This is a genomic window from Xanthomonas sp. LMG 12462, from assembly GCF_009192885.1.
Taxonomy (GTDB): Bacteria; Pseudomonadota; Gammaproteobacteria; order Xanthomonadales; family Xanthomonadaceae; genus Xanthomonas_A; species Xanthomonas_A sontii.
On the sequence record NZ_NMPP01000075.1, the window covers coordinates 1 to 44,502 of the forward strand.

The 44,502-nt window shown below is 71.3% G+C and carries 30 protein-coding genes and 2 pseudogenes; 4 read left to right on the forward strand and 28 right to left on the reverse strand.

Annotation, left to right across the window (positions count from 1 at the left end; all coding sequences use genetic code 11):
• The 13 genes and pseudogenes from CEK69_RS16490 to CEK69_RS16550 form a co-directional block, all read right to left on the reverse strand.
• Positions 1–3,480: pseudogene (locus tag CEK69_RS16490) on the reverse strand (tetratricopeptide repeat protein); the annotation flags it as partial.
• On the reverse strand, positions 3,468–4,634 hold the full coding sequence (gene bcsZ, locus CEK69_RS16495; protein ID WP_152246789.1) for a cellulose synthase complex periplasmic endoglucanase BcsZ: 1,167 nt from the start codon (positions 4,632–4,634) through the stop codon (positions 3,468–3,470). The gene bcsZ and the pseudogene CEK69_RS16490, both read right to left, overlap by 13 nt.
• Complete coding sequence (gene bcsB, locus CEK69_RS16500; protein WP_017910603.1) at positions 4,631–6,919, reverse strand: cellulose biosynthesis cyclic di-GMP-binding regulatory protein BcsB; 2,289 nt, start codon at positions 6,917–6,919, stop codon at positions 4,631–4,633. The genes bcsZ and bcsB overlap by 4 nt, the downstream gene beginning before the upstream one ends.
• Positions 6,920–6,978: 59 nt before the next feature.
• A complete protein-coding gene (gene bcsA / locus CEK69_RS16505) occupies positions 6,979–9,129 on the reverse strand; it encodes a UDP-forming cellulose synthase catalytic subunit (protein WP_148829900.1) in 2,151 nt (716 codons plus the stop codon).
• Positions 9,130–9,224: 95 nt separating this feature from the next.
• A complete protein-coding gene (locus tag CEK69_RS16510) occupies positions 9,225–9,611 on the reverse strand; it encodes a hypothetical protein (RefSeq protein WP_152181962.1) in 387 nt (128 codons plus the stop codon).
• A 47-nt stretch (positions 9,612–9,658) separates the two neighbouring features.
• Entirely contained in the window at positions 9,659–10,117 is a 459-nt protein-coding gene (locus CEK69_RS16515) for a cellulose biosynthesis protein BcsD (RefSeq protein WP_026143666.1), read from the reverse strand.
• A 219-nt stretch (positions 10,118–10,336) separates the two neighbouring features.
• Complete coding sequence (pncB, locus tag CEK69_RS16520) at positions 10,337–11,521, reverse strand: nicotinate phosphoribosyltransferase (protein WP_152246791.1); 1,185 nt, start codon at positions 11,519–11,521, stop codon at positions 10,337–10,339.
• A gap of 7 nt (positions 11,522–11,528) precedes the next feature.
• Positions 11,529–11,807 (reverse strand): hypothetical protein, encoded by a 279-nt coding sequence (locus tag CEK69_RS16525; RefSeq protein ID WP_152246793.1) that lies wholly within the window; start codon positions 11,805–11,807, stop codon positions 11,529–11,531.
• Between the two features lie 422 nt (positions 11,808–12,229).
• A complete protein-coding gene (locus CEK69_RS16530; RefSeq protein WP_193314021.1) occupies positions 12,230–13,192 on the reverse strand; it encodes a glycosidase-like protein in 963 nt (320 codons plus the stop codon).
• Positions 13,183–14,697, reverse strand: coding sequence for a hypothetical protein (locus tag CEK69_RS16535; protein ID WP_152246797.1), 1,515 nt, complete (start codon positions 14,695–14,697; stop codon positions 13,183–13,185). The genes CEK69_RS16530 and CEK69_RS16535 overlap by 10 nt, the downstream gene beginning before the upstream one ends.
• The gene (locus tag CEK69_RS16540) at positions 14,645–16,537 is read right to left on the reverse strand and encodes a glycosyltransferase family 2 protein (protein WP_226975195.1); all 1,893 of its coding nucleotides are present in this window, start codon (positions 16,535–16,537) and stop codon (positions 14,645–14,647) included. The genes CEK69_RS16535 and CEK69_RS16540 overlap by 53 nt, the downstream gene beginning before the upstream one ends.
• Positions 16,538–16,578: 41 nt before the next feature.
• The gene (locus CEK69_RS16545; protein ID WP_152246806.1) at positions 16,579–17,529 is read right to left on the reverse strand and encodes a hypothetical protein; all 951 of its coding nucleotides are present in this window, start codon (positions 17,527–17,529) and stop codon (positions 16,579–16,581) included.
• Between the two features lie 151 nt (positions 17,530–17,680).
• Complete coding sequence (locus CEK69_RS16550; RefSeq protein WP_152246808.1) at positions 17,681–18,526, reverse strand: glycosyltransferase family 2 protein; 846 nt, start codon at positions 18,524–18,526, stop codon at positions 17,681–17,683.
• 421 nt (positions 18,527–18,947) lie between these two features.
• Between CEK69_RS16550 and CEK69_RS16555 the strand changes: the two genes are divergently transcribed.
• The 4 genes from CEK69_RS16555 to CEK69_RS16570 all read left to right on the forward strand — a co-directional run bounded on the left by CEK69_RS16555 (position 18,948) and on the right by CEK69_RS16570 (position 24,351).
• Positions 18,948–20,099 carry an aminoglycoside phosphotransferase family protein gene (locus CEK69_RS16555; RefSeq protein ID WP_152246810.1) on the forward strand — a complete coding sequence of 384 codons (1,152 nt, stop codon included), beginning with the start codon at positions 18,948–18,950 and terminating at the stop codon, positions 20,097–20,099.
• Positions 20,100–20,203: 104 nt separating this feature from the next.
• Entirely contained in the window at positions 20,204–22,384 is a 2,181-nt protein-coding gene (locus CEK69_RS16560; protein ID WP_152246812.1) for a TonB-dependent siderophore receptor, read from the forward strand.
• Between the two features lie 489 nt (positions 22,385–22,873).
• Positions 22,874–23,446 (forward strand): nicotinamide riboside transporter PnuC, encoded by a 573-nt coding sequence (gene pnuC, locus CEK69_RS16565; protein WP_152246814.1) that lies wholly within the window; start codon positions 22,874–22,876, stop codon positions 23,444–23,446.
• Between the two features lie 173 nt (positions 23,447–23,619).
• The gene (locus CEK69_RS16570; protein WP_152239431.1) at positions 23,620–24,351 is read left to right on the forward strand and encodes a UTRA domain-containing protein; all 732 of its coding nucleotides are present in this window, start codon (positions 23,620–23,622) and stop codon (positions 24,349–24,351) included.
• A 191-nt stretch (positions 24,352–24,542) separates the two neighbouring features.
• On the opposite strand, the gene CEK69_RS16575 is transcribed toward CEK69_RS16570, so the two are convergent.
• The 15 genes and pseudogenes from CEK69_RS16575 to CEK69_RS16645 form a co-directional block, all read right to left on the reverse strand.
• A complete protein-coding gene (locus CEK69_RS16575; RefSeq protein ID WP_152246816.1) occupies positions 24,543–25,001 on the reverse strand; it encodes a hypothetical protein in 459 nt (152 codons plus the stop codon).
• Complete coding sequence (locus CEK69_RS16580; RefSeq protein ID WP_017915569.1) at positions 24,994–25,827, reverse strand: hypothetical protein; 834 nt, start codon at positions 25,825–25,827, stop codon at positions 24,994–24,996. Before CEK69_RS16580 ends, CEK69_RS16575 begins: the two co-directional genes overlap by 8 nt.
• Positions 25,828–25,831: 4 nt before the next feature.
• Complete coding sequence (gspD, locus tag CEK69_RS16585) at positions 25,832–28,120, reverse strand: type II secretion system secretin GspD (protein ID WP_152239429.1); 2,289 nt, start codon at positions 28,118–28,120, stop codon at positions 25,832–25,834.
• An 11-nt stretch (positions 28,121–28,131) separates the two neighbouring features.
• The gene (gene xpsN, locus CEK69_RS16590; RefSeq protein WP_193314020.1) at positions 28,132–28,908 is read right to left on the reverse strand and encodes a type II secretion system protein XpsN; all 777 of its coding nucleotides are present in this window, start codon (positions 28,906–28,908) and stop codon (positions 28,132–28,134) included.
• A gap of 172 nt (positions 28,909–29,080) precedes the next feature.
• Positions 29,081–29,725, reverse strand: a pseudogene (gene gspM, locus CEK69_RS16595) (type II secretion system protein GspM); the annotation flags it as partial.
• Positions 29,706–30,830 (reverse strand): PilN domain-containing protein, encoded by a 1,125-nt coding sequence (locus CEK69_RS16600; RefSeq protein WP_152246820.1) that lies wholly within the window; start codon positions 30,828–30,830, stop codon positions 29,706–29,708. The gene CEK69_RS16600 and the pseudogene gspM, both read right to left, overlap by 20 nt.
• Positions 30,827–31,684, reverse strand: coding sequence for a type II secretion system protein GspK (locus CEK69_RS16605; protein WP_017908494.1), 858 nt, complete (start codon positions 31,682–31,684; stop codon positions 30,827–30,829). Before CEK69_RS16605 ends, CEK69_RS16600 begins: the two co-directional genes overlap by 4 nt.
• The gene (locus CEK69_RS16610; protein ID WP_043093247.1) at positions 31,681–32,334 is read right to left on the reverse strand and encodes a type II secretion system protein J; all 654 of its coding nucleotides are present in this window, start codon (positions 32,332–32,334) and stop codon (positions 31,681–31,683) included. The genes CEK69_RS16605 and CEK69_RS16610 overlap by 4 nt, the downstream gene beginning before the upstream one ends.
• Positions 32,331–32,747, reverse strand: coding sequence for a prepilin-type N-terminal cleavage/methylation domain-containing protein (locus CEK69_RS16615; RefSeq protein WP_017908496.1), 417 nt, complete (start codon positions 32,745–32,747; stop codon positions 32,331–32,333). The genes CEK69_RS16610 and CEK69_RS16615 overlap by 4 nt, the downstream gene beginning before the upstream one ends.
• A complete protein-coding gene (locus CEK69_RS16620; RefSeq protein ID WP_043082891.1) occupies positions 32,744–33,193 on the reverse strand; it encodes a GspH/FimT family pseudopilin in 450 nt (149 codons plus the stop codon). The genes CEK69_RS16615 and CEK69_RS16620 overlap by 4 nt, the downstream gene beginning before the upstream one ends.
• A 78-nt stretch (positions 33,194–33,271) precedes the next feature.
• On the reverse strand, positions 33,272–33,709 hold the full coding sequence (gene gspG / locus CEK69_RS16625; protein WP_026143220.1) for a type II secretion system major pseudopilin GspG: 438 nt from the start codon (positions 33,707–33,709) through the stop codon (positions 33,272–33,274).
• 705 nt (positions 33,710–34,414) lie between these two features.
• The gene (locus tag CEK69_RS16630) at positions 34,415–35,629 is read right to left on the reverse strand and encodes a type II secretion system F family protein (RefSeq protein ID WP_017908693.1); all 1,215 of its coding nucleotides are present in this window, start codon (positions 35,627–35,629) and stop codon (positions 34,415–34,417) included.
• Between the two features lie 139 nt (positions 35,630–35,768).
• On the reverse strand, positions 35,769–37,499 hold the full coding sequence (gspE, locus tag CEK69_RS16635) for a type II secretion system ATPase GspE (protein WP_017908692.1): 1,731 nt from the start codon (positions 37,497–37,499) through the stop codon (positions 35,769–35,771).
• 281 nt (positions 37,500–37,780) lie between these two features.
• A complete protein-coding gene (locus tag CEK69_RS16640) occupies positions 37,781–39,676 on the reverse strand; it encodes a S8 family peptidase (protein WP_152246822.1) in 1,896 nt (631 codons plus the stop codon).
• A gap of 156 nt (positions 39,677–39,832) precedes the next feature.
• Positions 39,833–44,502 (reverse strand): hypothetical protein (locus CEK69_RS16645; RefSeq protein ID WP_152246824.1); only part of this gene is annotated, 4,670 nt, incomplete at its 5' end.

Consider the following 44,502-nt stretch of genomic DNA (forward strand, 5'->3'; position numbering starts at 1 on the left):
CCTTGAAGCCGCCGTTCTTGTAGGTCACCGCCATGCCGACGCCGCGCGCGTCCTGGTCCATGCGCCGCGCGCCGTTGCCGTTGGCGGCCATGGTGTACAGCGCCTGGCTGAAGCCGGCCGGCGTCAGCGCCGCGGCAGTGGGATTGGCGGCGAGGTTGCGGAAGCGGGCGATGTCGCTGCCGCCTCGCGCTGCGCGTTGGTCAGCGCCGGGTCGGTGTCGTTGAACAGCTTGTTGTACAGCCCGCTGTTGACCGCGTAGGTGCGCAGCGCGTTGCGGGTGGCGTTGCTGTTGCCCTCGGTGAGCAGCAGTTGGTACAGGTCGCTGCCGACCAGGCTGTCGATCGGCGTGCGGTCGGCGGCCAGGGCATCGCCCATCGCCGCGGCGGGGCCGGCGCCGAAGCGGCTGGCGGTGGCGTAGTCGGTGCCGAGCGTGCCGGCGTCGAGCAGGGTCGGGGTGACGTCGACCTGCAGCTTGCCCTCGCCCACCGCGAATTCGCCGTGCAGCGGCACTTCCAGATCGCGCAGCCGGCCCAGGCCGGCCTCGCCGTCGCGGGCGCGGTAGCTGGCGCCGGTGGCGAGGCTGTCGCTGTTCTCCGCCTGCACCTCGCGCAGTTCGTCGAGCACGCTGGAGCCGCCGGCGGCGGTGGCCGGTGCGGCCGGCTGGCGCAGGGACGTGCGCGGCGCCGCGGCCAGCAGCCCGTCCTCGCCGGGCAGCGCGCGCGGCGCGGTGCGGGCGGTGGTGGCGCGCTGGCCCGGCACCGGCAACGCGCCCAGGGCCACGCCCGCGGCGCTGGCGCTGGCCGGCGGCGGCAGGTCGTCGCCGGCGGCCACGGCCGGCGCGGACGCCGGCAGCGCGGACGCCGCGTAGGCCGGGGCCGGCACGCCGCCGCCGAGGCGGTCGGACACCACCGCGGCGCTGCGCGGCATGCGTCCGTTCATGCCGGCGAACGGATTGAGCGGGCGCCCGGCAGCGGCGTAGGACGCCGGGCCGTTGGCGGCCGGCAGGCCGTTGTCGTACTGGCCCGCCTCGCGCGCCTGCGCCGCCAGTGCGGCGCGGAAGTAGCTCTCGGCCTTGCGGTTCTTGCCGGCGCTGCGGTACACGCGGCCGGCGGCGCCAAGCACCTGCGGCGAATCCGGCGCCTGCGCCAGCGCGCGCTGCAGGTAGTCCTCGGCGCTGTGCAGGTCGCGCAGCGCGGCGGCGGTGTTGGCCGCGGCGATCAGCGTGTCCAGGTCGTTGGGCGACTGCTGCAGTTGCTGCTGGTACAGCACCAGCGCCTGGCGCTGGTCGCCGGCGGCGGCGTACAGCCGTGCCAGCGCGGCCACCGCCTGCGGATCCTGGTTCTGCTGCGCCAGCAGCGGCGCCAGCGCGTCGTAGGCGGCTTCGAGGTTGCCGAGTTCGCGCAGGGCATCGACCTGGCGCAGCACGTAGCCGCTGCGCAGCGCCTGGTAGCGGCGCTGCTGCTCGGCGCTCATGTCGCTGTCGCGCAGCTGGCGCAGGGTCGCCGCCAGTTCCGCGTCCTGGTGCGCGCGCAGCAGCACGCCGGCGTATTGCAGGCGCGCCTCGGTGGAGGGGTTCTGTGCGACCAGGCGCTGCGCCAGGGTCAGCGCGCGCTGGTTGCTGCCGATGTCGGCATAGGCGCCGGCCATCGCCGCCAGCAGTGCCGGCTGTTCCAGCGCGTCGCCCAGCGCGGCCTCGGTGCGGCCCAGCAGCAACTGCGCTTCGCCACCGCGGCCCTGCTGCTGCAGCAGGCGCGCCGTGGCCGCCTGCTGTTCGACCCAGGCGGTGTTGCGCAGCGCGCTCATCTCGGCGGTGCGGGCATTGGCCGGAATGCGTTCCAGGCTGGCGTAGGCGCTGGCCCAGTCGCCGCGTTCCTGCGCCAGCAGCGCATTGGCGTACAGCGCCTCGGACATGTCGCCGTGCACTGCGAGCAGGCCGTCCATGACGCTGCGCGCCTGGTCCGGACGCCCGGCCTGCTGGTACAGGCGCGCCAGGTCCAGCCGCACCCACGGATCGCCCGGGTTGTCGACCATCGCCTTTTCCAGCTCGCTCTGCGCGGTGACGGTGTCGCCGGCCTCCAGCGCCTGCTGCGCGCGGGCGCGCTGCAGGTTGGCTTTCAGCGCGGACTCGCCGCCGGCCTGCTGGCGCTGCGCCGGGCTGAGCCTGGCGAACAGCGCATTGGCCTCGTTGGCGCGGCCCTGGCGGCTGTACAGGGCGATCAGGCCCTGCAGCGCGCCGGCATCGTCGGCATGCAGGCGCAGCGCCTCGCGGTAGCTCTTTTCGGCGGCGGCGGCATCGCTGGCCGACTGCAGGTCGCCCAGCAACGCGTAGCCGGCGGCCTCCTCGGGCTTGAGCTTGACCGCCTGCTGGACCAGGCGCAGCGCGGCGTCGGTGTCGCCGCGGGTGCGCGCGGCCTGCGCCTGCTGCAGCTGCAGCCAGTAGCGCGCGCTGTCCAGCGCGCTGCGCCACTTGCCGTTGGCGGCCGCGGCCGGGCGCAGCAGTTCCTGCGCTTCGCCGAAGCGCTGCTGGCGCAGCCGCACCGAGCCCAGGCCACCCAGCGCCTCGGCATCGCGCGGACGCGCGCGCAGCACCTGCGCGAAGCGCTGTTCGGCCAGCGCCAGGTTGCCGGCGTTGAGCGCCTTGAAGCCTTCGCCCAACTGTTCGCCGGCCGGATCGCCGCCTTGCGCGCGGCGCTCCTGCAGTTGCGCGGCCTTCTTGGCGATCTCGGCATCGTTCGGATTGGCGGCCAGGAACGCCTGGTACAGCGGCGCATCGGCGGGGCCGGCATTGAGCCACAGCAGCGCCTGGCGCCAGCCGGCACGCGCGGGACCGGCGACATCGGCGCGCTTGCTCAGCGCGGCGAGCTGGGCGATGCCCTCGCGCCGCGACGGTTCCCGGTAGGTCTGCACCTGCGCCAGCGCCAGCGCCGCGGCGGTGTTGTCCGGCTGCGCGGCAGCCAGGCGGCGCAGGCCGTCGCGTGCGCCGTCCCAGCCCTGCGGGGTGCCGGCCAGCGCCTGGTAGTACTCCAGCGCCAGCGAGTCCGGCGGGCCCTTGCCGTCGAACAGCGCCTGGTAGGCGCGCACCGCGTCCACGTAGCGGCCGGCGGCGGCGGCGCGGCGTGCGTTGCGCAGGTCGATGTTATCGCCGGTGCCGCCGATCGACATGGCCAGGCGCTGGGTCTGCGGCGCCTGCGGATGCGCCTTCTGCAGCTGCGCCAGGCGCTTGCGCGCGTCGGTCTGGCGGCCCTGCGCCAGATCGATCTGGGCCAGGCCGAGCAGGGCGTCGGGCTGGTTCGGGTCGACCCGCAGCAGCTTGCGCCAGGCGTCGGCGGCGAGATCGTCGCGGCCCTGGTCGTGCCAGTAGTTGCCCTGGCTGACCAGTTGCTGGGTGGCGTCGGCGTTCTGCGCGTGCGCGCTGCCGGCGAGCAGGCACAGGTCGATCATGCCGGCCAGGTACAGGGGTTTGAGGTTCATGCGGAGCATTGGGTTCTCCAGGCGGGCTGCAGCGCGCCGTCTGCGGAAAAGCGGTAGCGGTTGTCGAGCCAGGCGCGTCCGAACAGGATCAGCACCCGGTCGTAGTAGGGAAGCCGTGCCGCGGCGGCGTCGCCGGGCGCGGGAATGCGTTGCACCTGCGCCTGGAGCAGCGCCGGTTCGCGCAGCGCGCTCAGGTACGGCAGCAGGGCCGCGGCGAAGCCGGGCGGCGCCTGGCCGCTGCCGACGCCCTGACGGCTGTCGATCTTCTCGTCGAGACGGCCCTGCGCGCGCAGTTGCTGCAGCGGGCCGGACAGGTCGTCGAGCAGCGCCTTGCGCAGCGGATCGGCGGCATCGAGCATGCCGGCCCACAGGTACACGCGGATGGCGTCGTAGCTGCCGATCGCGCCCTTGTCGGGGTCGATGCCGAACGCGCGGCCGTCCCAGGCGGTCCAGTCCGGCGCGAAGCCGATCGGCGCGCTGTCGCGCAGCATCCGTGCGCTGCGCGTGGCCAGGCCGGCCCACGGTCCCTTCGGATCGACCGCGGCGAAGCGCCGCAGCAACTGCAGCGGCAGGTAACTGGGGTTGAGCGTCCAGCGTTGCGGCCTGACGAACCCCTTGGCCGCCGGCAGCAGCATGCTGCCGAACCCGGGCAGCTCGGCCAGCTCGGTGCGTCGCACCAGCGCCAGCATCTGCAGACCGGCCTGGGTGTAGCCGGGCCGTTGCCACAGGCGCCCGGCCTCGAGCAGCACGTAGGCGATCCACAGGTCGGCGTCGCTGGCGCTGTTGCCATCGAGCACGCGCCAGCTGCCGTCGCTGGCGCGGCCCCACAGCCAGGCCGGCAGCACCTGCTGCGGGCGGCCGCCGCACAGGTTGTGCCGGGTCCAGCCGAGCACGCGCTCGAACAGCACCTGGTCGTTGGCCACCAGCGCGAAGAACAGCGCGTAGGACTGGCCTTCGGAGGTGCTGCGCTGGTCGGCGTGCTGGAAATCGATCACCCGCCCGCTGGCATCGAGGTGCTTGCCGACGAACGCGGTCCACTCGCGCCACGGCGCGCAGGCCGGCGCCGCCGCCAGCGCGGCGCGCGCCGGCGGCAGCAGCGTCGCCGCACCGGCGGCGAGCAGGCCGCCGAGCAGGCGTCGGCGTTGGCCGGTGTGTCCGTTCACTGCCCTGCCTGCAGCCGCGCCGCCGAATGCCGGCGCAGCACCACGCGCGCGGCCAGCGCCAGCAACACGCTCAGCAGCACCACCGCCAGGCCCAGCAACAGCGGGTGCTGCGAGAAGTACCAGCGCGCCCAGGTCGGCAGCGGCAGGTGACCGACATAGTAGGTCTGGTTACCGGCCAGGCTGCGCACCTTGCCCTTCTGCAGCAGCACCACGCTGCCCTGGAAGTCCTTCAGCGTGGCCGGCTCCAGCCAGGCGTCGAAGAAGTCCTCGACGCTGGCCGGGTCCTCGGCCAGCAGCGCGACCACGCTGCGCCCGGCCTTCAGCGGCGACTGGAAGCCCATCAGCACCACGTCGCCGGGTGCCGGCTTCACCGCCACCTCGGCGGTGGTCGGCAGGTCGGTGCGGCGCGCATCGAACGACAGGAAGCCGGGCAGCTTGTCCAGCACCCAGTCGCTCATCGCAAAGCGCCGCCCGCTGGCGCCGTCGCCGATCGGCAGCGCCGCGCTCCAGCGCTGGAACAGCGGTTGCGAGCGCAGGCTGCCGAACACCAGCAGGTCGCTGTCGGCATGCTTGTCGACCTCGGCGGCGTGGATCAGGGTCACCCGCAGCGCCGGGTAGCCGGTGGACGCGCCGAGCCGGCCGAGCAGGGTCAGCAGGTTGGCCATGTCCTGGTCGCCGATCTCGTCCGGCACCACCACGGTGGACTCGGACAGGTCGGCCAGGCGGGTGAACGGGAAGCCGGCATTGCCGAACGCGGCCAGGTTCGGCATCGCCATGTAGTGATGGAACGAGCGCAGGTCCACGCTGGAATCGGCGTCGATCGCGCCGGACACGTCGGGGAAGGTGTTCTTGCACGCTTCCGCCTGCGGGCGGTCGAAGAAGAAGTGGAAACGCAGCTGGCTGTTGGCCGAGAACGGCCCGGTCGGCAGCAGCAGTTTCTGCTCCACCGGCATCGCCCCCTTGGGCGAGAGTTCGTGCCACCAGCGCAGCGGCAGCGACTCGGCATAGGCGTGGCCGTTGAGCGGCAGCGTGGTGACGAAGGCATCGTTGATGCTGACGTTGAGCGCCGACTTGTTCTGCGTCTCCGGCACCGTGTAGCGATAGCGCAGGTTGACCGGGATGCCGTCGCGCTGCCACACGAACAGATCCGGCGGCAGCTGCAGGCCGACCCGGATCAGGTCGGGGTGGTAGCCGCTGACGTTCAACTGCGAGGTCTGCGCGACCAGATCGCCGAAGCGCACCGGCTTGTCGCCGGAGATCCAGTTGGGCGCGTCGTAGGGCTTGCGCGGCTGCGCCGGCTTGAGTTCGCCGATGCGCGCCACCGGGCCGTTGAACGGCGTGCCCAGGCTCAGCGCGGTGGCGGCCTGCTGCAGGTCGTTGTCGTTGCGGCCCAGCACCAGCAGCAGCTTGCCGGTGGCATCGCGCGGGTTGGTGATCATCGCCAGGGTCGGGCCGGCGATCTCGGTCAGGCCGGCCTGGGTCGCGGCCAGTTCCGCCGGCAGGGTCGCGGCGGTGGCGAACAGCACCGCGTTGCCGGTGGCCGGCACATCGCCGATGGCCACGCCGAACGACGCGCCGCGGTAGCCGGCCTGCGCGCCGAACCAGGAGGCGACGATGCCGGCGCTGCGCAGCGTGGCCAGGTCCGGGCGCTGCGGGAACACGAACGGCAGTTCCAGGCGGCGCGTATCGCGCTTGTCGTAGAACGGCACCGGCAGCAGCGCCAGGTCGTTGCGCAGCACCAGCGGGGTGGCGGTCAGCGACAGCCGCGTGGACGGATCGATGTTGGCCCACAGACTGGTGTGGTCCGGATCCTCGCAATCGCGGGTGTAGTGGCCGATCAGTTGCAGGTTGAGCCGGTTGTAGTCGCTGATCAGGCGCGGATCGATCGGCACGTCGCTCTGCTGCAGCTTGCCGGCGTTCTCGCGGCTGACCGGCAGGGTCGCCACGGTGACGCCGTTGACGCTGACTTTCAGGTGCGACAGGTCCGGCAGCAGCGCCGGCGAGTAGCTGTAGACCAGATGCAGGTTCGCCGCCTGCACCACTTCGTCGGTGCGGGTGCTGAAGGCGATACCGGCGCTGCCCTGGATGCCGCGCAGGGTCATCTCGTAGTCCACACCCAGTTGCTTGAGCGTGGCCGAGCGCTCGCGTTCGGCCGGAGACGGCAGCGGCGTGGCGGTCGCGGCGGCGGCCGGCGCCTGCGCGGTGGCGGGAAGGGTCGGCTCCTGGGCCAGGGCGAGGCCGGAGAGAACCGTGAGACAGCACGCAGCCAGGGCGGGTAGACGCATCGACGGCAACCGGATGGAAGTGAAAGAGAGGAATGAACGCGACACGATGGAACGGCGACTCACGGCGCAGCCTCCTCGCCGGCGGTGCGGCCGCGCCAGCCGCTGCGCGCACTGCTGGCGACGTGCTGGCCGAGGCGCCTGAAGCCGCGCATGCTGGCCGCGAACACGCGGCCCAGCGACACCCAGAAGCGGTCGCGGTCGTGACGGCCCCACTGCGACACCCAGATGTCGGCACGGGCGAAGGTGCAGGCCACCAGCCAGCGCTCCTGCTCGATCGACATCGGCCGGAACTGGATGCTGATTTCGCCGTCGCGGTCGTGGCGCACCATCGCCGGCAGACGCTTGGAGCTGCCGCGCTGCGGCAGCGCGATCTCCACCGGCAGGTCCGGCTCCACCGGCACCGGCTCGAGCAGGCGCAGCGCCATGCCGCCGGTGGAGAAGTTGACCGTGCGGCAGGCCAGTTCGCGGCCATCGGCCAGGTGCAGGGTGGCCGGGATATCCAGCGGCACGCGGTGCGAGCGGCGCACCTGGCGCATCTCGCTGGCGGTGGCGATGGTGGCGCCGAGCAACAGCACGTTGTACGCGGTCCAGGCCAGGTTGAACCAGATCGTCTGCGCCTCGCCGCCGGGCTGCACGCTGAGCAGGCGCATCACGCCCGCAGCCAGGCCGGCCAGGTTGAGCACCAGCAGGAACAGGTAGGGCTTGGCGATCTGCCCGTCGAAGTAGCTGCGCGGCACCAGGCCACCCTTGGGGGTGACGTTGAACTTGCCGAGCTTGGGATTGAGCAGCGCCACCAGCGTCGGGCGCAGGATGTACCAGGCCAGGGTGGTCTCGTAGACCTCGTTCCACAGCAGGTGGCGGAACTTGCCCTGGGTGCGCAGGTTGGTCAGGTTGGCCTGCAGGATGTGCGGCAGCGCATAGGCCAGGATCATCAGCGCCGAGGCATGGATCACGTGCGCGCCGAAGAACAGGAACGCCAGCGGCGCGGTCAGATAGACGATGCGCGGCAGCCCGTAGAAGAAGTGCAGCATCGCGTTGGCGTAACACAGGCGCTGCGACAGGCGCAGGCCCTTGCCCAGCAGCGGGTTGTCCAGCCGCGCGATCTGCGCCATGCCGCGCGCCCAGCGGATGCGCTGGGCGACGTGGCCGGACAGGCTCTCGGTGGCCAGGCCGGCGGCCTGCGGCACCGCGATGTAGGCGCTGCGGTAGCCGCGGCGGTGCAGCTTGAGCGCGGTGTGCGCGTCCTCGGTGACGGTCTCCACCGCCACCCCGCCCACTTCCTCCAGCGGCTTGCGCTTGATCACCGTGCACGAGCCGCAGAAGAAAGTGGCGTCCCACTGGTCGTTGCCGTCCTGCAGCAGGCCGTAGAACAGCTCGCCCTCGTTGGGCACCTTGCCGTGGTTGCCGAGATTGCGTTCGAACGGATCGGCGGAGAAGAAGTAGTGCGGCATCTGCACCACCGCCAGCTTGGCGTCGCGCAGGAACCAGCCCATCGCCACCTGCAGGAACGAGCGCGTGGGGATGTGGTCACAGTCGAAGATCGCCACGTACTCGCCGCTGGACTTCTTCAATGCCGCATTGATGTTGCCGGCCTTGGCGTGGAGGTTGTTGGTGCGGGTGACGTAGTGGATGCCGACCTGTGCGCAGAACGCGCGGAACTCCTCGCGGCGGCCGTCGTCGAGCAGGTAGATGTTGAGTTTGTCGGCCGGCCAGTCCATCACGCTGGCGGCGAGGATGGTCGAGCGCACCACCGACAGCGGTTCGTTGTAGGTGGGAATGAACAGGTCGACGCTGGGCCATTCGCGCTGGTCGGCCGGCAGCGGCAGCGGCCGCCGGTTCAGCGGCCACAGCACCTGGAAATAGCCCAGCGCCAGGATCACGAACGCGTACAGTTCGGCCAGCAGCAGGCCCAGGCCCAGGCTGAGGTCGACCGGGCTGCTCATGCCCACGGTCTGGGTCAGGCGCCACCAGATGTAGCGCGAGGACACCGCCAGCGACAGCGCCATCATCACCAGGATCGCCAGGCGGCTGCCGCTGCGCCGCAGCAGCATGGCCGCGGCGAACACCACCAGCGAGAACAGCAGTTGCTGCGGCACATCCATCGGGATGGCGACGACGAAGACCAGCAACACGGCGCCCAGCAGCCACAGCGACCAGTTGGCCAGGACATGCAGCGGGCGCGCGGCACGCGACGCGGAGGCAGCGCTCATCGGCGATTCCTAACAAGGGGAGGAGGTCGGCGCGCGGTCTTCCCCACCGCGCGGCGACGGCAAACAGGTGCGGCGCCCGCAGGCGCCGCATGGCATCAACGATTCAAGAAGCGCTTGAGCGGACCGCCCGGCGCCGGCACCGCGGCCTCGCGGCCGACCTCGAGCAGGCGCTGGAAAAGCTGCTGCAACGGCGTGCCGGTCGCGGTGCCGATGACGGCGGCCGACACAGGCGCCGCCGGTGCGGCGGGCGCGACCGGCAATGGCGCAGCCGGCCTGGGCTCGACCGCGGCGCGCACCACCGACAGCACCGGCGCCGGTGCGGGAGCCGCCGGCGGCGGCGCGGCGGCAGCCGGCTCGGCGGCGCTGAGCCGGTCGGCGGAAAAATCCTGGTAGGCGGTGGCGCCACTGCTGCCGAGCTTGGCGAACAGGCTGGAGACGTCGTCGCCGGTTTCGGCACCCGTTTGCTTGGACTTCTTGGACATGACGCCCCTCATGACGATCTGAAAATAGTCGGTCGCTACCGCCGCGCTCAGCCGGCCCTGGCCAGCACGAAGCGGCGCAGGTCTTCGTGTCCGGACGACAACGCACGCACGCCCAGGCCGGCCGACATCCCCACCTGCATGAACCATGCCTGATATACCCCTTCCAAGAAGCCGTCGGCACCGCCGGCCTGCCCGGCCAGGCCGATGTGCAGCGGCGAGCCGGCATGCAGCAGCTCGACGCGGTCGGCGTGCTCCTCGAAGCGCGCATAGCCCCACTCCAGCCGGTCCCAGACGCGGTTCACCGCGTCCTCCAGCTCCTGCAGGGTGGTGCAGGCGCCGACCTGGTGTTCGGCGGCGAAGCGGCGGCCGATGCGCGCCATCAGCAGGGCCAGGTCCTCGGCGCCCAGCTCCGCGGCGAACTCCTCGGCGAGCGCGCGCAGAAAGCCGCGCCACTGCCGCGAACAGGCATGGGTGCGGTAATGGGTCTGCAACGCGTGAGCGCTCATCGAGGAAGTCTCTGGGCAGGGACGGAACGACAACGGCGTAGCGGGTGTGGCGCCCCGGGCCGACCGTCGCCGGCCGTCACTAATGCGACACAGTTCTCACTTTGTGACGCAGTGTATCTCACTCTTTCTTCACCGCAAAGCCCTGATGCGCCGAACTGCGACCCCTGCCCGCCCGCTCCGGGACCGGCGCTGGGTCGGCACCGGCAGGGCCGCCCAGACTCAGTGCCGCTCCTCGGCCGGCACCTGGAACACCTGCCGCAGGTAGGCCAGATAGGCCGGATCGTCGCACAGGGTCTTGCCGGGCGAGTCGCTGAGCTTGGCCACCGGCTGGCCGTTGCAGCGGACCATCTTGATCACGATCTGCAGCGGCACCAGGCCCAGATCGTTGGTCAGGTGCGTGCCGACGCCGAACGCCAGCATGCAGCGATCGCGGAAATGCGCGTACAGCCGCATCACCTTGTCGATGTCCAGGCCATCGCTGAACACCAGGATCTTGCTGCGCGGATCCACCCGATGCCGCTGCAGATGCGCCAGCACCCGCTCGCCCCATTCGAACGGATCGCCGGAATCGTGGCGCATGCCGTCGAACAGCTTGCAGAAGTACAGGTCGAAATCGCGCAGGAACGCATCCAGGCCGACCACGTCCGACAGCGCGATGCCGAGATCGCCGCGGTACTCGCGCGCCCAGGATTCCAGCGCCGCCGCCTGCGAATCGCGCAGCCGCGGCCCCAGCGCCTGGAACGCCTGCAGGTATTCGTGCGCCATCGTGCCCAGCGGGGTCAGACCGTAGCGGCGGGCGAAGTACACGTTGCTGGTGCCGACGAACTGCTTGCCCAGGGTCTGCTGCAGCACCGGCAGCAGTTCGCCGTGCCAGGCGCGCGAATAGCGGCGGCGGGTGCCGTAGTCGGCGATGGCGCAGTTGTCGTAGCCCGGGGTGTCGCGCAGCAGCGCGATCTTGGCCTGCAGGCGGCGCAGGCCTTCGGCATGGTCGGCACCGCCGGCGTTGCGGAACCACACCTCGTTGACGATCGCCAGCAGCGGCACCTCGAACAGGATGGTGTGCAGCCACGGCCCACGGATATGCAGCTCGATCTCTCCGGGCACGCTGGTCGAGGCCTGCAGTTGCAGGTACTTGCGGTCCAGGTGGAACAGCGCCAGGAAATCGACGAAGTCCGGCTTGATGAAGCGCATCGTGCGCAGGTAGTCCAGCTCGTCCTCGCGGAAGCGCAGCGCGCACAGCGCGTCGATCTCCGCCGAGATCTGCGACAGGTACTGCGCCAGGTCGATGCCCGGGGTGCGGCACTTGAAACGGTATTCCACCTGCGCGCCGGGATGCTGATGCAGCACCGCCTGCATCATGGTGAACTTGTAGAGGTCGGTGTCCAGAAGCGAGTCGATGATCATCCGCCGATTATGCGCTCAGTGCGTTGCAGGCTCCGTCTTCGTGCTTTTCTGTGGGAGCGTCAGCCGCGACCGGGCGTTCCGATGAGGTGCGGCCGCGGCTGATGCCGCACAATTCAGCCATGGTGACAACGAGTGCAAGAGCAAAGCTTTCGCCTAGCGGCGAGTTACTTTTCTTTGCTTGTGCAAAGAAAAGTAACCAAAAGAAGCGCTTCACCACAGCCGAAGGCTGGTCAAGCACACCCTGCCTCGCGCCCTCCGCGCTGACGCGCTCCGGGTCCGCGTCCATCGCGGGGATCCGCGGAAGGGGCTTGGCTGCTTCGCAGCCAAGTCCGGGGCAGTCGCCTCACGGCGCCAGCCCGCCCGCCGGGGCGAAGCAGTGCTTCGCCTTTTCCGGCGAGCCCTGCCCTGCCGCGGACGGCGCACATCCCTGTGCGCCGCCCTTCGGGTGTTTCCCCGCGATGGCCGCCGCTTCGGAAGGGAACCCGATAAGTCAAAAGCAAGGGCAACAGCCAAAGCCAAGCGACTGCGACTCCCAAATGGACTCGCGATGATCGGTGTCCGGACGTGCTGTGGGAGGGACTCTCGCCGCCCTTTTGTGGGATCAGCCACGACGGCTTCCGAGGTCAGATCGTCCGCCTACTCCGTTCGTCGTGGTTGCATGACAGTTGACTCCTGCCAAGGGCGAAGCGCGCCCCTGATCCCTGACCCTCACCGCTTCAGCACCGCCTGCGCCGGCTTGTGCTGCACGGTGAAATCGCTGTCGCGCGCACCGCCGGCGTCTGGATCGGTGTACCAGCACCACAGCGCGATGCCGGCGATGCGCGGCTGCGCGTCGAGTACCTCGCGCCACTCGCGCAGCACTTGCGCCTGCAACGCGGTGTCGACCTCGGCCGTGCGTTGCTCCGGGCTTTCCCAGGGCGCCGCCAGGCTGCCGTGCGCCGAGCGCAGGCCCAGCTCGGCCACCCACACCGGGCGGCCGCTGCGTTCGCCCAATGCCTGCACCCGCGCGGCCGCCGCGCGCATCTGCGCGCGCCGTTGCTCCGGCGCGGCGGCCAGCGCCGGATACAGGCTGGTGCCGACGAAATCGAACCGGTCCCAGTAGCCGAAGCGCTCGGCCTGCTCCAGGCCGTCGGCGACATAGCCGATCGGGCCGCGATAGACCTGGCGCACCGCCGCCAGCAGCGCCGGCCACTGCGGCGCATCCTGCAGCTGACGCAGCTCGGTGCCGACGATCAGCGCGCTGGCGCGCTCGTCGGCGGCGACCTGGGCCAGTTGCAGCAACGCACGCCGGTAGGCGGCGAACCAGGCGTCGCGATCGGCCGGCGCGGCCTCGCCGGCCCAGTGCCCGGGAATCCACAGATGCACCTTCAGCACCGGCTGCAGGCCGGCGGCGCGCATCTGCCGCAATCCGGCGCGGACCAGCGCCGGGCTGCTGTCGCTGCCCAGCACCGGGGTCGAAGACTGCGGCGACGCCTGCCAGACGAAGGCGACCAACAGCGCACGCGAAGCGCCGGCCTCGGCCAGTTGCCGCAGCGACTGCTGCGCGGCGGCGCTACCCCACGGCGCCTGCGGCGACACCTTGACGTTGGCGCCCATCCAAGGCGGCGGCGCCGCACTGCAGCCGCCGGCGCTCAGCGCCAGCAGCAGCGCGGTCAGCAGTCTCACGGCGATCGGCGCCATACCCGGTAGATGCCCTGGTGGTAGACCAGACTGTAGCCCGGCAAGCCCTGCTGCCATAGCTGCGGGAAGCGACGGTTGAGGCTGTCCAGGGCGCCGGTCTGGCTGGCCGGGTCGCTGACCACCACTTGCGCCGGCATCTGCCGCGGATCGACCAGCGCCTGCTTGAAGCGCGGGTCGAACGGCAGGATCAGTTGTTTGGCCTCGCCGCGCGCGACGATCACCGGATAGCTGGCGCGGTCGTCGAGCAGGGTCGGCAGCCGCGCCTCGGCCAGCCACGCGCCCAGGTGCGCAGCGTCGGCATGGCGCGGCGGCGCCGGTGCCTGCAGCGCGGCGATCCAGTCGCGGGTGGTGGAGGTGGCGGTGCGGGCGATCACCCAGCCGCTGGACACCGCGCCGGCCAGCAGCAGCGCCAGGCCCAGCCAGCGCAGGTTGCGGCGCAGGTCGCCCAGCACCAGCGCCGCCGGCACCAGCAGCAGGGCGAGGAAGTCCAGCGGCTGCGCCGTGAAACGCGCCCAGGTGGCGAGCGTGCCGGCGCCGATCACGGTGGCGGCGGCGGCCAGCACGCTGCGCCAGGTGTCGCTGTCGCGGGTGTGACGCAGCAACAGCAACAGCGGCGCGCTGACCACCCCGGCCAGCAGCAGCCACAGCGGCGGCCACCACGGCTGCGCCGCGGCCTGCTGCAGCCACGGCTGCAGCGCCGCCTGCGCCGAGATGCCGCGGAAGGCGGACGTGGCGTCGCGCACGAACAGCAGCGGGTCGCCGAAGAACATGTAGTTGAGGTACATCCATGCCCCCACCGCGAACAGGAACGGCAGGTAGCACACCAGGTAGAACGCCAGCGGCGCCTGCCGCATCAGCCGCGGCGGCGCGATCAGGAACAGCCACGGCGCCAGCCCCACCGCCAGGAAGCAGGCGCGCTCGTCGACGAAGAACAGCAGGCACAGGCTCGCGGCCAGGCGCAGGTAGGCGAAGGCTTCCGGATCGTCGCGGAAATGGCGCAGCGCGCGCGCGGCCACGTAGAACACCAGCAGGCCCAGGCCCTGGTTGTTGCCGGACAGGGTGGGCCACAGGAAGAACGGCTGGATCACCACACCCGCACTGAGCGCCCAGGCCCAGCCGCGGCCCAGGCCGGCGGCGATGTCGCGCCACAGCAGGGTCACCAGCGTCGCCCCGGCCAGCACGTCGACCAGGTACGGCAGCAGCGGCGTGGACAGGCCCGGCAGGCCGCCGAGCAGCACGCCCAGGTACAGCGAGGCCTGTGCGTACAGGAAACCCAGGTACTCGATGCGGAAGCCGGCCGCGTCGCGCAACAGCAGCAGTTTGGCGTACTGCGCCATCGCGTCGTCGCTCATGTAGCCGTGCGCGAGCAGCCGGTGGCACAGCAGCGCCAGCAGCGCCGCGGTGAACACGAACACCGCGGTGCCGCGCGCGCGCGGCGGCGCGTCAGTCGTCGAGCGCGGCGCGGCGCTCTTCGGCCATGTGCTTGCTGATGCCATGGGTGGTCTTTTCCCAGTAGAACGGGTTGCGGATGAGCTGCCACAGGCCCTTGTAGGCGGCGATGGACTGCAGCAGCCAATACAGCGGCACGGTCAGCGCGTAGGGCGCCAGGCGGAAGTAGTCGCGCTTGAACGCCGCCACCAGGGTCATGTAGATCAGGAAGCCATTACCGAGCAGCAGGTTGAGCAGGCTCAGGTACAGCAGCGCCGGCGGGAAGAACGGATCGAAGAATTTCGAGCCCACCGCCAGCCACAGCCCGTAGCTCAACCACATCAACGGCGCGGCCAGCGCGGTGAAGAAGGTGCCGCCGACGAACAGCTGGAAGCCCCAGAACCCGCGCACGCCGGTGGAGCGGTACAGCTGCACCGGGTCGCGCATGTGCACCAGCCAGGTCTGCATGTAGCCCTTGAGCCAGCGCGAGCGCTGCCGGATCCAGTTGGGGATGCTGACGTTGGCTTCCTCGAACGTGGTCGAGTTGACCACGCTGACCCGGTAGCCCTGCTGGGTCAGGCGCACGCCCAGGTCGGCGTCCTCGGTGACGTTGTACGGGTCCCAGGCGTGGACCTTGCGCAGGATGTCCAGGCGGAAGTGGTTGGAGGTGCCGCCGAGCGGAATCGGGATGCGCAGGGTTTCCAGCGCCGGCAGGTAGAAGTCGAACCACAACGTGTATTCCAGCGTGAACATGCGCGTGAGCCAGTTCTCGTCGGCGTTGTAGTAGTTCAGCCGCGCCTGGATGCAGGCCACGTCGGCCGGCGACTTGCGGAACGCGGCGACCACGCGCTTGAGCTGGTCCGGCTCCGGCTTGTCCTCGGCGTCGTAGATGGTGAGCATCTGCCCGCGGGCGAAGCGCAGCGCGTAGTTGCAGGCCTTGGGCTTGGTCTTGGGCTGCGACGGCGGTACCCGGATGATCTCGAAGAACGCCTCCAGGCCCAGGGCCTTGGCCGCCTCGATGGTCTCGGTGTCGTCGGCCTCCAGCACCAGCTTCACGTCCAGCTTGGAGGTGGGGTAGTCGAGCCGGCGCAGCGCGTTGGCCAGGATCGGCAGCACGTCCGGTTCCTTGTACATCGGCACCAGCACCGTGTAGACCGGCAGGTCCTCGTCGCCGAGCGAGGCCACTTCCTCGTCGCTGACCTTGATGTCGATGCGGCGCCGCGCACCGCGCCAGGCCAGCACCAGCTTCAGCCCGAAGGTGGCCAGGAACGCCACCGCGATCAGCGTGTTGAGCGCGATCAGGGTGACCAGCGGCCACAGCGCCAGCGCCGCGGCCAGCACCACCGTGAGCGCCACCAGGAACACCGACTGCGCGCGGGTGATCACCTGCCGCGCCGAATGCTCGGGCGCATGTTCGGCCAGCAGGTTCAGCGCATCGTGGGTGAGCTGCGCGTCGGCGTGCTGCTGCAGGCTCCAGACGATGTCGAACTTGGAGGTGCCGACGAAGCGCACCTGCTCGCCGTAGGTGGCGCGCGCCCAGGCGAAGATCTCCGGGCCGGGATCGGCCACCGCCAGCACCAGCTGGCCGTCCTCCTCGCGCCACGGCAGCACCAAGCGCTGCGCGTAGTCGGCCAGCCGCTCCGGCTGGAACAGCGCCGGGTCGATCGGCTGCTTGAGCAGGTTGGCGAAGTTCAGCCCGAAGTGCTGCGCCAGCACCGTGTAGAAGCGCAGCGGCGCGACCCCGCGCTGGGCCAGTACCACGTCGCCCAGCCGCGAGCGCCAGCGCGACTGCAGGGCCAGCGCGTTCTGCAGCTGCGGCGGGTCGATCACCCCTGCGGCGACCAGCGCCTCGCCGATCGGCGCCTGCAGGCCGCCCTCGGTGGGCAGCCGCCCGAGCCGGCCGGGCACGCTCGCCTCGGCGGCGACGCTCTCGTGTTCGCCGGACACGGCTAGAACCGCCACCAGGCAGCCACGAACGGACCGCCCGCACCGCCGGTGTTGCGCCCGGCCACCGGCTGCTGGTAACCGAGCTGCAGCTGCGTGCCGCCGGGCAGCGTGTACAGCACCGAGGCCTGCAGCTTGCTGAAATCGAAGTTGTTGCCGCGGATCGGCGTGTTGTCGCCGGGCGCGTAGATCCGGTTCGGGCCCTTGCCGTTGCCCAGGCTCTGGATCACGTTGAACTCACCGATCAGCATCCAGCGCGGGGCCAGCGCCAGGCCGCTGGACACGTCCAGCCGCGCCTCGTCGGAGGCGTCGCCGCCGCGCAGCCGCACCGCCGTGCCCAGGTCGACATAGCCGTCGTGTTCGCCCAGGCGATAGCCGCGGCCCACGCTGTAGCGCAGCTCGGCGCCGTAGTCGCCCTGGCCCAGTGCCGGCCGCTCGCCATCGCGCTGGCGCGCATACGCGGGCACCAGCGCCAGCACCTGCAGCGCGCCCTGCCAGGGGCCGTCGCGGCCGTCCGGGTCGAGCCGGTAGCGCAGGCCGATTTCCTGGTCCGACCAGCCGCTGCTGTGGCGGTCGCCGTAGCCGCTGTCGTTGCGGTAGCCGACCTTGCTGAAATAGAAGTTGCCGACCAGGGTCAGGTCCGCGCTCAGCCCGTATTCGCCGTAGAGATTGAGCTGGTCCTGGCGGCTGCGCCCGGCATCGGGGAAGTTGCCCGACTGGCCGTGGCTGTTGAACACCGCGCCGCCATCGGTATGGCTGGCCTTGAGGATCACCAGCCCGTGACCGGCCTCGTCGACCCAGGCGCTGGCCCAGCAGGGACCGGCCGCCAGGGCGAGCAGCGCCAGCGCCAGCCGCGCGCGGCGCGCAGGCGTGGCGCGGTGGGCAGCGGGCATGGGCACAGCGGACGCGCAGGCGCGCGCGTGGGTGCGCGGACGCACGCCGTCGAAATCATGCATGGTTGAGTTCCTGGTGGGGTTCCCCCGAACCGGAAAGCAGGCGCAGTCCAGGAGAGATCGGCGGAACACGTCATTTGTTAAGTGACGTACTTCCCAATATAGCGAATTTATGTTGCCATGCCGCACGCGCGCGCAATGCGGCCGATTTCGTTCAGCCTGGGCGGCGCCAGCACAGCCGGGCGAAGGTGACCCAGGCATGCAGCCAGATCACTGCCCACACCGCCACCTGCACCGGCCAGGCCCGGGTCGGCGCCTCGAACTTGCGGAAGTAGCGCCATAGGCCGCGGTGCTTGTGCCACTCGACGAACCACGGGCGTCTGCGGCTGGAGACGCCGCGCACGTGCAGCACGCGCAGGCGGTTCAGCACCGCCACCGTGGCACCGGCCTGGCGCACCCGGCGGCACAGGTCCAGGTCCTCGGCATGCAGCCGATAGCCGGCATCCCAGCCGCCGATGCGGGTGAACAGCGCGCGCGGCAACAGCATCAGCGCACCGGACAGCGCCGGCACCGGCTGCAACGGCTGCGCCGGGTCGGCCGCCAGCGCCAGCCGCGAGCCGGCCAGGGGATGCCGCAGCATCGCCGCGAAGTCCGGATCGCGGCGGCGTACCGCGGCGTCGGCGCGGCCGTGCTCGTCGACCTGCTCCACGCCCAGCAGCGCCTCGCCGAGCGCGGCGGCCTGCGCGCGCAACTGGGCCAGAGTGTCGGGCTCGACCATCAGGTCGGGATTGACGAAGGCCAGCCACGGCGCGTCGCTGGCCGCGGCGCCCTGGTTGCAGGCGGTGGCGAAGCCGGGGTTGTCGGGATTGGCGATGAAGCGCACCCGCGCATCGTCCAGCGCGTGCCGCTGCACCACGGCGAGGGTGTCGTCGCGCGAGGCGTTGTCGACCACCCGGATCTGCGCCACCTCGGCCGCCGCGCGCAACCGCTGCAGACAGGCATCGATGGTGCTGCCGCTCTCGTAGGTCACCACCACCACGGCTATCTGCTGTTCGCTCATCCGCCAATTATCCCGCATGTGCCGCCCGCCACGCGCACGGCGGGCATGGCGGCGGCGGCGATTGCCGCGCATACTCTGCGCCCCGTGCGCTGCGCGGCCGCTTGCGGCCCCGCGCGCATGGGAGACGGAGCGATCCGTGTCCTCTCCTTCGCCCAGTGCAGATGCCGGTCAGCGTTGTTTCCTGTCCCAGGCTGCCGCCCCACCCCGCAGACCGCGCGCGCCGCCTGAGCCCGCGCCCATGCCGAGATGCCGGCGGCGCCCGCTTCTCCGCTCCCGATCGCGCGACCGGGCCCTGTCCCCGGCCTCCTCGCTTCTGGTCTAGACCAACCACCCGCAAGGGCCGCGCTGTGGCGCATGGCATGCCCAGCCTGCGGCCGCTGGCACGGCGCGCCGGGTCGTGCCGGCGCCGCGAGGCACGCGCATGAGCGCCCGCCACCAGATGCACGGCATGGGCACGCAGACCGTGGCCGCCGACTGGCCGCCGCTGTCCGACGGCGAGGTGGAAGCCCTGCTGCAGCAGTACGCCCTGCCCGGCCGCCTGCACGCCTTGCGTTGGCACAGCCCGCGCCCGTTCTCGGCGGCGGCGGAGGTCGAGACCGGCGTCGGCACGCTGTTCGTCAAGCGCCACCACCGTCGCGTGCGCGACCTGCACGCGCTGGGCGAGGAGCATGCCTTCATCGCGCAGCTGCGCGCGCAGGACGTGCCGGTGCCGGAGGTGCTGCGCGACCGCGATGGCGCCAGCGCCGTGCGGCGCGGCCACTGGACCTACGAGGTGATGCGCGCCGGCGCGGGCGAAGACCGCTATCGCGAGGCGATGTCGTGGACGCCCTTCGCCGACACCGCGCAGGCCGCTGCCGCCGGCCGCGCGCTGGCCGCGCTGCACCGCGCCGCCGCCGGCTACGCCGCGCCGCCGCGCAGCACCACCGTACTGGTCGCCAACCTGCGCCTGTTCGCCCAGCCGCAGCCGTTGCAGGCGCTGGAACACGATCTGGCACGGCGTCCGGCGCTGGCCGCATGGCTGCAGCAACGCGACTGGCAGGACGACCTGCGCGTGCAGCTGGTGCCCTGGCACGCACAGGCCTGGCCGCTGCTGCAGACACCGCCGCCGGCACTTTGGACGCATGGCGACTGGCACGCCTCCAACCTGCTGTGGCGCGGACACGGCGCCGCCAGCACGGTCAGCGCGGTGTTCGATTTCGGCCTGGCCGACCGCAGCTTCGCCCTGTTCGACCTGGCCACCGCGATCGAGCGCAACCTGATCCCGTGGCTGCAACTGGACGACGGCGGCACCGCCGTCGCCGATCTCGACCAGCTCGATGCGCTGCTGCACGGCTATTCCACCCTGCTGCCGCTGGACGCGGCGCACCTGCGCCTGCTGGCCGCGCTGCTGCCGCTGGTGCATGCCGATTTCGCGCTCAGCGAGATCGAGTACTTCGCCGGCATCACCGGCTCGGACATGCACGCCGAGATCGCCTACCGCCGCTACCTGCTCGGCCACGCCGCCTGGTTCGGCGAGGGCGAAGGCCAGCGGCTGTTGCGGCACCTGCAGCGGCGTGCCGCGGCCGCGCCATGAACCATCGCATCCACGCCGACACGTCCCCCGTCACGCCCGCCGTGCGCGCACCGCGCGGCGCTGCCGCTTTCCACTTTCGTTTCGTTTCCCCGAGGTCGTTCCGCATGCTTCCCACCCGCCGCTTCCCCGCTCCGCACGCCCTCGCGCTGGCCCTGGCCACCGCCCTGCCGCTGCCGGCCCTGGCCGCCGACGCTGCACCGGCGTCCGCCAGCACGCAGACCCCGGTCGAACTGGACGCGATCAACGTGCAGGGTCGCCAGCCGCACGACCGCAGCAGCCTGAGCGGCTATGGCGATGCGCCGCTGCTGGACACGCCGATGGCGATCGACACCATCGATCGCACGCAGCTGTCCGACCGCCAGGTGCGCGTGCTCAGCGAGGTGCTGCGCGCCGAGGCCGCGGTCGGCGACAGCTACGCGCCGATCGGCTACTACGAGAACTTCCTGGTCCGTGGCTATTCGCTGGATGCGGCCAACAGCTACCGCATCAACGGCCTGACCATCGCCGGCGAACAGAACGTGGCGCTGGAGAACAAGGAGCAGGTGCAGGTGCTCAAGGGCCTGTCCGGGGTGCTGTCCGGCATCACCACCCCGGCCGGCGTGATCGACTACCAGACCAAGCGCCCGCAGCACGTGCGCAGCCTGGTGCTGAGCGGCGACGACGACGGCAGCCGCGGCGCGGCGGTGGACCTGGGCGACTGGTTCGGCAGCGAGCGCCAGTTCGGCCTGCGCGTCAACGCCGCGCACGAGACCCTGCGCAGCTATGTCGATCACGCCGACGGCCACCGCAATTTCCTGTCGCTGGCGGCGGACTGGAACATCGACCCGCAGTCGACCCTGCAACTGGACGTGGAATACCAGGACCGCCAGCAGCGCTCGGTGCCGGGCTATCAGTTGCTCGGCGGCACGCAGCTGCCGAGCAAGGTGTCCGTGCATCGTCTGCTCGCCTACCAACCGTGGTCCAGGCCGGTCGGCATCGAGGCGCTGAATGCGCAGGCGCGCTACGAATACCGCTTCAGCGACGCCTGGAATCTGCAAGTCGCCGCATCGCACAGCCGCGCGCTGATCGACGATTACTCCAGCTTCGCCTGGGGCTGCTACGGCGCGGCCAGCTGCGCCGGCGACGCGGTGCCCAACCATTTCAGCCGCGAAGGCGACTACGACATCTACGACTACCGCAGCCCTGCCGACAGCCGCCGCAACGACGAACTGCAGGCGATCGCCAGCGGCAGCGCCAGCACCGGCGTGCTGCAGCACCAGTTCCAGGTCGGCGTCGACTACCTGCATCGCACCATCGACCGCCACGGCTCGATCAACGAGATGATCGGCAGCGGCAACATCGATGCCGACCCGCCGCTGCTGGCGCAGGCCGACGCCACGCTCGGCCCCAAGCGCCGGCGCCTGGACAGCGCGCAGACCGCGCTGCTGGCCAGCGACCGCATCGGCATCGGCGAGGCCTGGCAGTTGCTGCTGGGCGCACGCCAGGTGCGCTACGACGAACGCGCCTGGGACCGCGACGGCAGCCTGACCCGACGCACGCGCCGCTCGGTGTTTCTGCCGCAGGCGGCGCTGCTGTTGAAGCTGCAGCCGTCGCTGTCGCTGTACGCCAGCTTCGCCAAGGGCCTGGCCCCGGGCGGCACCGCGCCGTGGTTCGCCAGCAACGCCGACAGCATCCTCGCCCCCACCAGCACCTACCAGCGCGAGGCCGGCATGAAATACGAGCGCGATGGCGTGACCCTGGGCGCGGCGCTGTTCGACATGCGCCAGGCCAACCAGTACGCGCAACCGCAGGCCGACGGCAGTTTCCTGTTCGTGCAGCAGGGCCGCCTGCACAACCGCGGCATCGAACTGTCCGCCGCCGGCACGCTGGGCGCCGGCCTGCACCTGCAGGCCAGCGTCGCCGGCATCCGCGCGCGCGCCGAGGACACCGGCACGCCGGGCGACGAAGGCCACCAGGCACTGAACGTGCCGCGGCTGCGCGCCAGCGCCCAGGCCAGCTGGGACGTGCCCGGCGTCAGCGGCCTGGCGCTGCTGGGCGGCGCGCAGTACAGCGGCGCCAAGTACGCCGACCGCAGCGGCCAGGTCGCCGTCGGCGGCTACAGCGTCTACACCCTTGGCGCCCGCTACGCCACGCGCCTGGGCGCGGTGCCGACCACACTGCGGTTGAGCGTGGACAACCTCACCGACAAGCGCTACTGGCGCGACGTCGGCGCCTACGAAGGCGACGACTATCTGTTCCTCGGTGCGCCGCGGACGGCGCGGCTGGCGCTGCAGTTCGAGTTTTGAGGGCGGGGAATGGGGAATAGGGAATAGGGATTGGTAAAAGCCAAAAGCGGAACATGGCGCGTCACCTGTCTAGGAGCGACTTCAGCCGCGACGCGCTATTGCTGAGGGGTCGCGACTGATTCCCACAGACAAGCGCTACTCCTTCAACGAACACTGTCTTCTTCGCTCACAAAAACGCCTGACCTTGTTCTCCGGATCCACCATGACGTCATCCACTGCTGCTCCTTTCGAACACCAGCCGCGCCGATGACCACTGTGGCAGTCAGCTGTCATGCTGCCAAAACGCGCGAAGTGATGTGCTTTCCGATGGCGCAATGCGTCGGGACTGAAGTCCCTCCCACAGTGCACTCGGCGGGCTTGACGCCAGCCCCTGCGGGAGCGGCTTCAGCCGCGACGCGCTATTGCTGACGGGTCGCGGCTGAAGCCGCTCCTACAGCACGCGCGCAATGCACTGCGCTCGCGAACAATCCCCACTCCCGGCCTCCCACCATGTCTCCTCTCGAACTGCTCGCCGTGCTGGTCAATGTCCTGGGTGTGTGGCTGACCGCGCGGCGGGTGCGTTGGTGCTGGCCGGTCAACGTGGTGGCGGTGCTGTTGTATGCGTGGCTGTTCTATCAGTGGAAGCTGTATTCGGACATGCTGCTGCAGGGCCTGTACGTGGTGCTGCAGGGTTACGGCTGGTGGCGCTGGAGCAACGGGCTGGGCGACGACGGCAAGGTCCAGGTCGGGCCGCTGCCGTGGGGCGAAGGCCTGCGTTCGCTGCTGGCCGGCGCCGTCGGCGCGGCGCTGTTGGGCTGGTGGATGCACCGGCACACCGATGCGGCGCTGCCGTGGCTGGACGCGGCGCTATCGGCGTTCAGCGTGGTCGCCAGCGTGTGGGCCGCGCGCAAGCGCATCGCCAACTGGGGCCTGTGGATCGTGCTGGACTGCGTCTACGTCGGCGTGTTCGTGTACAAGGGGCTGTACCCCACCGCCGCGCTGTACGCCGGATTCGTGGCGTTGGCGGTGTACGGACTGCGCCTGTGGCAGGCCGATCTGCGCCGCGCGCAAGCCGTCACCTGACACGCCACGCGCTCTTTGCCGCCTGGCGGCACAGCGCGTGCCGTCGTCAACTCGATGCGAATGGCGCGCCGCAGCCGCACGAGCATCACGCGAACATCAGTCGCCCGCATCGTCCGCGACCCTGCCGGCAGCGTAGTCTTGTCAGCAACGCTTCTCCACGCTCTGGATTTCGCATGCACTTCGCCACCGCCGCCGGCTTCGCCCAACGCATCGCCGATGCGCTGCTGGCGCGCATCGCCGCCGGCGAATGGCGCGCCGACCAGCGCCTGCCGGTGGAGCGCGAACTGGCCGCATTGTTCGGTTGCACCCGCATCACCTTGCGCGAGGCGCTGCAGCAACTGGAATCGGACGGGCACATCTACCGCGAGAATCGCCGCGGCTGGTTCGTCAGCGCGCCGCGGGTACGCCACGATCCCAACAGCATCGCCGGCTTCATGCAGTACGTGGCCGCGCAGGGCGGCGTCCCGCGCACCGAACTGCTCGCCGCGCAGCGCCAGCCGGCCGGCCCGGCGCTCGCCCGGCACCTCCACCTGGACGATCCCGATGCAGAGGTGTTCGTGCTGCGCCGGCGCCGCTGGATCGGGCGCCGCGCGGTGCTGCTGGAGACCAATGCGATCCTCGCCGCGTGGGCGCCGCGCCTGCTCGACCACGACCTGGCCGGCTCGCTGAGCGCCGTGCTGACCCAGCGCCTGGGCTTGCGCCAGGCGCGCAGCCGGCTGTCGATGTATCCGGCCACACTCGATGCCGAGCAGGCCGCACTGCTGCAATCCACCGCCGGCACGCCGTGCTTCCGCCTGCAGCGCGTCAGCTACGATCCCGACGGACATGCCGTGGAATTCGACATCGAGTCCTGGCGCCACGACGTGCTGGAAGTGTCGGTGGATGTCTACGCGCCGCCGGAATGAGTCCGGCTTGTTCGCTATCGCGACACGAGGTGGAGACGCAGCGGACCACACCCGCTCCCAACCAGGAACCAACAGCGACGCCGCTGGCGTCTGATTGCAATATCAGTCGTGACCGACTGCCGCGCCAGCCGAGGGGTCAGGGAGCAACGCTTCAACAACCCTATAACAGGCGCACGTCGGCAATTTCCGCCTCACCACCAGAACCATAGACGATGGCTGCCCTTGCCGATGGCGTAGTCCCCCTGCCCGTTCGCAATGCCCGCGATGCCTTTCCGCAACGCCGCAAGCCACGCCGAGCCGACCTCAAGTGCAGCTGGCGCTGCGTCTACGGGAAAAGACCAGTGATCGTCGGTCGTGGACAGCGTGAAGCGCAGCTTCTCCGGCGCCACCCAAGCGGCGAGCCCGCGCCGGTTGTTCGGCACGCCAAGTTCGGTCTTGCTCGGTGCAGTAATGAGAAGCGTGCGGGAACCGGCGCCGTCGGCAGCCAAGGCGTCCAGCAACGCCAACAGCGACTGGCATCCAGTTGGATCTGCGTTGAGATGCCAGCCGGGATAGTTGCGCTCGTTCTCGAGATAGCGCCACAGCGAGATGCGGCCGGTTTGCGTCCAGCGATGGGCAAGCCGCAGGTCGGGCGGCGACAGGCTAGGCATCGAACAACGCACGTTGCGGATCCGGCGGCGGCAGCGTGTCGTACAGGCGCTGCAGCTCTTCGCGGCAGGCGCGCAGCGGATCGTGCATCAGGAAGCCGGCCAGGCGCGCGTGCCAGGCCGGCCAGCGCGTGGCCAGCGCGTCCATGTCGCCGTCGGCGGCGCGGCCTTCACCACTGCACGCGACATGCGCGGTCTCGCACAGCACGTTGCGCCAGCCGAGCCCGGCCATGCGCAGCGACAGATCGGTCAGCGCCGCATACCAGGAGCCGTAGCTGCTGGCGTCCAGCCCGCCGGCGCGCTGCCGCGCCACGCCACGCAGCACCACCGCATGGCACACCGCCGACGGCAGTTCCGGATGCAGCGGCGGCAGGGCCGCGCAGGCCCGTGCAAGGCGCTCGGGATCCTCGGGCAGCGGATTGATCTCGCCCAGCCGCGGCCACGCACAGGCTTCGCCGGCATTGCTCCACGGCGTGGCGCTGGCGATGGCCGCGTCGCGCGCCAGGCAGGCGCTCAACTGCAGCAACCAGCCCGGCCCGGGCTGCGCATCGGCCGCCAGCACTGCCACGTCGGCATCGCCGCAGGCACGCAGCATCTCGTCCACATGCGCGACCTCGCCGAGCATGCGCGGCCGCCGCGTGTAGTCGGCCTGCAGGCGCGTGCGCGCCAGCCAGGCCTCGATCACCCGGATGCCGCGCGGGCCGGCCTGCGCATCGTCGGCCAGCCACACGCGGGTGCCAGCCGACGTGTTCGCCTCCAACGCACCCAGGCAGGCGTCCAGCGCGACGTCGTCGACGCCGACCGCCAGCAGCACGATGGGCAGGCTCACCCGCTTACTTCTTGCCGCGTGCCGGCAGCGGCTTCATGGCCTCGAACTTCTGTCCGTATTCGTCGGTGAGATTGCGCGCTTCCTGCGGGTTGCGCACGATCGAGGGGGTCAGCAACACGATCACTTCCTGCCGATTACTGTCCTGGGTCTTCTGCCCGAACAGCGCACCAACCACCGGCAGCTTGCTCAGGTACGGCACGCCGTTGCTGCCGTCGGTGGTGCTGTCGCTGATCAGGCCGGCCAGCATGATGGTGTCACCGCTCTGTACCGCCGCCTCGGTCTTGACGCGACGGGTGTTGATCGGGACGTTGCAGGCGACGCTGGTGCCGGCGCTGGTGCCGCAATTGGTCGGCGCCGCTCCAGGCGAACTGACTTCCTGGACGATGTCCAGGAACACCATGCCGTCCTTGGTCACACGCGGACGCACCTTGAGGATCACGCCGGTATCCAGGTAGTTCACCGAGGAATATGTAGCGCCGGTGCCCAGGCCCGTGTCGACGCTGACTGAATTGATCGGGATGCGCGTGCCCACGTTGAGTGTTGCTTCGGCATTGTTGCGAACGAACACCGAAGGCGTCTGCAGCAGTTTGACATTGGTGACCTGATCCAGCGCAGAAATCACCGCGGCTGCGTTCCTGCCCAGGAAGGTCCAGCCCAAACCGCTGCTGCCAGTAATGCTGCCGGCGATGTCGCCCCAGATCTTGCGGCCGGCCGCGCTGGGCAGATTCGCGCCACCGCCAATGCCGATGTTGTCGGCATTGGCCGGCGCATTCACCGCCTGCTCGAAGTACCAGTTGACGCCATACTTCAGTTTACCGGTCAGATTGACCTCCGCCACCTGCGCCTCGATGTGCACCTGCATCGGCATCACGTCGAGCTTCTCGACCACGTCGCGGATCGAGCGCCAGGCCTGCGGGGTCGAGCGCACCAGCAGGGTATTGGTTTCCTCCACCGCCGACACGCCGACCTTGTCGCCCTGCACTTCCAGGGTCACGCTGCCGTTGCCGGACGTGCGCGGGGACAGCTGCAGACTGCCACTCCCCAAGCCGCCGCCACTGCTGCCAGAGGAACTGCTGCTGCCCAGGCTGTCGCTGCTGCTGCCCAGGCTCCCGCCCAAGCTGCCGCCGCCCAGGCTGCTGCTGTCGCTGCCGTTGAAGCCGCCCAGGCCGCCGCCGTTCAACTGGCTCATCTGCGAGCCCGGCATCAGCGAGGCGTTGGAGTCGCCGCGGTTGCCGCCGCCGGCGCCGAACACTTCGGCCAGGCGGTCGGCCAGATCCTTGGCCTTGATGTACTTGAGTTCATAGGAGAACAGCCGCGCGCCGCCGCCGGCGCTGTCGATGCGGTCCAGCCACTCCTGAATCTGGTCCAGGTAGCGCGCCTGCGGGGTGATCACCAGCACCGCGTTGGCGTTCTCCAGCGGCATGAAGCGGAACATGCCGGCGCTGGGGGTCTTGCTGTTCTCGCCGAACACCTTCTCCAGGTCGGCCGCGACCTGTTCCGCCTTGCCCGACTGGATCGGGAACACCCCCACCGACATGCCCGACAGCCAGTCGACGTCGAAGATCTGCACGGTACGCAGGTAGTTCTCCAGCTCGGCGCGGGTGCCGCCCAGGGTGATGACGTTGCGCGAGCCGTCGATGCCGACGATGGCGTTCGGCCGCGCGTACGGCTCCAGCACCTTCTTCATCTCACTGGCGGAGATGTACTTCAGCGGCACCACGCGCACCTCGAAGCCGCGCGCGTTGGCCGGCGAGGCGGTGCTCGGCGCCACCGTGCCGGCCAGGGCCTGGTCGGCGGGGACGATGTTGTAGCGGCCGCCGCTGTAGACCATGCGCGCGTTGTTCCAGCCCAGCACCATCTCCAGCAGGTTCAGCGCCTGCGCCGGCGACACCGGCTTGGGCGTGGCCAGGGTCACCGTGCCCTGCACGCCCGGCGCGATCACGTAGTTCTGCCCGAGCATGTCGCCGAGGATGGCCTTGACCACCGCCTGCAGCGATTCGCCCTCGAAGTTGAAGGTGGCGCTGCCGCTGCTGGCGTTGCCCAGCGACGGCGCCGGCGCCGCAGCAGCCGCGGAATTGATCATAGTGCCGCTGCCGCGGCGGATCACCGGGGTGGCGCGCTCGGGCAAGGCGTTGGGATCGGCCGGGCCGCCCTGGCCGTCGCTCTGGGTGCTGCCGGCCGCGCCGACCTGGGGGTTGATCGCGGCGCCGCGACGAATGTCCGGCGAGGGCGTGGTGGCGCAGCCGGCCACCAGGCCGATGGCGAGGAACAGGGAAAACAGACGCGGCGTCATGCGATCACTCTTCAAGGGTTCTGACCTGAGGGGTTGTTCTGGCGCTGTTGCTGCAATTGCCGGCGGCGTGCTTCGATCCGCTCGCGGATGGCCTGCAACTGCTCCGACGACGGAGCCGGCGACGACGGCTGAGGGGCGCTCGGGGTCGGTGCCTGGTTCGGCACCGGGTTGGGGGTGGACTGGTTCGGCGGGCGCGGCGCGTTGGCGTTGGACTGGCCATTGGGCGCGGACGCCGGCGGCGGCATCTGCCCCTGCGCAGCGGCGCGTCCGGCCTGGCCGAGCACGGTCGGCGGCTGCCCGCCCTTGCCGTCGAACACCTTCAATTCCAGGGTCTGGGTGCCGCCGCTGCCGCTGACCGTGGCCTGGCGCGGCGACAGCGACAGCAGCCGCCAGCCCTGCACGGCGTCGCCGCCTTCCTTCAGGCGCAGCGATTCGCCCTGCTCGGTGGTCAGCGTCGCCATCTTGAAGCGGTCGGTGAGCAGCACGCCGGTCAGGCGCACGTTGGGCGCGGCGGCCTGGCCGTTGTCGGCGCTGAGGAAGAACGGATGCGGACGGCGATCCTCAGCGAACACCGGGCGCGCGGCGATCTCGCCGTACTGCGAGAAATCGCCCAGGCGCTGTGTGGTGGCCGCGGGCAAGCCCGGCAGCCGCTGCAGCATCGACGGATCGTCGGGCAGCGGCGCCACGCGTTCGCCGAGCCCGCCCAGGCCCAACGCCCAGATCAGCAGCCCCCACAGCGCCAGCGTGCCCAGCCACACGGTACGCAGGCCCATCGCTTCAATTCGCATGGCGGCCCTCCACCTGTTGCGGCAGGTCCGCCGGCGCGGCATTCGCGGCGCCGGGCGCACCTGGCGGGTTGGTCGCGCTGGGCGTGGCCGGCGGCGGCGACGGCACGGCGGCCGGCTCGGTCGGCCCGGCGCCGGCGGAACCGCCGGCGTTCATCACCGGCGTGGTGGCGGCGGGTGCCGTCGCGGCAGACGGGTCGGAACCGGCGGACGCCGCCGGCGGCGCCGGCATCGCGTTCGGGCGCAGGTAGCCGGCCAGTTCGAAGGCCACGTCCAGGCCGTTGCCGCTCTCGCCCGGCGAGAGCTGGTAGCGCTGCGCCATCACGTTGAGGTTGTCGATGAACAGCGCCGGCGTGCCGCTCTCCAGCGCATGCAGCACCGCCGCCAGTTCCGGCGTGCCGCAGCGCAGACGCACCTGCACCGCCACGCGGGTGAAGCGGTCGCTGCGGTTGTCGGCGGCCAGCGGCGAGCGGTTGCTGATCGCGCAACTGCGGTTGCCGGGGCTGGCGGTGGCCACCGCGCTTTCCAGGCGCTGCACCAGACCGGCCGAGGCCAGCTCGGCCGAGGTCTCGCGCAGGAAGCCCGGGCGCGTGGCCAGTTCGCGCTGCGCCTGCTGCAGCCGTTGCGCCACCTGCGGCGCCTGCTGCAACTGCATGCGCACGCGCAGTTCGCGCTGCTGCAGTTCCTGGATCTGCGCATCGACCTCGCGCATCGGCACGGTCCACCACGGATGCACCAGCACCAGGTAGCCCAGCGCCAGCGCCGCCAGCAGCAGGCCCAGCGCCAGCCAGCGGTCGCGCTTATCGACCTGCACCGGCATCGGCGGCCTCCTTGCGCTTGGTCCCGGCCAGCTCGGCGGTGAGGGTGAAGCGGTCGCGGTGGCTGCCTGGGTCGGCCTGCAACACGCCGGTCAGCGAGGGCGTGCGCCACAGCGGCGAGCCTTCCAGGCGCCCGACCAGCGACGAGGCTTCGCTGCTGAGGCCGATCAACTGCAACTGGTTGCCCTCGATCGAGAACTTCTCCAGATAGGTGCCCTCCGGCAGGCGCTTGCTCAATTCGTTCCAGACCTCCACCGAGGCCGGGCGCTCGGCACGCAACTGGTCGAAGAACGCGGCGCCTTCGACCAGGTCGAGCAGTTGCTGGCGCTGCGCGGCGACCGCGCGTGCGCGCTGCGCGCCGCTGTCCACCTGCGTGCGCAGGTGCTCCAGCGCATCGCGGCGGTTGTCCAGCAGTTGCCAGCCGGCCGCGCACAGCGCCAGCAGCGCGGTGGCGGCAAGAATCGCGTTCCAGCGCCGCATCGGGTCGGCGCGGCGGTGGCGCTGTTCCTGCGGCAGCAGATTCACTCCCAGTGGCGCGCCATCGCTGCCGGCGACGTCGATGCCGGCCAGGGTCGGGCGCAGCGCGCCGGCGCTGGCCTGCAGGTCGTCCAGCACGCGGCGCGGGGCCACCACCAGTTCGGCGTCGAGCTGGGCGTCGTCGCGGCGACCGTCGGCGCGCACGTCGTAGATCACCTGATCGGCCTGGAACGGGGTCTGCCGGTCGATCTCGAACTTCACCACCTCGCGCAAGTGTTCGGCGGCAGCCGCCGGCAGGCGCAACCGGCGTTGCAGCGCCGCCTCGGCCGGCAACAGCCACACCCGCGGCAGCGCCGCCAGGCGCGGCCCCAGCAGCGCCTCCAGTTCGTCGGGCAGCAGCGGCCACGGCAGCGCCAGCGGCGCGCCCAGTTCGGACTCGACCTGCCGCGCCAGCATCAGTTGCTCGCCCTCGCGCCACAGCAGCAGCCGCGCCTGCGACCAGCCCAGCTGCAGTTGCCAGCGCGGCGGCAGCCACGCCATCAGCGAGCGCTGCCACCAGGCCAGCAGCCCGCCCGCACCGGGGGCGATGCGTACGCCAAGTTTGTCCATCGTGTCGCGCCACGCCGTCATCGCACCGTCGTTCCTTCTTCCCAACGCAACACAGTGTAGGCGGAGCCCGGCAGCGCCGACGAGCCTGGGCGCACCACGGCGCGCAACACGCCCTCGCGGCCATTGCCCAGCCGCGCCCGGCTTTCGATGCTGTAGGTGCCGCCACCGCCCATGCCGACCATGCCAAGCTGGGTCTGGTCGGTACGTTCGCGCTGCGCCAGCACCTGCTGCGCGTCCAGGCCGAGCGCGGTCAGCACCGGTCCCGGCGCGAAGTCCGGCGTCGGCCGCGACACCCCGCCGTACAGGGTCAGGTTGGGCAGCAGCTTGGCGTACAGCTCCGGGTCCATCCCCAGCACCAGTTGCAGCTCGGCCAGGCTTTCGAACGGCGCATCCTTGGCGCCGTAGGGCAAACCGGCAGCGGCATAGTCCGGATCCTCGGCGCCGTTGGGCTGGGTCAGATTGTCCGGGTCGCGCCAGTCCACGATCGCCGCGGCGATGCGCTCGGCGCGCTGCGGATCCTCGCCGACCGCGCGCACCAGCGCCGCCAGCAGTTGCGCATCGGCCATGTTCAGATCGACCTTGCCGCTTTCATCGGTGACCCGCAGGTCGACCGTGGCGCCCTCGTACTGCCAGCGGTAGCGCCGGCCGTCGGCACGCCAGCCCGGCTGCGTGGGGGTGCCGGCGAGCCGGGTCAGCGCGTATTCCAGGCCGGCGCGGGCGCGTTCCTGCGCCTCGGCGCCGTCGCCGAGCACCTTGCCCTGCAGGTTCTCGGTGCGCGCGGTCAGCGCGAATGCGCCGATCAGCGCGGTCAGCAGCGCGATCAGCCACAGCACCAGCACCAGCGCGGCGCCGCGGTGGCGATGCGTCGCGCTCATTGCCGCATCTCCGCACCGCCGGCCTGGCGCAGCGCCACCACCAGCGGCGGCCACGCCGTGCCGTCGCCGCTGCGCAACTCGATCGAGACCAGCAGTGGCAGCGTGTCGGTGCGCTCCCAGCGCTCCTGCCAGGGGCCGATGGTGCCGCGCTCCGGGTCCAGGCCGCGGTAGCGGAAGCGCACCTCGCGCAGGTCGCGCGCCAGCGGCTCGGGCGGGCGTGGCGGGGTCTCAGGCAGTTGCTTGCCGGCCTGCACCTGCACCAGCGCGATCGCCAGTTGCCGATGGTCGCCCTCGCCGCTGACCCGCAGATCGTGCAGGTAGGGGCCGCCGCGGCCGAGGTACTCGGGCAGATCGGCCACGAACTGCATGCGCTGCGGTTCGCCGACGAAACGCACCGGCTGCAGGGTGTGCGTGTCGATATCCAGCGGCAGCGACTGCGCGCCGCTCAGGCGCCGGCGCAGGAAGCCTTCGACCGCGCGCATGCGTTCGCTGCGTCCGGCGATCGCCTCGCCGCGGCCGCTGATCGCCATCGCCGAGCGCAGCGTGGCGAAGGCCAGGGTCAGGCCGCCGACCAGCAGCACCGTGGCCAGCAGCACCTCGATCAGGGTGAAGCCGCGCGCGGCGGCGCGCGGCGGCGCGCGCGTGGTCATTGCGGCACCCCGTTGCCTTGCGGGGCGACCAGGCGCAGGGTCTTCCACTGCAGCGCCTGCGCCGGCGCATCGCCCCAGCGCACCTGCAGGGTCAATTGCAGCAAGGTCGGCGCGCCGGGCGTCACCGCGGCATCGGGCGGCCGCCGCGGGTCGGCGTAGGGCGCCACGTCCAGGGTCCAGCGGTAGCGACCCTGATCCAGCGTGCCCTGGCTGCGTCCCGGCTGCAGCGGCTGCTCCACGCCCTGCGCCGCCAGCAGCGACTGCGCGTACAGGGTGGCGCGGCTCAACTGGTCGGCACGCTGCACCTGGCGTGCGGCGCCGGACAGCGAGCCCAGCAGCAGGGTCAGCGCCAGCGCCAGCAGCGCGAACGCCACGATCACCTCGATCAGGGTGTAGCCGCGCTGGCGGTTCATGGGCCCGCCTGGTCCGGTGCGCGCCCGACCGTGACTTCGCCGGTCAGCCAGGTCACGTCGACGCGCCAGCGCGCCTGGCGCGCCTGCAGGTCGATGCGCCCGCCGGTGGAGGCGCCGTCCTCGAAGAACTGGATCGCGCCCTCGCCGTCGCGGCGCTGCGCCTGACGCGCACCGGTGAAGCGGATCGTCAGCGACGGCGGGATCTCGCCGTGGCGGCCGTTGGGCGCCTGCCAGCGATGCGCCTGCGGATCGATCAGGAAGCGCTGCGGCTGGCCGCTGGCGATCGCCTGGGCGCGGGTGTAGCGCAGTTGCGAGGCGATCTCCTTGGCCGCCGAGCGCAGGCGCATGCCGTCGATGCCGCCGGTCAGCACCGAGGCCGCCAGCAGCGCGGCGATCGCGATCAGGCCCACCACCAGCAGCATCTCCAGCAGCGACACGCCGCGCATGCGCGCACGCGCAGCCGGCGCGCACGCCGGCACGCCGAAGCGCAGCGCGCCGGCAGGGGCCCGGATCACGGCGTCGGATCACTCGTACTTGATGTCGGCGTCGTAACTGCTGCCGCCGGGCTGGCCGTCCTTGCCCAGGCTGATCAGGTCGAACGGCCGGCCTTCGCCGGGCACCTTGTATTCGATCGGGTGGCCCCAGGGGTCGTTCAGTTCGGCCGGCTTGGCGTACGGACCGAGCCAGCCGCTGACGCCGCCCGGCGCGGTGACCAGGTCGTCGAGCTTGGACGGCAGCTTGCCGGTGTCGAGCTGGTAGTTGTCGACCTTGCCGGCCAGGGTCTGGATCTGCGACTTGGCCAGGTTGGCCTTGCCGCGGTCGGCGCCGCCGAGCACGCGGCTGCCGACCAGGGTCAGCACCGCGCCGATCAGCACGATGACGATGATGATTTCCAGCAGGCTCATGCCCGCCTGGCGTGCGGCGGACGGGGAACGGGTCAGAGAGCGGCGAAGAGTGCGCATTGCATCGGATCCTTGCGGTGGAAGACCTATGTAGCCGAACACGGTGACGATGGCAGCCGATGCCGGCCGGCGGTACAGCGGCGCGTCACGCACGCCGTCACGCCGGGCGGTGGAGGATCCGCGCCGCGCGCACGCACGGCCGCGGCCGGCGCGCAAGGCGCCGCTGGCAATGGGACAGGGGCGGCGGCGGAAGGTTCCCGGCCGGGATCGCGCGGCGTCACATCGCCGGCTCCGGATAGACCGGCCCGGCCATCCATGGCCGGGCGTTCGGCCATGCGCGAACCTGCGGTTCGCAAGCGCATGGCCTCTTTCGATTCGCTCGTCCGCTGCGCCAGATGACTGCGCAGCCGTCCATGGCTCGGCATCGCGAGCGCCGGAACCACCCGCCCGGCCATCCCTGGCCGGGCGTTCGGCGCCACATGCGCCATGGCGCGCCGCGCAGACGCAGCAGGCAAGGCCGCTGCCGTCCATGGCGTCGCATCGCCGGCTCCGGATAGACCGGCCCGGCCATCCATGGCCGGGCGTTCGGCCATGCGCGAACCTGCGGTTCGCAAGCGCATGGCCTCCTTCGATTCGCTCGTACGCTGCGCCAGATGACTGCGCAGCCGTCCATGGCGCGGCATCGCGAGCGCCGGAACCACCGGCCCGGCCATCCCTGGCCGGGCGTTCGGCGCCACATGCGCCATGGCGCATAAGCGTGGCACCTCACCCAATTGCATTGGTGAGGTCGTAGAGGGGGACGAGGACGGAGATGATCACCAGGCCGACCACCGAGGCCAGGACCAGGGTGATCGCAGGCACCATCGCCGCCAGCAGGCGGTCGATGGCCTGGGCGGTTTCCTGCTCGAAGGTGTCGGCGGTCTTCAGCAGCATGATGTCGAGCGCGCCCGATTCCTCGCCGACCTGGATCATCTGCAGCGCCAGGCGCGGGAAGCGCTTGCCCTTGGACAGCGACGCCGACAACCCATGGCCGTTCTTGACGTCGTCGGCGGCGGCGCCGACGTCGGCGGTCAGCGCCAGGTTCGACAGCACGTTGCGGGAGATGCCCAGCGCCGCCAGCAGCGGCACGCCGTTGCGCAGCAGGGTGCCGAGGGTACGGGTCAGGCGCGCGGTCTCCAGCCGCGAAATCAGCACACCGACGAAGCGCTGGCGCAGCAGCCAGGCGTCGAAGCTGGCACGGAATGCGGGGTCGCGGCGCTTGCGGTCCACCGCCAGGATGGTCACGCCCGGCACCACCAGCAGCACGATCCACCAGTCGCGCACGAACAGGCCCACGCTCAGCACCGCCTGGGTGAACCACGGCAGGGCCACGTCCAGGCTCTCGTACATCTGTGCGAACTGCGGCACCACGTAGCCAAGCAGGAACAGCAGCGCGCAGCCGACCACGCTGACCAGGATCGCCGGATAGATCAGCGCGTTGATCACCCGCCCGCGCAGTTCGCGGCTGCGCTCCAGGTACTCGGCCAGGCGCTGCAGGGTGTCGTGCAGGCTGCCGCCGGCCTCGCCGGCGCGCACCATGTTGATGTACAGGCGCGAGAACAGCCCGTGCTGGCGCTCCAGCGCGGTGGACAGCGGCGCGCCGCCGCGCACCGCGTCGCGGATGTCACCGACGGTGCGCTTGGAACGTTCGTCCTCGGGCAGCTCGAGCAGGATCGACAGCGCGCGATCCAGCGGCTGGCCGGCGCCGAGCAGCGTCGCCAACTGCTGGGTGAACTGCACCAGCGCCGCGCCGTCGAACGGCTTGGGCCGGAACAGCCCGCGCAGCGAGGTGCCGCCGCCCTCGGCGGCGAGCCGGGCCTGCATCGGCATATGCCCCTGCTCCTGCAGGCGCAGCGCCACCTCCGCCTCGCTGGCGGCTTCCATCTGCCCTTCCAGGACCTCGCCGTGCGAGTCCAGGGCCTTGTAGCGATAGAGCGGCATCAGGGCTGGAGCTGGGACTGGAGAATGGGGAATCGGGAATGGGAGAGCGTATCGCGCGCGGCCCGTGCCTTTTCGAACACGGGATGCCCGCGCCTGGCGCAGCGACACGTCGTCATCGCCGGAGCGCACGCCGCGCGCATCAGGTTTCCTCCGTCACGCGCAGCACTTCCTCGATCGTGGTCTGGCCGCTGAGCGCCTTGGCCAAGCCGTCCTCGTACATGGTGCGCATGCCGGCCTCACGCGCCAGTTGCTCGATCTCGCCCATGCCGGCGTGGCGCATCACCGCGCGCCGCAGCACGTCGTTCATCACCAGGAATTCCATGATGGTGGTGCGGCCCACGTAGCCGGTCGGCGCGATCGCCGAGGGCCGCGGGCGGTACAGGAAGATCTCGCCTTCCGGCTGCAGCCGGCGCAGTTCGAACTTCTCGATCTCCTCTGGCGAGGCCGCGTAGCGCTCGGCATGGGTCGGCTCCAGCCGCCGCACCAGGCGCTGGGCGAGGATGCCGTTGATGGTGGAGGTCAGCAGGTAGTCCTCCACGCCCATGTCGAGCAGGCGGGTGATGCCGCCGGCGGCGTTGTTGGTGTGCAGGGTCGACAGCACCAGGTGGCCGGTCAGCGCGGACTGGATCGCGATGCGCGCCGTCTCCAGGTCGCGCATTTCGCCGATCATGATGATGTCCGGATCCTGGCGCACGATGCTGCGCAGCGCATGCGAGAAGTCCAGACCGATCTGCGGCTTGGCCTGGATCTGGTTGATGCCCTCGATCTGGTACTCGACCGGATCCTCGACGGTGATGATCTTGACGTCGGCGGTGTTGAGCTGGCTCAGCGCGGTGTACAGCGTGGTGGTCTTGCCCGAGCCGGTAGGGCCGGTGACCAGCAGGATGCCGTGCGGCTGCTCCAGCACCTTGCGGAACTGCGGCAGGAACGCGTCGGTGAAGCCGAGCCGGTGGAAGTCGAACACCACGGTTTCGCGGTCGAGCAGGCGCATCACCACGCTCTCGCCGTGCGCGGTGGGCACGGTGCTCACGCGCAGGTCCAGCTCCTTGCCCTGCACCCGCAGCATGATGCGGCCGTCCTGCGGCAGGCGGCGCTCGGCGATGTTGAGCTTGGCCATGATCTTGACGCGGCTGATCACCGCCGCGGTCAGGTTGGCCGGCGGGCTCTCGCCGTCGATCAGCACGCCGTCGACGCGGTAGCGCACCTTCAGCCGGCTCTCGAACGGCTCGATATGGATGTCCGAGGCGCGCAGTTCCACCGCGCGCTGGATCACCAGGTTGACCAGGCGGATCACCGGCGCCTCGGAGGCCAGGTCGCGCAGGTGCTCGATGTCGTCGGCGGCGACGCTGTCGCCGTCGGCGGTTTCCACGATCGCGCCCATCGCGCTGCGGCCCTGGCCGAACCAGCGCTCGATCAGGTCGTCGATCTCCGAGCGCAGGCCGACCCGCGGCAGCACCTGCAGGCCGGTGGCCAGGCGCACCGCGTCGGCGGCGTACGCGTCGTGCGGATCGGCCATCCACAGTTCCAGCACGCCGTCGCGCTCGCCGAGCGGACACACATGGAACTGCTTGAGGAAGCGCAGCGACAGTGGCTGCGCCTCGGGCAGGCTCTCCGGCGCGGTGGCCGGCAGCTGCTTGGCGTCGAGCAGGGGCAGGCCCAGGACTTCGGCGCTGAGCTCGGCATGGTCGCGCTCGGAGACCAGGCCCAGGCGCGCCAGCAGCGCCAGCAGGCTGCCGCCGGACTCGCGCTGCAATTGCCGCGCGCGCGCCAGGTCGCCGTCCTTGAGCCGGCCCTTGGCCAGCAACGCCGCGATGATGCGGGTTTCGGGCGTCTCCACGGCGACGGCAGTGTCCTTCACGAGCGCATTCACGCGATCCCTCCCAGATGACCGTGCGACTTTAGCAGTTCGGCATGACCCGACGCCGAATCCGGCGCACTCCCCCGCCGCTGTCTACCGGGCGGCCAGCGAACCGGCACCGGCAGGTCCGTCGCGGTCATCGGCCTGACATCCTGGCAGGACATGGTGGGCAGTCGCGTTGCGCGCTGCAGCGGTCGCGGAGTGGGCCGACACGGCGCTGCCCGCAGATGCAGGAAACCCGGCCGGAGCCGGGTTTCCTGGAACCGCATGGCGCTTCCCTGCGCCGCGTACGCTTACTGGCGCGCGACCAGGCTGACGCCGTTGTAGGTGCTCTCGCCGACCAGCTTGATGTAGTAGGTGCCGGCCTGCGGCGCGGTGAAGCGCACCGTCTCGTTGTTGCCCGGACGGGTCGACTTGGCGTCGGCGTTGCCGGTGCCCGGCTCCTTGCCGAAGCTCACATACAGCGACACATTGCCGCTGCCGCCGTAGGTGAGGAAGCTCAGCACCGCACCGGCCTTGGCCTCGAAGCTGTACAGCGCTTCGTTGCCCGCGGCACCGGCCAGGCCCGCCACCGCCACCTTGTTGGTCAGCGCGGTCGCCGGCGGCGCGCACTGCTCGGTGGCCGGATCGCACGGCTCTTCCAGCGCCTTGGCCAGGGCGGCCTTGGCGTCGACGATGCCGGTGCCGATCGGGGTGCTGGACGGGATCGACACCGGGAACGGACGCGCGGTCTGCTTGAGCAGGGTCTCCAGCGCGGCCGGGGTCAGCGGCGCCTTGCCCGCGGCGATCAGCGCGCTCTGCACCAGCGCGGCCACCGCGGCTACGTGCGGCGAGGCCATCGAGGTGCCGCCCAGGCCCATGTAGGTGTAGTTGCCGGAGGTCGGCGTGGTCGCGCCGCTGTAGCCGTTCTGCCAGATGTAGCCGCCCGGGTTGCCGTCGACGCTGCCGCCGCCGCCCGGACCGGACAGGTCCACCTTGGCGCCGAAGTTGGAGTAGTAGGTGATGCCGCCGGTGATGCGGGTGGCGCCGACCGCGATCACGTTGTCGCAGCTGGCCGGGCTGAAGTTGGCGGCATTGGCGGTGTTGTTGCCGGCGGCCACCACCACCGTGGTGCCGCGCGACACCGCGCCGTTGATCGCGTCCTGGGTGGCGCTGTCGCAGGCACCGCCGCCGCCCAGGCTCATGTTGATGATCTCGGCCGGGTTCTGGTTGGCCGGCACGCCGGACACGGTACCGCCCGAGGCCCAGACGATGGCGTCGGCGATGTCGGAGGTGTAGCCGCCGCACTTGCCGAGCACGCGCACCGGCAGCACGGTGGCGTTGGGCGCCACGCCGGCCATGCCGATGCCGTTGTTGGTCGCTTCGGCGACGGTGCCGGCGACATGGCTGCCGTGCCAGGAGCTGTCCTCGGCCACCGAGCCGGCGTAGCACTCGTTGTCGTTCTCGACCCAGTCGCCGTAGTCCAGCGCGCCCGGCACGCGGGCGTCGGTCGGACGCCGCGAGACCTCCTTGTCGGAGATGAAGTCGTAGCCCTGCAGCAGGTTCACCGCCACGTCCGGGTGATTCGGCAGGATGCCGGTATCGAGCACCGCGACGACGACACCGTCGCCCTTGGACACGTCCCACGCGGCCGGCAGGTTGATGCCGCCGGTGGCGTTGCTGTAGTGCCACTGGTACTGCGCGTACAGCGGATCGTTGGGCACCAACTGCGGCTGCACCTGCGTCTTGGCCCGCAGCACCTCGACCGGCCGCAGCTTGGCGTCGACCTGCGCGTACTTCACCGTCGGGTCGGCGGCGATCTCCGCCACCACCTTGTCCAGGTCGGCCTTGCTCAGCTTGCCGGTCAGGCGGATCAGATCCGCGCCGATGCCCAGGGTCCGCACATACTCGGCGCGCACGCTGGCCGCGGCCGCGCGCGAAATGCCGTTGCTGCCGCCGAGGCTGGCACGGCCCACCGCCGACTGCACCGTCGACAGCTTGGCGCTGCGGTCGCTGGCCGCGGCGGTGCCGGCGTTGTAGCGCACCAGGATGCGGTTGGAGGTCACCGCATCGGCCGGCGCGGACCTGCCCGGCTCCTTGACCGGCAGCGGCGCCGAGGCGCTGGCCGCGATCGCGCTCGAGGCTCCCAGCGACATCGCCAGCATGGCGGCGGCGATGGCATTGATACGAAGGTTTTGCTTGTCGATCACGTTGACGTCCTCTTCAAAGTTTCGTGGATCAGGCGACAGTTGCGGCCGTAAAACTCCCTCTACCGAATCCGTTGGCCGGCCCAGCCAAGGTCCTGTGGTCTGCCCCCTCAGGCCATTGCGTGGCGGACGGCGGCGCGCGCCGCCGTCCGCGATGGATCACCAGCCGAAACCGGCACCGATGCCGATGGAGCTGTCGTCGCTGCTGAAGGCACCGCCGATGGTCACCGTGGCGCGGTCGCTGAAGGCGCGCTGGTAGCCCACCGACAGCGCCGACTCGCCGTTCTGGAAGCCGATGCCGGCACCGACCCGGTTCTGGGTGCGGATGCCAGCGGCGCTGGTGGCCATGTTGAGCATGGCCGCGCTCATCGCGCCCTGGCGGTCGATGCGGCGGTCCTGGTCGCGCAACCGCGCATCGACGTCGCCGCGCAGCACCTCGAAGCTGTCGGCCATGGTGCCGAAGCGCGCATCGGTGTACGACTTGGCCGTGGCCACGCCGTTGTCGAGCTGGCTCTTGTTGACCGCATCGGTGGCCTGGGTGCCGGCGGCAACGTTGGCGAGCTGGCGCTCGTTGCCGGCGCTGCCGATGGAGACCGTCTGCGCACGATCGGCCACCGACCCCTGCCCCAGGGCGACCGCCCCCTGCGCGGTGGCGCTGGCGCCCTGGCCAAGGGCGGTGCCCGAGGCCGCGCTGACGCTGGCGCCCTCGCCCATCGCCACCGCGTTGGTCGCCACCGCCGCGATGTGGCTGTTTGCGCCCACCGCGGTGCTGCCGTCGGCATTCACCTTGGCGTTGCTGCCGATCGCGGTGTCGTTGGGGCCGTGCGCGTAGGCGCTGCCACCGATGGCGGTGCCGGTGACGTCGTTGGCGCGCGCGGCGGTCCCCACCGCCGTGGCGCTGGAAGCGACCGCCGTGCTTTCGCCGACCTGCGCGGTGCCGATGCTGCCGGACACCGGCGTCGCCGCCGCGGTAGTTGCAGCGGTCGCGGCCGACGCCGCAGGCGCCGCCTCGGTGGCCTGCGCGGCCACCGCACTGGTGCCGACCATGCGCGCGCTGCGTGCCGCGGTGCCGCTGCCGCCGGTGCGCGCATCCAGTTCGCTGACCTTGCCGTCCAGCGCCGCCAGTGCCGCGCCGACGTTGTTGTAGCTGGCGCCCTGGATCACGTACGTGGGCGCCACGAACAGGCCCTGCGCGCCGAGTCCGGCACCGCCACCCAGGAACGTGGCCATGTTGCTCAGCGACTGGTATAGCTGGCCGCCGTTGATCGCCTCGGTGCTGCCGGCGGCGACGCTGCCGGCGGTCAGGTTGACGATGCGCCGGGTGGCCGGGCCGCCACGGCCGTTGCCGCTGCCCAGCGACACGGTGTCGGCCTCGTACACCCGCGAGCCGGCACCGAGCGCCACCGCGTTGTCCGCCGAGACGCCGGCATTGGCGCCGAGTGCGACGCCGTTGCTGCCGCTGTTGCGGACGAAGCTGTTGTAGCCCATCGCCACGCCGTTCTCGCCGATCGCGTTGGTCTGCAGGCCGATCGCGGTGCTGCGCGCACCGGTCGCCGAGCTGCCGGCACCGGTGGCGGTGGCACCGGCGCCGGCCGCGACGCTGCCCACGCCCAGCGCGGAACTGCGCAGGCCGCTGGCGGTGGCGCCGGCACCGGCCGCGGTGCTGTCCACGCCGCTGGCGCTGGCCACCGCGGTGCCGGAACTCTGGAAGCGCGCGCTGGTGTCGCCGGCCGCGGTGGCCACCGCGTCCAGCTGCGCCTTGTTCACCGCATCGGTGGCGTTGACCGCCGCGCCGACGTTGGTGATGCGGCGCGTGGCCGGCGCAGTGACGCCGTTGCCGCCACCCACCGACACCACGTTGGCTTCGCTGGTGCGCGCGCCCGAACCCAGGGCGACGCTGCCGGCGCCGCTGGCCGAGGCGTTGATGCCCAGCGCCGTGGCATTGGTGCCACCGTAGGCGAAGGCGTTCTGGCCGATCGCGGTGCCGCCTTGCGCCGTAGCCCAGGCGAACTGGCCGACCGAGGTGGTCTGCGCCGCCGTGGCCCAGGCCGAGGCGCCGAGCGCGGTCGCATCCTCGCCGGTGGCACGGGCGCTGTAGCCCAGCGCCGCGGCATAGGCGCCGGAGGCGGTGCTGCCCCAGCCCAGCGCCGAGGCGTAGTTGCCCGCCGCCGCCGCGCCGTAACCGAACGCGCTGGTGCGAGTGCCGCTGGCGGCGCTGAAGGCACCAACCGCGGTGCTGTAGTCGCTGCCGGCGTTGGCCTTGTAGCCGTCGGCCGTAGCCTGCAGGCCGCTGGCGACGGCACCGGCGCCACTGGCGCTGCTGAACGTGCCGCTGGCCTGCGCACCCGCGCCCAGCGCGGTGGCGCCGGCGGCGCTGGCGGTGGTGGTGCCGTCGAGCAGCACGTTGCCGGACGCGTCGGTGTAGTACAGCGAGCCGCCGATCGCGGTGCTGGATTCGCCGGTGGCGGTGGCGTTGTAGCCGGACGCGGTGGCGTAGCGGGCACCCGCCAGCGCGCCGCTGCCGAAGGCCGAGGCACCGGTGCCGTAGGCATTGCTGGCTTCGCCGGCGGCGGTGGCGTAATTGCCCTCCACGTAGCTGCCGACATCGTCGGCCGGGTCGCTGCCGCCGCTGGCCTTGAACTGCTTGCCGGTGGCGTCGGCGGACTGCTTCACCTCGTTCAGTTGCGCGACGTTGACCGCATCGGTGGCCTCGGTACCGGCGGCGACGCTGGTGATCTGCCGCTCCTTGCCGGCGCTGCCCACCGAGACGGTGTTGTCGCGCGCCGCCTCCGAGTTCGCACCCAGGGCCACGCTGTTGACGCCGGACGCGTAGGCGCCGTAGCCGAACGCACTGGCGCTGTCGGCGCTGGCGTAGCTGAGGCTGCCGAGCGCGCTGCTGAAGTCGGCGGTGGCGCCGGCACCAGCGCCGAACGCGGCGCTGTTGGCACCCGAGGCCTCGGCCGGGATCAGGCCGAAGAACGAAGTACCGCCGACCGCCACGCTCTCCTCGCCGGAGGCCACGCTGTACTCGCCCACCGCCACGCTGCTGCTGCCGGACGCGGTGGAGGACACGCCGACCGCAGTGCCGTAGCTGCCCGAAGCGAGCGCACCATAGCCCAGTGCCGAGGACAGGTAGCCGGTAGCCTCGCTGTAGCCGCCCAGGGCGGTGGCGCCGATGCCCGAGGCGGCGCTGCGGAAGCCGGTCGCCGTGGCCTGGTTGTCCGAGGCCACCGCTTCGTTGCCGGTGGCCGTGGCATAGGTGCCACTGGCCTGCGCGCCGGCACCGCTGGCGGTGGCGCCGATCTCGCTGGCCTGGGCGTTGCTGCCGATGGCGATGCTGTTCTCGCCCGACGCCTGGCTACTGTTGCCCAGCGCGACCGCATCGACCCCGCTGGAGACGGCATTGAAGCCGATCGCGGTCGCCCCGGCGGCCACGGCATTGGCGCCGCCGCCGAGCGCGGTGGCGCCGTCGGCGGTGGCGTTGGCGGCCTCGCCGGCGGCCAGCGCGTTGTCGCCGTCGACCAGGGCACCGGCATCGCTGTCGGCGCTGCCGCTGGCCTGGAAATACTTGCTGGTGGCCGCCGCGGCCTGTTTCACCGCATCCAGCTGGGCGACGTTGACCGCATCGGTGGCCTCGGTGCCGGCGGCCACGTTGGTGATCTGCCGCTCCTGCCCGGCGCTGCCCACCGACACGCTGTAGGCGCGGTCGGCGACCGCCCCGGCACCCAGCGCCACCGCATTGGCGGCGGTGGCCTCGCTGCCGGCACCGATGCTGATCGCGCTTTCCGCGTCGGCCACGGTGTTGGTGCCGATGGCGATGGTGTTGACCTGGTTGCCCAGCGCCTGGAAGCCCAGCGCCACGCTGTAGTTGCCGTAGCCGAACGCGCCGCGACCGACCGCGGTGGCGCTCAGCCCCGGCGCCCAGCTGTTGAAACCGATCGAGGTGGCGCCGCTGCCGCTGGCCCACGCCCCGGCACCGAACGCCGAGGCATTGGTGCCGGTGGCCCAGGCCGAGGTCCCGAACGCCGACGCGCCATCGGCCGTTGCCCAGGCGTAGGCGCCGACCGCACTGGCGTCCTCGCCGCTGGCCCAGGCGTTGTCGCCCTGCGCCAGGCTGTAGTTGCCGGTCGCACGCGCCTTGTAGCCGCCGGCGGTGCTGTGGTCGCCGGTGGCCTGCGCACCGTAGCCGGTGGCGGTGGCGACGCTGCCCGTCGCCTGCGCGCCCGCGCCGAGCGCGGTGGCGTTCTCGCCGGCATTGGCGCCGACCAGCACCGGCTTGCCGTCGGCATCGACGATCGGCTGGTTGTACTGGTCGTAGGCCTGCCCGCGGCCGCCGATGGCGGTGCCGCCGGTGCCGCCGGCCGTGCTGCCGTTGCCCAGCGCCACCGCGTCATCGCCCATCGCCGCCGCGCCGCTGCCGAACGCCGCCGCGCCGCTGCCGTAGGCATTGGCCGCATCGCCGGCGGCCAGCGCGCCGGCGCCGTCGGCATAGGCGCCGACCGTGCCGCCGCCGCTGTGGGCGAAGAACTTGGAGGTGCTTTCGGCAGTGGCGCGCACCGCATCCAGCTGCGCGAGGTTGACCGCATCGGTGGACTGCGTGCCCGCGGCGACGTTGACGACCTGCCGCTCGCTGCCGGCATCGCCGACCGAGACCGTATTGGCCCGGCGCGCCACCGCGTTGGCGCCCAGCGCCACGCTGTCGGCCGCAAACGCGGTGCTGTAGTAGCCGAGCGCGGTGCTGTTGGCGCCGCTGGCCCAGGACTGCGCGCCCAGCGCGCTGGCATGGTCGCCCGGTGCATAGGCGAAGTAGCCCAGCGCGGTGCTCTGCA

Coding starts and splice junctions, on each gene's coding strand:
- bcsA (WP_148829900.1), bottom strand. CDS start 9,129: ATGAGCGCTGCCTCCGCGTCGCGTGCCGCGCGCCCGCTGCATGTCCTG.
- CEK69_RS16545 (WP_152246806.1), bottom strand. CDS start 17,529: ATGCATGATTTCGACGGCGTGCGTCCGCGCACCCACGCGCGCGCCTGC.
- CEK69_RS16555 (WP_152246810.1), top strand. CDS start 18,948: ATGAGCGCCCGCCACCAGATGCACGGCATGGGCACGCAGACCGTGGCC.
- xpsN (WP_193314020.1), bottom strand. CDS start 28,908: ATGCGAATTGAAGCGATGGGCCTGCGTACCGTGTGGCTGGGCACGCTG.
- CEK69_RS16560 (WP_152246812.1), top strand. CDS start 20,204: ATGCTTCCCACCCGCCGCTTCCCCGCTCCGCACGCCCTCGCGCTGGCC.
- gspD (WP_152239429.1), bottom strand. CDS start 28,120: ATGACGCCGCGTCTGTTTTCCCTGTTCCTCGCCATCGGCCTGGTGGCC.
- pncB (WP_152246791.1), bottom strand. CDS start 11,521: ATGATCATCGACTCGCTTCTGGACACCGACCTCTACAAGTTCACCATG.
- CEK69_RS16615 (WP_017908496.1), bottom strand. CDS start 32,747: ATGAACCGCCAGCGCGGCTACACCCTGATCGAGGTGATCGTGGCGTTC.
- CEK69_RS16630 (WP_017908693.1), bottom strand. CDS start 35,629: ATGCCGCTCTATCGCTACAAGGCCCTGGACTCGCACGGCGAGGTCCTG.
- bcsB (WP_017910603.1), bottom strand. CDS start 6,919: ATGCGTCTACCCGCCCTGGCTGCGTGCTGTCTCACGGTTCTCTCCGGC.
- CEK69_RS16605 (WP_017908494.1), bottom strand. CDS start 31,684: ATGAGCGCGACGCATCGCCACCGCGGCGCCGCGCTGGTGCTGGTGCTG.
- CEK69_RS16510 (WP_152181962.1), bottom strand. CDS start 9,611: ATGTCCAAGAAGTCCAAGCAAACGGGTGCCGAAACCGGCGACGACGTC.
- CEK69_RS16570 (WP_152239431.1), top strand. CDS start 23,620: ATGCACTTCGCCACCGCCGCCGGCTTCGCCCAACGCATCGCCGATGCG.
- pnuC (WP_152246814.1), top strand. CDS start 22,874: ATGTCTCCTCTCGAACTGCTCGCCGTGCTGGTCAATGTCCTGGGTGTG.
- CEK69_RS16610 (WP_043093247.1), bottom strand. CDS start 32,334: ATGACCACGCGCGCGCCGCCGCGCGCCGCCGCGCGCGGCTTCACCCTG.
- CEK69_RS16535 (WP_152246797.1), bottom strand. CDS start 14,697: ATGGCATCAGCAAGCACATGGCCGAAGAGCGCCGCGCCGCGCTCGACG.
- CEK69_RS16620 (WP_043082891.1), bottom strand. CDS start 33,193: ATGCGCGGCGTGTCGCTGCTGGAGATGCTGCTGGTGGTGGGCCTGATC.
- CEK69_RS16550 (WP_152246808.1), bottom strand. CDS start 18,526: ATGAGCGAACAGCAGATAGCCGTGGTGGTGGTGACCTACGAGAGCGGC.
- gspG (WP_026143220.1), bottom strand. CDS start 33,709: ATGCGCACTCTTCGCCGCTCTCTGACCCGTTCCCCGTCCGCCGCACGC.
- CEK69_RS16575 (WP_152246816.1), bottom strand. CDS start 25,001: ATGCCTAGCCTGTCGCCGCCCGACCTGCGGCTTGCCCATCGCTGGACG.
- CEK69_RS16600 (WP_152246820.1), bottom strand. CDS start 30,830: ATGACGGCGTGGCGCGACACGATGGACAAACTTGGCGTACGCATCGCC.
- CEK69_RS16515 (WP_026143666.1), bottom strand. CDS start 10,117: ATGAGCGCTCACGCGTTGCAGACCCATTACCGCACCCATGCCTGTTCG.
- CEK69_RS16525 (WP_152246793.1), bottom strand. CDS start 11,807: ATGGACGCGGACCCGGAGCGCGTCAGCGCGGAGGGCGCGAGGCAGGGT.